Genomic DNA, 57,671 nt, shown 5'->3' on the forward strand with positions numbered 1-57,671 from the left:
GATAGGTGCGAACGGTTGGAAGTTGCAAAAACCGTCCATTACGGAGTTTCAATCCACGCACCCGTGATAGGTGCGAACGGTTGGAAGTTGCAAAAACCGTCCATTACGGAGTTTCAATCCACGCACCCGTGATAGGTGCGAAGTGATGCGTGACGATGTTGATATTGAATCAATAGTTTCAATCCACGCACCCGTGATAGGTGCGAATTAAAAGCAATAGCTGATTTTTATATTTCAATGTTTCAATCCACGCACCCGTGATAGGTGCGAAACAGGCGTGGCTTTGGACTGCAAAGTTGTTAATGTTTCAATCCACGCACCCGTGATAGGTGCGAAGTTTGAAGAATTACCCCCCGAAAAATCACAGTCTGTTTCAATCCACGCACCCGTGATAGGTGCGAATCTGTACCTTGGGGATTAATTGGGACCTCATAGAGTTTCAATCCACGCACCCGTGATAGGTGCGAATGGCTGCTCTTGATGCGGTTCATCTTCGAGATTGTTTCAATCCACGCACCCGTGATAGGTGCGAAAGCAGATGATTTAAACGTCACCCATATCGCTGGGTTTCAATCCACGCACCCGTGATAGGTGCGAACTTTGCCTTTAACGGTCACAGGATGCGCAGATGTTTCAATCCACGCACCCGTGATAGGTGCGAATGACGACGCAATCTGGCAGCAGATACTACCGCCGTTTCAATCCACGCACCCGTGATAGGTGCGAAGCTAAGTTTATCGCTGATGGTAACCTTGCCGCGCAGTTTCAATCCACGCACCCGTGATAGGTGCGAATTGCTGACAGTACGACCAATGCCAATACGGCGTGTTTCAATCCACGCACCCGTGATAGGTGCGAATTTTGATGCTTGGTTGTACTTACGACAAATAAGTTTCAATCCACGCACCCGTGATAGGTGCGAAGGTGGATATGTCAAAGGTCAGCACTTAGTTGATGTTTCAATCCACGCACCCGTGATAGGTGCGAATCGTGGCGATAATGCTACTCGTGTATTTGGTGGTTTCAATCCACGCACCCGTGATAGGTGCGAACGCTTACTGATTTTTGTATCTCACGACAGCATAGTTTCAATCCACGCACCCGTGATAGGTGCGAAACGATAGCCATCAGGAGCATAGTGCTGTTGCCAGTTTCAATCCACGCACCCGTGATAGGTGCGAAACGCTTCATCTGATGTAAATGCTGAACCAAATTGTTTCAATCCACGCACCCGTGATAGGTGCGAAGAAGGTGAAGATGTTGACACTGGCGAAGGTGGTGTTTCAATCCACGCACCCGTGATAGGTGCGAATCAGGCAACAGCATATATCAGACGTGGCTTCGTGTTTCAATCCACGCACCCGTGATAGGTGCGAAGACCAGGGGAGGCAGTGACAACACTCGCATCACGTTTCAATCCACGCACCCGTGATAGGTGCGAATAGTCGCGTCAAGAGCAATAGCTGACGCTGCTGTTTCAATCCACGCACCCGTGATAGGTGCGAATGTGATGGCAGTATCATAGCGATAGGTTGTTCACGTTTCAATCCACGCACCCGTGATAGGTGCGAAAAAAACTGTTTTCAATCAGCACTTACTGTAAATGTTTCAATCCACGCACCCGTGATAGGTGCGAAACGTAGCTTATCGATAGGCTTTACCTTATCGATAGGTTTCAATCCACGCACCCGTGATAGGTGCGAATACTGACAACACGACAAGCGCCTTTGATCGGATGTTTCAATCCACGCACCCGTGATAGGTGCGAATAGCGGAGTATTAAAACAGCGATTTGACGGAGTGGTTTCAATCCACGCACCCGTGATAGGTGCGAAAGATGAGCATTGAGGGCGAGTGTTTGTTTGATGTTTCAATCCACGCACCCGTGATAGGTGCGAAGGATTATCTAGCGGATGGGGCAGTAAAGCGTGTGTTTCAATCCACGCACCCGTGATAGGTGCGAATTGTCAATCTGGAGCTTGATGACGAAGCGTACAGTTTCAATCCACGCACCCGTGATAGGTGCGAATCAAATCTTTAATCATAAAAAGCTCCTATATTGTTTCAATCCACGCACCCGTGATAGGTGCGAAATCGTTGTTTCCTCCTGTTAGCTCATTATATAAGTTTCAATCCACGCACCCGTGATAGGTGCGAATTAGAATTTGGCAGAATCCAAACGGCTACCATGTTTCAATCCACGCACCCGTGATAGGTGCGAAAGCCGACCATTGAGGACGGTCAGACGTTGATTGTGTTTCAATCCACGCACCCGTGATAGGTGCGAATTTTTAACTTGCTTAGGGTTGGTTGCTACTATAGTTTCAATCCACGCACCCGTGATAGGTGCGAAGAGTAATCTTAAATGTGCAATGAAGAGTTCGCAGTTTCAATCCACGCACCCGTGATAGGTGCGAAACCAAAAAAGCCATTAACCATTCTTTAGGTAATTTGTTTCAATCCACGCACCCGTGATAGGTGCGAATAAATCCGACCTCGTACATTGATATTTCAATCCTGTTTCAATCCACGCACCCGTGATAGGTGCGAATGAATACTACCTATCGGAAAAATAGCCGATATGTGTTTCAATCCACGCACCCGTGATAGGTGCGAACAAATACAGAGGCAGCAAAGTACGCAGGTTATGTTTCAATCCACGCACCCGTGATAGGTGCGAAAAAGTGCATGATTTACACTTAGAGCCGGTGACTGTTTCAATCCACGCACCCGTGATAGGTGCGAAACAATGCCGCCTTTATCAAAGCCAGTGCCGATGCCCGTTTCAATCCACGCACCCGTGATAGGTGCGAATAGTCAGCACACGATTGTCTTATTTAGGGATAAGTTTCAATCCACGCACCCGTGATAGGTGCGAAGGGTGGCTTGATGGGGTTTAAGGGCTTAAAACGGTTTCAATCCACGCACCCGTGATAGGTGCGAACAAACCATTACAGGTAGCTACAAACCTGCTAGTGTTTCAATCCACGCACCCGTGATAGGTGCGAACCAAGTAAGCGGTCAATATCGGACACATCAGGGTTTCAATCCACGCACCCGTGATAGGTGCGAATTTTTCTTCTAGCTCTCGCAAGCCTTGAACATCGTTTCAATCCACGCACCCGTGATAGGTGCGAAATATCATGAGCTTATACCAGTTAAGGTAATACCGTTTCAATCCACGCACCCGTGATAGGTGCGAATTCTACTGGGGGCGGTGGTTCCGCTGGTTCTTGGGTTTCAATCCACGCACCCGTGATAGGTGCGAAGCTAGCATCTTAGCTAAAAAACTGGTCACTAGAGTTTCAATCCACGCACCCGTGATAGGTGCGAATCAAACGGTCAAGGCTGCGAATGAGAGTTTACGGTTTCAATCCACGCACCCGTGATAGGTGCGAACTCAAGTAGCTGGAGCAATGCCAAAAGCTAATAGTTTCAATCCACGCACCCGTGATAGGTGCGAAGTTGAAAAAACACCTGACGGACGCACTGCAAAAGTTTCAATCCACGCACCCGTGATAGGTGCGAACACCAGTGGGGCGCTTCCAGTCGCCCAAATGCTGTTTCAATCCACGCACCCGTGATAGGTGCGAAACGCTAAAAGAGGGCAAAGAGGGACACTGAGAAGTTTCAATCCACGCACCCGTGATAGGTGCGAAGACTTGGGGATTATCTAATGTTACGAGTTATTGTTTCAATCCACGCACCCGTGATAGGTGCGAAGCGTTAAGCCACTAGGAGATTTCCCCATACTCTAGTTTCAATCCACGCACCCGTGATAGGTGCGAAGTGCATAGCGTTTTTCATCACGCTCAGATACTCGTGTTTCAATCCACGCACCCGTGATAGGTGCGAAGCGTCAGATTGGTGTTAGTGCGCCTGATATGATGTTTCAATCCACGCACCCGTGATAGGTGCGAAAATGCCACAGCTGATAACGCAAATGCCAAAAAAGTTTCAATCCACGCACCCGTGATAGGTGCGAAGTCCCATCGGGGCCGTCATCGTTTTCGTGCTTGGGTTTCAATCCACGCACCCGTGATAGGTGCGAACTACGTCACAATCAGGGTTCATTGCCATGTTCATGTTTCAATCCACGCACCCGTGATAGGTGCGAAGTCAATCAATCAGCTAACAACAGAGTTCAAAGAGTTTCAATCCACGCACCCGTGATAGGTGCGAAGATGACAGCGAAGTTGAGCGATTAAAACAGCACAACGTTTCAATCCACGCACCCGTGATAGGTGCGAAGAATGGATAAGGCTAAATAACGAGGTGGTATATGTTTCAATCCACGCACCCGTGATAGGTGCGAATTGACAAAGAATACTCATGGCTCAGTGAGGGCAGTTTCAATCCACGCACCCGTGATAGGTGCGAAGCTTTTCCGATAAAGTAGCTTTGACTTCAAAGTGTTTCAATCCACGCACCCGTGATAGGTGCGAAATGCGCTTGAATTGAGCGTACAGCCGTTTGATGTGTTTCAATCCACGCACCCGTGATAGGTGCGAATTAGCGGTTGCTGATGTGCATGGTTTTGCTGATGTTTCAATCCACGCACCCGTGATAGGTGCGAATCCCAGCGCATACATTGGCGCAAATCAAAGCGGTTTCAATCCACGCACCCGTGATAGGTGCGAACGCAATCTCGTCTGTCTTAGATTTTTCTAGTGGTTTCAATCCACGCACCCGTGATAGGTGCGAAGAGACGCTACGGTCTTATTTGCTGCCACAAACTTGTTTCAATCCACGCACCCGTGATAGGTGCGAAACTATCAATAAATGTAAGACCTGCCATCTAAGAGTTTCAATCCACGCACCCGTGATAGGTGCGAATATAGGAGAAATCAGTAATATCAATTTGATTAGGTTTCAATCCACGCACCCGTGATAGGTGCGAACCTATTCATGTATTCGCCCAACGGTAAAAAGGATGGTTTCAATCCACGCACCCGTGATAGGTGCGAAATGGCCATAGAACATCAGCAGCAGCAAGAAGCATCGTTTCAATCCACGCACCCGTGATAGGTGCGAAAGGGCAGTTGAAAAAATAAGCTGTCCTTTCGTTGTTTCAATCCACGCACCCGTGATAGGTGCGAATGAATGACCAATGCTATGTCTATCATCAGCACGTTTCAATCCACGCACCCGTGATAGGTGCGAATGGTTTACGCGGTGTGACTGTAAAACCCTCACCGTTTCAATCCACGCACCCGTGATAGGTGCGAAAAACATTGTGCCATCAGCATGTAGCTTGGATTTGTTTCAATCCACGCACCCGTGATAGGTGCGAAGGTGCTGGTCTTAGCGTGACGCTGTATGACACTGTTTCAATCCACGCACCCGTGATAGGTGCGAAGAGACATTAAAGTCACGACTGAATGACCCAATAAGTTTCAATCCACGCACCCGTGATAGGTGCGAAGAGTATCAACGTATTCGTATCAAACCTATCTTTGTTTCAATCCACGCACCCGTGATAGGTGCGAATGATGTTGATACTGTTACCGACCCACCTTTAGTGTTTCAATCCACGCACCCGTGATAGGTGCGAAGACTATACAGTTGATGAGCAGTACGGCACTATTGTTTCAATCCACGCACCCGTGATAGGTGCGAATAGCCCCGTATCGGACTCCATACGCTCTGATAAGTTTCAATCCACGCACCCGTGATAGGTGCGAAGACGATGCCAAGAAAGCCAGTAAACACATATTTGTTTCAATCCACGCACCCGTGATAGGTGCGAATTTGGTTACCATTGCCTGAGATTGGGACAGACGGTTTCAATCCACGCACCCGTGATAGGTGCGAAAGCAGAGCAAAGCAAACTTTGATTAGCTCATAGTTTCAATCCACGCACCCGTGATAGGTGCGAACTGAGCATTGCTGTCTTGATTTCATCGACTGTGTTTCAATCCACGCACCCGTGATAGGTGCGAACAGTAATTACCGTTTTTACTGTATTTCTTACTGGTTTCAATCCACGCACCCGTGATAGGTGCGAAATATTTTGATTGCTGAGCCTTGCAAGATTATGGGTTTCAATCCACGCACCCGTGATAGGTGCGAACGTACAAAGATTATCGACATGGATACCAATCTCAGTTTCAATCCACGCACCCGTGATAGGTGCGAATTTTATGCAGCTAATTATTTGCCAGCTCAGCCTGTTTCAATCCACGCACCCGTGATAGGTGCGAAGCAGTTCGTTGGCACCATTTACCATATCTTGAGTTTCAATCCACGCACCCGTGATAGGTGCGAAGATGACTAACATCAATAGGGCGTTGACAATCTCGTTTCAATCCACGCACCCGTGATAGGTGCGAAAGAATGGTTCAGCAGGGTTTGATAGTTGCAACTGTTTCAATCCACGCACCCGTGATAGGTGCGAAGCTCGCGGCCCTGCTGTGCGTTTGATGCTGGGTTGTTTCAATCCACGCACCCGTGATAGGTGCGAACAAAGCTTGCGAGGGGATTCTGCGCCGAGCAGAGTTTCAATCCACGCACCCGTGATAGGTGCGAACAGTGGTCGTGACTTGGTTGGTTGGGTAATGCTGTTTCAATCCACGCACCCGTGATAGGTGCGAATATGCACTGACATTTATCCATGCCTGTAATCTGTTTCAATCCACGCACCCGTGATAGGTGCGAACAGGACAAAAAGGCGATGCGGTTGAGGATTTAAGTTTCAATCCACGCACCCGTGATAGGTGCGAATATTACAAAACGAGATGATTTATTCGAGCACTTATGTTTCAATCCACGCACCCGTGATAGGTGCGAAGCCACTGGGAGCGTGACGCACAGCAAGCCAAGCTTGTTTCAATCCACGCACCCGTGATAGGTGCGAATAGTTAAAAAGATTGTCCGCAGCACTCACATACAGTTTCAATCCACGCACCCGTGATAGGTGCGAAAGTTAAAAAGATTGTCCGCAGCACTCACATACAGTTTCAATCCACGCACCCGTGATAGGTGCGAAGCATGATTTATCCTGATACGAGCGAACTTGAAGGTTTCAATCCACGCACCCGTGATAGGTGCGAATTTTGAAAACCCTATCTTGGTAGTATTCATATCCGTTTCAATCCACGCACCCGTGATAGGTGCGAATAGTTAAAAAGATTGTCCGCAGCACTCACATACAGTTTCAATCCACGCACCCGTGATAGGTGCGAAGATGAATCGGAGAGTAATGCGGTTGAAATGCAAGTTTCAATCCACGCACCCGTGATAGGTGCGAACACATGGGTGATAGAGCGTCGGACCGCTTGAGACAGTTTCAATCCACGCACCCGTGATAGGTGCGAACCACCTTTGAGTGGCTTTTTTATCGTCTACAAGTTTCAATCCACGCACCCGTGATAGGTGCGAATCTGAAAAATTTGATGTTGTCGTTACTCAACAAGTTTCAATCCACGCACCCGTGATAGGTGCGAATTTAATGAGATATGTGAGCGCATCAACGAGCGTGTTTCAATCCACGCACCCGTGATAGGTGCGAAGATTAGTCATGTCAAAATTAACGTCACCTGTTTTGTTTCAATCCACGCACCCGTGATAGGTGCGAACAAGCAATATAAAGAAATCCGCGTGAATAGCATGTTTCAATCCACGCACCCGTGATAGGTGCGAAAACAGGCTGCATCATAGTCGTACTATAACGGCGTTTCAATCCACGCACCCGTGATAGGTGCGAACACAGCAGCCGAGACATTAGGACTTGCTCAAACAGTTTCAATCCACGCACCCGTGATAGGTGCGAAGTATCGGTGATGACGACACCATGCTACAGATAGAGTTTCAATCCACGCACCCGTGATAGGTGCGAAATGGATTGATGCACAAGCAGAAATTAGCAGCAAGTTTCAATCCACGCACCCGTGATAGGTGCGAAATTTGTCTATGAGTACATAAAGGACTTAAACGGTTTCAATCCACGCACCCGTGATAGGTGCGAATAGCCGAATGGCTGCAAAAGGTATGGCACGTAGTTTCAATCCACGCACCCGTGATAGGTGCGAATATTTGTCTATGAGTACATAAAGGACTTAAACGGTTTCAATCCACGCACCCGTGATAGGTGCGAACAGGTTGATTGTCAAGTTGGCGTTGAATCAATAGTTTCAATCCACGCACCCGTGATAGGTGCGAATGGCCTTTGGTAATCATATCGCCTGCGGTAAAGTTTCAATCCACGCACCCGTGATAGGTGCGAACTTATATCAAGAGGTATGGCATGTTGGACTTTAACGTTTCAATCCACGCACCCGTGATAGGTGCGAAACCAAGCAGTCTTAAACCCTTATCGTTTAAGATGTTTCAATCCACGCACCCGTGATAGGTGCGAAACAATGCTGGCAAGCCAACTATCGATAAGATTGTTTCAATCCACGCACCCGTGATAGGTGCGAACCATATCCACTCATGACGGAATAACCTTAGGTTTGTTTCAATCCACGCACCCGTGATAGGTGCGAATACTTCACGCCTGAGTGGTCAAATGCACTGCAAGTTTCAATCCACGCACCCGTGATAGGTGCGAATTAACGCAGCCACTACCACCCAAACTGGTAAAGAGTTTCAATCCACGCACCCGTGATAGGTGCGAATGTAGTTTACAAGGATATTGTCGTCGTATGGATGGTTTCAATCCACGCACCCGTGATAGGTGCGAATGCAATGTACCACCACGAAATGAGGTTGATACTGTTTCAATCCACGCACCCGTGATAGGTGCGAAAAGCAATCGCTGACAAGTCATATTGGCAAGCCGTGTTTCAATCCACGCACCCGTGATAGGTGCGAAGGTATCGTCATCTCACGTAGCACCGATTCTAGGTTTCAATCCACGCACCCGTGATAGGTGCGAATATATCGCAGGGGGTGCGTGCCGAGACGGTGGGTTTCAATCCACGCACCCGTGATAGGTGCGAATTAGATGATAAAACCCTTTGCCCCTGTCCTCCAGTTTCAATCCACGCACCCGTGATAGGTGCGAATTGGGACATTGACAAGGGGTACAAAATGTTAAAGTTTCAATCCACGCACCCGTGATAGGTGCGAAAGCCCATAGTCTAAGTCGCTAATAAGGTTAAGAAAAAACCTTGGAATTTGCGAGCGTCTAAACCATAAGCAAATTTGGCAAGCATATCGCTTACCAAAAATTTATTGCTATAAAATATAGGTAATAAAATCAAGTTGTTAAATAGCATTGCGACCCTTTTGCGAATCCTCTAGAGATATTATGTATGCTATAGGCTCGCATTGACCTTATGATAGTCAAATATCATGTTTTAACGCTTATAAAGTGATTAAAACAGTAGAACACCGTTTAAGTCTAGCACAGGTTTTGCCCCGATGTGCTCCACTTTATTTTGCCAATTTTTACCAAGATAATAATAACGTAGACTGTCCACTTCAGGATTAATGATGTCTTCAAGCTTTGCTCTGAGTGTTGTCCATTCAGCAGGATTGACCTCGATCTCAAACACGGAGTATTGCACCCGTTGACCATAGTTTAGGCATTGTTTGGCAACGTGACGCAGACGCTTGGCACTAGAGGTGCCCTCTGAGCTAATATCGTAAGTAACCAGTATCATCATAATAGTAACCTTTTTTCCTATTCTTATTTTGGTGATCTATTTCCATAAAAAAGGAATATAGGCATCAATATCGCCTCTGATATGCCGTGCCATAATTGTGGCTTGTAAGTGTGGTAATAACCCAAATGGCACCGTTTCTTCAAACCATTCATGATAAATGGTCTGCTGTTTACGATCATGCCACGCCTTAAAAAAGGTTTGTCGCGCTTCATCTTTTAACCAAACCGCACCACTGGCTTCTTGTTTAAAATCAGATTTACCCAATTGTTTTTTATTGATAAGAGACAACACAAAACGATCAACAATAGGACGAAACTCTTCAACCAAATCGAGCGCTAGAGAAGGGCGGCCGGGTCTTAATTGGTGAAACACGCCACAAGCAGGGTCAAGTCCAACGGTTTCGAGCGCACTACGGCAGTCATGCGTCATCAAGGTATAGGTAAAAGAGAGTAGCGCATTGACAGCGTCAGTAGGCGGGTTACGTGTGCGTTTGGGAAAGTGAAAATCAGGATTGCGGATCAGATGCGGGAATACCCCAAAATACACACTGGCCATCTCGCCTTCTCGGCCCAACAAGTCAGGTAGGTTTTGAGTCGCAAGAATTTTATTGAGTCCGTATCCTAAGCGTTGTTGCGCTGCTTCCAAACTATTGATAATGGGCGTATCCAATTGCGCTTTATAGTCTCGTAGGTAGCGGCGGATGACTTGGCGCTGGTTGTGGACTTTGCCCAAAATAATACTGTGGCAAATAGGCTGAACCCGTTCAGGATTATCACTGATACGGTACTGCTCACGGCGTAATAATACGTTGCCACTGACTGCGCCCTCGATACGCGCTTGGAACTTACCATATTGGTTGAGATGGGTAATGGTAATAGCGTTATCCGTACAATGCGCCATCAATGCGGGCGATATTGATACTTGCCCAAAACAGACAATTGCGTCTAGCTTATGAATGGGCACGCGACCTTTGACCTCATAGTCAATGTTCATGACTACATTTTCGCCCTGCTTGTTGAGCCAAGCCCCTTGAGTCTGAACGAATAACGTGTTTTTTAAAGGTCGCATATGAGTTCCTAATGGTTAATTTGAGCACCTAACGCTATTTTGGTTTTGAATAAGGTCTTTTATTATGCTAGGTTAAATAAGACACGTCTCAACTATTATCAAGGACTGAAATATGAGTAACCCAAACAACGAAGCTGACATGCAAAACCCGAATAAAGGGACTAACGGTACAAACAAAGCTTATGATCAAAATCAAGGCAATAAAGGGAAGCAGTTAAACCCACAAGAGCCTAAGAATGATGCTCAGCCTAAGGATAAGAACTAGTTATTAGTAACCATTGTTCTGAAAGATTGATACCACTATCAGTGATCGGTTTCATTTAAACTGGTCGCTATTTTTTTGCTTAACCAAGCCGTTGCATCTTTATTAAATATTTTTGGATGACAGATGTCTTTTAAGGAACAGTTGCGACATTTGCTGGTGCTATAAGTGGGCTTGGGCGTCTGACCACTTTCGATAATATGTCGACAGTCATTGATAGCGTCTAATGTAATTTGTCGCAACTCATTGTCGAAATCGACGACGTGACGGCGGCGTGTTTTCCCGTAGAATAAAGCGCCTTTGGGAACGATGCATTTATGCATATCCTCTAAACACAATGCTTGAGCGCAAAGCTGTACCTCATCCGCACGGTGCGATTTTGGTTTGCCACGTTTATACTCAATAGGGAAGGGTGTTTGCTGACCGTTCTCATCGTTATGATATTCGACGACATCAGCAACCCCTTCCAATCCTAGTGCCTCATGACCAAGTCGTAGCGTCCGTACGGTTTTTACATTGCCACGCGTCTCATGACCGCCAGAGTTCACCTTTTCATGCATGACTTGACCCTCAGCGGTAAAGACATTTTCCTCCCACGCACACTCAAGCTCGATCAGCGCAAACTGACGCGGACAGAATAGGTAGTGCTGCAAGCGGGATAGGTAGAGGGTTTGCATGAGTTTGACACCGAATTAATATTAAGTTTTGAGTAAACTTTAATTTATAAAGCTTACTCAACTTCCAAAAACTAATAATGGTTTAAAACCCTTCAATAATCTCAGGCTCTAATCCTTCTAATGCTGACTTCAGCGCGTTTTCATCAAATGCGCCTGTATCATCTAGCAACTCTTTTAAACTACGATGCACCTTTGCAGATGAATACTGACCTGATTTACTACTATGCTCCCACCAAATCACCTTTTTGACTTGCATACTGCCCTCAGGACGAGCAGAGGACGCATCGCCTTCAAACAGTTTTGGTAGTATCTCTTTTATCTTTTCGGCATCGTCAGCGCTAAAGCCCGTACGTTCTGCCAGTTGCGGCGTGATCGCACCATAGGTCACATAAATACCTTCATCGACGCGATGTTTCATACCCATGGTATCACTACCTTTTTTTGTACCATCACCTTCGCCGCTCACACTCTTGGTAATTTGAGTACTGGTAATATCGACAGGTTGCAAGCTAAATGCCGATTGGATAGTAACAGGGCCTCGAATAGGGATAGACACGCCATCAGCGCCTTTAGTATCCGCTTTAAAGGCAAACACTTGACCAAAGGCACGGACATCGAACCATTTATCACAGGCTTTTTGTGATGTCTCATCGCGTTTGGCTTCGATACTTTCTTTTTTATTAGCTTCAAAGGCATTTTTACCTAATCCGACTGTTTCATCATAGGCACGGTTCTTCAGACTGGTCATGCCATCCGTTTTTTTCTCGTCAGATTGTACAAAAATTTCCTCGCCTGATTCTTGCAGACGGTCACGAATTTTACGTTTCAAGCAAACATCGGTAATTTCGCCATTACCTGCAAAGTCAGTACGAGGACGATTACCATTTAAGGGATCACCGTTTGGATTGGCATTGTTTACGCCAATAATGAGGGCAAAGTCGATTTTATTGCTGATAGGGTTTTGGGTAGAGGCTGTCATGGTTTATCCTTTTATTAGGTTATGAGTATTTATATTCAAAAGACTAAGTTAAGCGGTTTCGTTAGTTTCGGAACTTTCTTTTGTTTTTTTATCTTTGATAGGTTTGATAATCCATTTTCCATCTTTTATGGTATGTTTTTTTAGCCATCTAGCTTGTAGGTCGTATCCTATTAAAAATTCAGGTGTTAAAGTCTGGTTGCTAGTAAATTCTTCTAGACTTTTAAGGTTTGTCTCTATATCTGCTATCAAGTCGTTATAGCCTTCATTCAACGGACCAACACGTGAGATAAGACGCCTTTGATAAGGTAGTAATGATTGAGTTCGTAACATCATCCAAACTTCAGCAGGTCGATGCGTAAAGCGTTGCATATATTTGAAAGCATTAGTAGGTCTACGACCTTCGCCTGCCATTGACATAGCTAAATTTTCAATGTGATTAGCAATCGCTAAAAGTCGTCCGAAAAGGTAGCTTCGGTCGGTACAATTATTATCTAACTCCATATCTATTTTCCTTTTTGTTTGGCGATAGGTATAGCCACGATATAATCCGCAAGTAACACTAATGCTTTGTTCCCATTCCCAAGGCTCAAGATTAATTGGATTGCAGGCTCGCTTAAAGCATAAGTGAACCAACTGCCAAGGAAGCTGCCGTTCTTCTCCCTCTACGATACAAGGTATCACTTGCGAGACAACTTGCTTCTTGAGAGCATCTGATAGACGAGAGCCATAGGCCACTTGTGCTATTAGTTTAGGAATGGGCGCTTTAATCGTCAGTTTGCGTACATTGGTTTCGGTATCTTTATAAGTGACATACCACGAAAACTGCTGATACCAGCATTCTAAGGCTTCAATATAATCATTCGGTATGGCTTCATGATAATAAGTAACTGCCATACGACCAGGGGTAGCGGCATCTAGGGTGATGATTGAGATTTGATCGTGAGCATCGAGCTTTTGGCGATAGCCTTGCATGGTGTTATTAAGGTGTTTAGCAAAAGTCTGACCCAAATTATTACTATAATTAAGATTAGAAGGTGGCTTTTCAGTTACTGTGGTTTCAGATATTTTACTATCTTCCGACCCATCTTCTATCTCGTCAAAGTCTTCATCGTCTTTCATTGCAAAAGGATTAACTTCTCCTTCTGCGATATCGGTATTTTCTTCAACATCAAAAGGTTCATTTTCATTGACCTCTTGCGTAGGCTGCGGGGTTTCGTCACCAGAGATTGCCCAGGCTACAACTGCTTGGCCAGCCTCTTCGCGGCCTTGACGAGACAGTAGCCATGATAGTGCAGCATGCGCTTTTTCAGTGACAACTGCACTGATATTTGCGCCTTGTAATCCATGGGCTTTAATAGACTTATCATCGTCAGTAAAGCGTCCTAGAAAGGTGAAGCTCGATAAGTCATTGGCTGAGATGAGCTTGGCATTGGTGGCACTACGCAGGATGCGATTGGGATGCTTGCTTGCCAGCGGACTGTTCTTGCCAGTGATATAACAAAAGCCGTCGGTGCTATCAAGCGTGGCATAAAACTGTTGCCATGAGTCAAATAGGCTGTCATCACGCCACGTTTCAGACTTGCCATGCTCAGCTTGCTTGCCAAGTTCTGTAGCAGTGACTCGCCAAGCTATAAATGCTGCGCCTTGGTCAAATACGCCTGTAGTGTTTTTATTTAGCGATGATAAGATGCTATCTGGATAGTCGCTGGCTTGTTTAGGGTAGGCCAGCTTGCTCTTATCATCAGGATCAGCAATTAACACCTCAGCCTTGAGTAAATCTTTGACTAGCGTGCCTTTTTGCACATACTTCAAGATAGCTTTAGCTTTTGGATGAGCGGAATTAGAGTTGCACCAACTGCTTAACAACTCTAAATAACGTTGATGAAAGTCTCGTTTTGGATTAACAGCGTATCCCTCAAAGTAGTCTCCAGCTAAATACTGAACTTTGTCAGATAGCGGATGAGGTGGCGGTATTTGTCCTGAACGTGTCGCAGAATCATTGGTCGCTGGAATAACGAAGTAACTCGATTTAACCTTACCATTACCATCTCGGGAGATATCGGCATTAACGAAATCACCTTTATCGTTGATAGTAACGATGATCTGCACGTTTTGATTGACATGATAATAAGGCATTAAACTGCTTTCTTGAGCCTGAATCTCTTCATTTTGGCTGGCAAGCTCATAGGTTTGATACAGTCGTTGTAACCAGCTCATAGAGACTCCTCCGTACTAGTGACAGGCTCAATGTTTTCATCGAGTGTAAAGGTCTTGGCACTCATGGCGCGGACAAATCGATTGGGCATACCGTTGTTACTATCGGCCTGCAAGTCATCAGTAGGCTTGGGAAACTCTACGACACCATGTTTCATCACCGCACGGAAGAAACGACTGTGCAATTCATCTATGCCAGTCTCGTCAGGATAAGCGAAGCTATGAAACATCAGACCATAACTTAGTTCTGGAGTATCATCGTAGTAACCTTGACCACTACCAAACTCACAAGGCTCGACATAGCCCTGACACTCTCTTGCGCCTAAAAATATGTCTTGGCGTCCACCTTTATCAACCATACGTTTGGCAATGCTATAGTGCTTGCCATCGATGCGGTCAGCTTCTAGCTCAGGGCGATGTGTGTTCCATTCAAAGTGGGCTTGCACTTGATAAGCGACGTCATGTAGATAGGTGTAATAAGCCAAATCATTGCCATCTTTATGGTACCTAATTGGCTTCATGCCTTTGGTTTGGGTGCGAATAGGGTTGATCACGCGTACCTTATCGATATACCAAATAATACTGGGTTTCCAGTAGATGCTTTTGCAAACGCCTTTTAGCGCTTCATAAGTGGGCAAGTGATAGCTGGTTTTTTCACCACCAATACGTGTGATAGGGTCGGTGAATAGGGCGTTTCGTCCTGTTAGAAGAAATTCTATTTTATTTTCTTTCATATCATGTCAGTTCCTTTTGATGAGTAATACAAGCCTCAAAAATGAAACTTGCATCACTATTATTTCTAATATGTCAGATTAGTATCTAACCAGTCGATGACCTTCCTTGGTCCAAAACCAGAGTAAGGTTTTTTCAATGAAATTATCCAAATGTGGTCATTAGAATCTAATAAACTTTCAAATTGTGAGTAAACTTGGCTTGGTGTTAAGGAAGTGGTGATTGCGTAACTTGACTCAGAAAGTTTAGCCCAACCTCCAAAGCTTTTAACCTTTTCCAAAACCTTGGCATGTTTTTGTCCAGGCGAATTTAAATCGTAAGTAACTAGTAGAGCTGCCATGAGTATTTTCCTTCTATAATGAGTGAGCGTAATCAATGACTACATACTCATATTATAGCTAATAATTTATAATTACAATTTCTATAAGCTAAATAGGTAAGAAAATACGAATATTAGAAAATATTACTTTATGTTATAATCGCTATTCATCGTTTTATGATGTGGATTGAAACTATAAGCTAAATAGGCTAGAAACTACTTGGCAATGGCTGTCTTCCCACAGTCATTGCCATCTTTATTTCACCTGCTATATACCAAAATCCATAAAATCAAGCGTACCATTTCCTGCTATATTCAATCCCATATGCGCATCGTAAAATGTCTCTGACAAAGTTAAGATGCCTGTATCTCGTACTTGGTTCACAGCCTTTTCGTCTATGAGTCTGTCTAGCATAAATGGGAATACGTTGACGCTATACTGCTGAGCATCGCGTACTAACTTATAAAAATCTTTATCGTTTACTTGTGTACCATATAACGCGGTAATGAGTTCACGACCTTCATTACTATAAGGTACGACAACAGCTTTGGTTGGCGCATCAATCGCTTTAAAGGCGCGTCCTGCATCCATAAAGGACTGCCAAAGTTCTGGAAACTGACCTTTTTTAAGCCTGTTAACGTTATCATTATTGACCGCAGGATTGAGATTGTTGTTACTTGTCCAGCCAAATATAGTATCACTACTAGAAGATCTGCCTTCTTTATCCTTAACTGGATAAGCCATTTGCTGCTTCGCAAAATCTGTCGTATAAAACACTTTAAAGAAGTCATGCATAATATCGGGGTCAAGCAAATGCCTATTTGCATTTTCAGATCGAGACAGAAGCGGTAAAATATTATTTTCCATCTGCTCTTTACCTAGTTTAATCGTAGGTATCTTGTCTAAGCTCTCTTTATCAGGCTTCACGATAAACACTTGTCCTTTGGTAGAGTTACCATTCTCATCCATCATCTCACCGTGTCGATTACAACGCCCTGATGCCTGTGCGATACTATCTAGACCTGCCAAAAACCGAATGACGGATGCAAACGACACGTCAACGCCCGCTTCAATAAGCTGAGTTGAGACAACCAAAGTTGGCAGTCCTTGCTTTAAACGGTTTCTAATTTTATCTAATAAGTCTTTACGATGACGGGCACACTGTCCTGTACTCAAATGATATAGCTCGTCCTCGCGCACGGTTTCTGATAATGTCTGATAGAGCTGACTTGCCCAAGCTTTGGTATTTACAATGACTAAAGTGCTGGCATATACTTCGAAATTCTCACTAATATAATCAGTCAATTCGTTTACATCTTTTGTCTGCTCAGTATGGTCATGAATCTCTACCCGTTTTAACGTATCGAATAGCTCCGTCAGCTGGTCACGATTGCCAACAATTTCTACCGCTGGATTGAGGCTACCGTTGTGTTTAATAGGCAGGTTATTCAGAACGGGTTGGGTAGCTGTACATAGTACCGCTGTAGAATGTCCATAACTGGTCAAAAAATTAATAGCATTGCAAAACAAATAATAGCAATTGATCGGTAACGTCTGAATTTCATCAAAGATCATGACGGCGCGGCTTAATTGGTGTAAACGTCTGACGCCTTTAGTACCGCCGCCAAAGCAGCTCTCCAAAAACTGTACCATGGTGGTAAATACAATCGGTGCATTCCAATTATCCATGATAAGTTTGCTTTGCCATGTCTGTATATCAGGCTCTAGGTTGGAGTGTTGCTCTAACACCCAATCTCCAACATAGCTACCGTCAGCAAGCTTCTCTTCTAGAATATCTCGTACTTCTTGTGAATTTTGCTCGATAATACTGGTAAACGGAATGATGTAGATAATACGATCAAGATTATGGCGTTTTGCATGTTGGACGGCAAAACGAAGGCTGGCAAGTGTTTTACCTCCACCTGTGGGCACAGTGAGCGTAAAAATACCTTGTTCTTTTTGTCCTGCTTCATAGCATGTTTTAGCAATGAGGTTGCGCTGATGATTGATAGGGTCAAGAGGACAATGTTTTGCCTTATCAGCAAAACCTTCGTACAGCGTTTCTACTTTGTCTATGGCTATCTGCCAGTCGGGACGAGAATATTCTAAAAGGTGCGCTTGGCTGGGATGTTCAAAGGCAATGCTGTTACTACGATCCGCATCGATAAGGCAGCTAAATAATAGGCGAGCATAAAAGCCAATATAAAAGTCTTTTTGTTTATCAGTTGATAACTTGTCATATAGTAAGCCAGCAACGACTTTAATGAATTCTTTGAGCGTTTCACTTTTTATTTTTTGATCTAAATGAGTAAGTAAACCGTTATTGGTAGCGTTAACCAAAGACTCATGATAGTGAGATGTATCCTCTGGCTTTTGTTTACGATAATGAAGGTAGTGATGTCCCCCTTTATCGACGACGTTTACCATACCGCTATGATGTGAAGCCACGCAGATGAATAAAATATCGGCAAGTAGCTGTCCCTGCCCAACTTCTATTTTTTGTTTCTTCACTTCATCTTTTATAGTTTTCGTTAATTTCCAGAACAACTCGTGAAGGTGTACAGCCCCAGCAGTAGAATGATCAACGGATCCTCGTTTGGGTTTGCCCTTGAGTAGGATTTTAGCTTCTTCGTCCTCATCCAAATCTAGATCTTTATAATTGTCGTAGGCAATACTGTCTTTGATATACGTCTGAAACGCTTGACTATATTTACCAAGGTCATGTACTAGACCAATTAGCTCACCTGAGAGTGGCAGGCCAATTTTGGCTGCTAGCGCTTTACTTATTTGAGCTGTACCTATCAGATGGTCATAGAGTAGTTGTTCGCTTCCATCACTCTGACGCACGTGCGCGATAAATTTTTGCTCATCAGTATTTGATTGCTTTCTTTGAATTTTTATATCTTTCATGATTTCAAATCCAAACAATAGTTTTTAATTTATTTAATAAACAATAGCCTAATTTGTTCAGCGTAACAACACAGAAATAAAATATTTACGACAATGAATGTCGTTAAAGATTTAAAAGGCAATAAAAAACCAGACAACCTAAGTTGTCTGGCAATAAGCGACCTCTAAACACTTATCTATCTACAATAAGCTGTCCACCAGAAAAGCTGATACATCCCTCACAAAACCAAGAATTCAATTTCCTTGCATAAGATATATCTGCTGGTACGTCTAACTGATAAGGACGACCACAGTACTCACAGTGTACGTCATCCAAATAAACCCGACATCTCGCAAGTGTGGTAAACAACTCATCAATCTCCATATTGTGGTCATAACAAAGCAATTCTAAATGAGCGATATAATCATTGGGCGACACATATGACCAATACTCATGGCACAAACGCTTTGTTGTATCGTCAAAAGCTGAATCAAACACAAAGTTTACACTCATAATATCCTCCTTAACAACCATAGCCAGTTTGTGGTAAAAGACCGTAAAGCTCACTCTCAAGCTGACCACACATCTCATCACATACATAATCAGGATTAGCGTCTAAGCGCTTTTGTACCCATGCGCGCATCGCCATATGGTTATCAAAATAGCTATTCACGCCTAAAAAACGTGCTAGGTTGAAGCCAAAAGAAATATGCAGCTCACAAATCAAAGTATTGGCGAGAATGTTTGCATCTTCGCTTACAACCCCGTCGGGTTTAAACTCACTAAACAACTTCGCATAGTTGATAATTTTCATTGTGACGTCTCCTTGTCAGTAGATACTTGAGCAATCTGACTGCGATTGACCAATGCTTCAAATGCACTACCATCCTGCCGAGTCATATTCGGTACGTAACGGCTATACGTGTTGAATAGCATCTTGGTCGTAGAGTGTCCCATTTGACTGGCAATCCATTCAGGACTTTCGCCAGCAGCTAACCATAGCGTCGCTGCGGTATGACGAGTCTGATAAGCATTACGCTTCTTCAGACCCAAAATCTTAAGAGTAGGGTGCCAAACACGCTTATTCACGTTGTTATAATCAAGTGGCTCACCTGTATGTGCGCAAAACACATAGTCAGATCGCTTATAAGTGATGGCCTGCTGTTCCTTCAAAGCATCGTAGACCCAAGGTGACATTTGAATCGCACGGTAAGACTCTTGAGTTTTAGGAGGAACAATTTTGCCTTTAACATAAGCTTGTTTGATCACAATCTCACGTCGATTAAAGTCAACGTTCTCCCACGTCAACCCATCAATCTCACTCGTACGCATACCTGTAAAAAAACGTACCAGATAATAATTGCGATAGTCTGCTCTCACCCCATTAATAAACGTCCAAACCTCACTTAGTGTGAATGGTTGGATATCCGTTTTAGGTTGCTTGAGCGCATTGATATCGTAGTAAGGATTATCAAATTTATAGCGTTTAGCTGCTTCTTTTAGTATCATACCTAAAGGTACCATTATCGAATTGATGCGTGCCGCTGACAGATGTTTGTTAGCTTTTCCGTAAGTCACTTTGGCGAGGGATGAACGGAAGGCTAATACATCTGTCTTTTTTATAAGATGAATGGGCTTAGTCCCAAACTTAACAATCAAGTACATATCAATAATCTCCTTTATTTTGCGCTTATAAGTATCACGCCATTCAATTTCTTTTTCAGAGAACCATAATTCTGCAAACTGTTCAAAAGAGGGCGTATCGGTACTAATGCATTCCTTGCGGTCGTTTAACGCTACCATCTGTGCCGCTTTATCACTTTTTGGAAAGTACTTAGCGTAGTTGAACAGTCCTAAGATGATTTCTGCTTCCATCTTCTCGATCACTTTTTCAAGCTTCTTACGATTCGTTGGTGTGTCTGTTAGGTTTGTCGTCTCCCGACAGCGTATACCCATGTAATAAAAATCTACAACCAGCTTGCCGTATCTACTTCTGATACTAGCCATTCTATTTCTCCTTATTGAAGTGCCATGGCATTGACGCTACCGGCAATGCCAGTGCGCATATCTTTTTCAATCTCTTCCCAAATGTACAGAATCTTACGACCACCGAACGGGCGTATATAATGAATACCCTCGATAAGCACACTATCCTTAAGCTCATTACGGATAGTACGAGGGTTATATTTGATGAGCTCAGAAAGCTCTTGGGTAGTTAGGTAGGTATGTGACATAATATGTTCCTTATATAAAGTTTAACCATAATGGTACTTTTAGGCACCATAGTTGTAATTTACCATAAATTTATAACTATGCAAGTACTTTTTATAATTATAATTGGAGTTTATAGGATGATAGTTAACCATCTCCCAACTTTGTTAGCTGAAAGAAGGCTAAAGGTAGCGGATGCCGTACGAGCAACAGGGGTAAGCAAGACGACATTGCATAAGATATATAACGATCAATCATCTAGAATTGATTTTGATACTATAGATAAGCTTTGTGAGTATTTAGAAGTAGAGGTAGGGGATATTTTTGAATATGTAAAAGAGGATAAAGATAAAAATACTCAGAAATAGATTTCAGCTTGCAGCTTAAAGTAGAGGTCAAAAAGAGGGTTTTAATTCTAATGGTTTTCAAGGGTCGGTCACGTTTTGGTCACCATTTGGTCACCGTCAATTTTTTAGATGATTTAAATCTGATTGTATAATCATGACTATGAGTTGACGTAAGCAAGTATTTTTCGCTGCAGCCCATATTTTACGGACAAGAAAAAGCCCCAATCTTAAGATTGGGGCTTTTCGAATCTGGTAGGCGTAATCGGATTCGAACCAACGACCTCTACCATGTCAAGGTAGCGCTCTAACCAACTGAGCTATACGCCTATTTAGGTTGAGCATTTTAGCAAGTTTCTCAGACTTTGCAAGCCTTTTCTATCACTATCTGCAGTTATTATCAAAATATTAGAGATTTTACCTTTATAGGGTTCTATATGTTCAGCATAAGGAACAGATAACATCTTAGATAAGCAATACATCTATAACCATACCAATCTTGCAACGAAGATTTGAGGAAGGACAATACAGAGATGTTAATATAAACGCTAAATAGCATAGCTAAGCGCAACTAAACGTTTTTTAATATAAATCAAAAAATATAAGGCAACGATATGGGTTTATTAGTCGATGGTAAATGGCAGGACAAGTGGTACGACACAGAAGGTAGTGGTGGTCGATTTGAGCGTGAAGATTCTGGTTTTAGAAGCTGGGTAACGGTCGATGGCAGTGCAGGACCAACAGGGGTGGGCGGATTCAAGGCTGAGACTGATCGTTATCATTTGTATGTGTCGTTGGCATGTCCTTGGGCACACCGCACACTCATCTATCGTAAGCTCAAAGGTTTGGAGGATATCATTCCGATATCTGTGGTTCATCCATATATGGGTGAGAATGGTTGGACTTTTGCAGAGGGTAAAGGCGTGATTGCCGACCCAGTGATTAATGCAGACTATGCCTATGAGCTTTATACCAAAGCAAAGTCAGACTATACAGGCCGTGTCACTGTACCCATTTTATGGGACAAAAAAACAAATACGATCGTGAGTAATGAGTCATCAGAAATCATTCGGATGTTTAACTCTGCCTTTGATGACGTTGGTGCACTAGCAGGTGATTTTGTACCAGCAGAGCTATTGCAAGAAATTGATGATATCAATGCATTTGTCTACACTGCTATCAACAATGGAGTATACAAGGCTGGGTTTTCTACTACTCAAGAAGCTTATGAAGAGGCGGTGAATGAGCTGTTTTCAGCATTAGAGACACTTGAGACACGCCTTGCCCAGCAGCGCTATCTGATAGGTGACACCATTACCGAGGCTGATTGGCGACTGTTTACGACGTTGGTTCGTTTTGATGCCGTTTACGTTGGACATTTTAAATGCAACTTGCATCGTATCGTCGATTATCCAAACCTTTGGGGTTATCTACGTGAATTGTATCAGGTGCCCGGTATTGCTGAGACCGTCAACATGGAGCACATCAAGCAGCATTATTACACCAGTCATGCCAATATAAACCCTACGCGTATTATCCCTGCTGGGCCTGTTATTGATTTTACGGCAGCGCACAATCGTGAATCCTTATAAATACGTCTGACTCATAAAGGTGGTCAAAGGCTATCTGCTCTAGAATAGCACTGTTCTAGAAGAGTACCGTTCTAGAAGAGTACCGTTCTAGAAGAGCACAAACGCAAAAAGCCCCAACTGTTATGAGGCAGCTGGGGCTTTTATGCTATCAAGAGCTGTTTAGCTCATACTACGCATTATTTAACTGACGGGCAGCTTCTAGCGCAAAGTACGTCAAGATACCATCTGCACCAGCACGGCGGAACCCAATCAAAGACTCTAAAATTACAGCATCACTGAGCCAGCCGTTCTGGATAGCGGCCATATGCATGGCATACTCACCCGATACTTGATAGGCAAAGGTCGGTACCCCAAAAGTGTCTTTAACTTCACGGATAAGGTCTAGATAAGGCTGTCCAGGTTTAATCATAACCATGTCAGCGCCTTCGTTGATATCCATAGCAACTTCATGCAATGCTTCAGCGCGATTACCAAAGTCCATCTGGTATTGTTTTTTGTGGCCACCTTTTAGATTACCAGCACTACCGACAGCATCACGGAATGGACCGTAGTAAGCAGACGCATATTTGGCTGAGTAGGCCATAATAGCGGTATTAAAAAACCCTTCAGCTTCAAACGTATCACGCATAGCCTTGATACGTCCATCCATCATGTCACTCGGAGAGATGATATCAGCGCCAGCGCGGGCATGTACGAGCGCTTGCTTGACCAATACCTCAATAGTGGCATCATTGATGACGTAGCCGCTATCATCAAGCAGGCCATCTTGGCCGTGTGAGGTATAAGGGTCTAATGCCACATCAGTCATGACGACCATTTCTGGTACAGCATCTTTGACTGCTTTTATCGTACGTGCAGTCAGGGCGTTTTCGTCATAAGCAGCTCTACCATCTGGTGTTTTCAAAGCGTTATCGATCACAGGGAAAAGATCGATGGTTGTCACACCCTCTGCTAACAATTCTTTGGCATAGTTAATTAGCAAATCAATTGATAAGCGTTCAACGCCCGGCATACTAGCGATGGTTTCGCGCTGGTTTTCACCTTCTAATACAAATACAGGGGCAATAAAGTGCTTAGGATGCAGCTCCACTTCACGAATCATTGAGCGTACATTATCGTTATAACGCAGACGACGTAAGCGAGTGGCAGGGTATTGACGGTTAAAGGTGTAGCTCATAATAGTTCCTTATGATTGTTCTAATAGTTATCATGTTACATGGTTAAAATAATATCACTATAAGCGGTATTTTATAGAATTGGCTTATCAAAATCTGTTCTTTATCAGTGGCTACAGATAAAAAGAGCTTGTATAAAGCGAGCCTACTATAACCAAAAGATGTCAGTAAAAGCAAAAAGCCCCACCACGTTAAGTCGGTAGGGCTGATGGTACTTATCGACTGTCGATATGATGATAGTGCTGCATCATCACATTATGAGTATGTCATTTAAGGCTCAACAATCTGTGTGACAGGAACTTGCTCCACGCTATTGTCGCTAAAGTGAGTCTCTTCTGTGATCACACCCACAGCGGCATCTTTCTTGCCATCATCATTAACATCGACGATAGCTGTAGGATTAAAGGTAGTGGTTTCTGTCGCTTGCGACTGCTTAATAGCGATAGCCTCTTGAGGAGAGGTTACGCGTGCTGAGCTGGCAGCTTGTATGGCATCCGCAGCTTTGGCTTTTGCAGTATTGCTAGGCAGTGACGCTATTTGAGCTAGATTGGTATATTGCGGTACAGGAATCACGGTTGGTACATCCAAGTTAGCACCGCCACCAAGTGCTTGGTACAACTCAACTTGACTAATGATTTTCTGTAGCTCTAAGTCTAATATACCTTGCTGAGTAGAAAACAATGAACGCTGTGCATCGAGTACATCTAGATAGTTATCAAGACCAGCTTTGAAACGGGCATCAGCAATCTGATAGGTTTGCTCAAAATTGTCTTGCAAGCGATACTGTGATTCGAGCTGTTCGCCAAGTGTGGCACGCGTGGCAAGTACATCTGATACTTCACGGAATGCGGTTTGAATAGAGTCTTCATAGCTTGCGAGAGTCTGATCACGCTCGATTTGCGCGACTTCATAATTTGCATCTAAAAGACCACCATCGAAGACAGGCACGCTGATATTAGGACCAAACGACCAACTAAAGCCATTATTGTCAAACAAATCCCCCAAGTTATCGCTACGAAGACCGACGCTACTGGCCAAACTGATGGTTGGGAAATAAGCTGCACGTGCTACCGCTATATTTGCACCAGCCGCTTTAAGGTTGTATTCCGCTTGCAGTACATCTGGACGATAGCGTAGCAAATCACTTGGCAGGCCTGCACTAAATATCTGCTGGCTGGTGATATTGCTAACGGCAGGCGTCGGGATAAGCTCGTTTGGAATCGTCCCGCCCACTAAGTACTGTAAAGCATTACGCGACTGCAAAATACTACTCTGCGCACGTAGGACAGCGAGCTTAGCATTTTCAAGTGAGGCGCTGGCCTGTAGTGAGGGAAGCTTAGGATCGATACCGGCTTCAAAACGCTTACTGGCGATAAACAATGACTGCTCACGACTTTGCACCGTTGCTTCTGCCAGTTGTAGCTGTGCCAAGCTGTAGCTCAAATTAGCATAGCTTTGAGCAATGTTACTGATTAGACTGATCTGGGTAGCATCTGTGGCAGCAGTGGTCGCCAAAAAGCTTTGTAACGCTTGATCTTTTAGGCTGGATATTCTGCCCCAAAAATCTAACTCGTAGCTGGCAAGTCCTAGTTGTACCGTATAGTCACTACCTGGTCTACTACTGATATTGTTTTGAGCGCCACGCGAGTAGCCACCACTTGCGTTAATCGCTGGTAAGTTATTGATATCGGTTATTTGATATTGCGCGCGCGCGCGTTCAATTGCTAGGCGCGCACTTTCAAAGTTCTTGTTGTTATCAAGACCTAGAGCGATTAAGCCTTTTAGACGCTCATCGCTATAAAAGTTCTGCCAGCGTTGACCTGCCACACTTGCTTGCTCAGGGGTGCTGATCGTTTCTTTATCGAACGCACCATAAGCTTGTTCTATAGGAAGGTTTGGCTCTGCCAAAACAGGACTCATATCAGCTTTTGGAATCGTATTACAAGCGGTCATACTTATTGCCAAGGCAGTAAGGCCGAGCAAGCGACTGCTATTTTTACGTAAGCGCGACAGAGTTGGCTGTGCCACGGTAGCAGAAGCTGCCACCGCCACTGAGTTAGTAGTAAACATGTTGTGAGCACTCATTATCTGTTGTCTCCAAGACTTGCAGGCTGGCCTGCAGGCTGATAGTTATCAGCAGGCATTGGGGTATGCGAGTCAGGCGTACCGTTGCCATCGTCTCTATCGTTTGGTTTGTTGTTCTCATATTTATGCGGAAATGCACTACGCACCCAGATATAGAACATCGGAATAAAGAAGATACCTAGTAGTGTCGCAGTTATCACACCACCGACAACACTAGTACCGATCGCATTCTGACTGCCCGAACCTGGACCGCTCGCCAAGAATAATGGCACAACACCGAGACCAAAGGCAAGCGAGGTCATAATAATCGGGCGCAGACGTTGACGTGCTGCTGTCATGACCGCTTCTCTTAGACTGTAGCCTTCCTCTTGGTGTTCTTTGGCAAATTCAATAATCAAAATAGCGTTCTTGGCGGATAGACCAACGACCGTGAGTAGACCCACCTGCAAGTAAATATCGTTGGCAAAACCGCGTAGCCATGTAAAGATTACGGCGCCTAAGACCCCAAGTGGTATGACCAATAGGACTGAGACAGGAATAGACCAGCTCTCATACAATGCCGCCAAGCATAAGAATACCACTAGGATTGAAAGCGCATACAGCATAGGTGCCTGTGCACCTGACTTCTGCTCTTCCAATGACATACCAGTCCACTCATAACTGATACCTTCAGGCAGCTGTTCTATCATTGCCTCCATCGAGCTCATTGCCTCACCAGTGCTGAGTCCTGGTGCTGCACTACCTTGGATGTTCATTGACGGTAGGCTGTTGTAGCGAGTCAGACGCGGTGAGCCTGATTGCCATTCACTATTAGAGAAGGCATCGAACGAAATCATATCGTTCATGTCGTTTCGTACATACCATTTGCCGATGTCATCAGGGTTGGTACGGCTGCTCGCTTCACCTTGGACATACACACGCTTAATACGACCACGGTCGATAAAATCGTTGACGTAGCTTGAGCCCCACGCAGTAGAGATAACACTGTTAATACTACTCAATGACAAGCCATAAGCTGCGGCCTGTTCTTGATTGATATTGACTTTTAATTGCGGTGAGTCTTCTTGACCATTAGGACGTACGCCTGAGACTTGGTCATTCTGCGCGGCCATACCTAAGAGCATATTACGGGCTTCAAGCAGCCCCTCATGTCCCAAGTTACTACTATCTTGGAGCATCAAGTCAAAACCACTGGCATTACCAAGCTCAGTGATGGCTGGTGGTACAATGGCAAATACTTGTGCTTCATTTAACTGAGTGAAGAAATATCCCATTGCTCGACCAGCAACTGCCTGTGCGGTGTTTTCATCGCCAGAGCGTTCCTCCCAATCTGACAAACGAACAAATGCCAGCCCCATGTTTTGACCTTGACCTGCAAAACTAAAGCCAGCAATGGTAAACACAGACTCGATATTATCAGTCTCTTGGGTATCATAATAGGTTCTGACTTTATCCAGTACGTCTTGCGTCTCATCTAACGTCGACCCAGCAGGGAGCTGAACCAAGGTAAACATAATACCTTGATCTTCTTCTGGTAAGAATGAGCCAGGAATACGTAAGAACACAACCGCCATGATACCGATAATGGCGGCATAGCCAATCATATAAAGCCATTTAAAACGTATGCTTTTACCGACGAACTTTTCGTAAGAACGGCTAAGTTTAAAGAAGCCGCGATTGAACCAACCAAAGAAACCTTTTTGCGTCTCAGTACTGCTTTTGTCGTGGCTCTTACCACGTTTGAGCAGTGTCACACATAGGGCAGGGGTGAATATCAATGCCACCATGGCAGAGAGCACCATGCTCGTAATCAGTGTGATAGAGAACTGACGATAGATCACACCAGTTGAACCGCCAAAGAAGGCCATCGGTACGAATACTGCGGACAAAATAAGCGCAATACCAATAACGATCTTACTGATTTCCCCCATCGATTGAGTGGTCGCGTCTTTGATAGAGATATGTGGATCTTCTTCTAGTATTCGCTCAACGTTCTCTACCACGACAATCGCATCATCGACCAGCAGACCGATGGAGAGAACCATAGCAAACATGGTCAAGACGTTGATACTAAAGCCTGCAATATACAACACTGCAAAGGTACCCAAGAGTACGACAGGTACGGCAAGGGTCGGGATAATCGTTGCACGCCAGTTCTGTAAAAAAATAAACATAACGATAAATACCAACACAATCGCTTCAATGAGGGTCATAACGACTTGTTCGATAGACAAGCGTACAAAGGGTGTGGTGTCATACGGAACGACTGAGGCTAGACCAATTGGGAAGTTTTGCTCCAGCTCAGTCATACGCGCGCTGACCGCTTCGCGAGTTTCTAATGCGTTGGCACCGCCAGCAAGTGAGATACCCAGACCTGCAGCTTCTTGTCCATTATATTGCGATAAAACACTATAGTTTTCGCTACCGATTTCGACATCAGCGACGTCACCCAAACGCACCTGAGCACCAGACGTGTCTGTTTTTAACAGAATGTTTTGGAACTCTTCAGGTGTTTGTAAATAGCTTTGAACGGTCACTGTCGCGTTAATAACTTGTTGATCTGCATCAGCGGGCGCTTGTCCTAACTGACCAGCAGATACCTGAGCGTTCTGCGCTTGTATCGCACTGACAACATCGGATGGCACCATGTTGTAGCTACGCAGGCGTGAAGGGTCAAGCCAAACACGCATCGCATAAGTAGAGCCGAAGACCTGAACCTCACCAACCCCTTCAACACGACTGATCGAGTCGAGGACATTGGAGTTAATATAATCGGCAATATCGCTACGATCCATGCTGCCGTCTTCAGAAATAAATGCCTGCACCATCATAAAGCTGCTAGACGATTTATTGACGTTGACGCCTTGTCGCTGTACCGATTCAGGTAGGGCGCTCATCGCAGCCTGCAGCTTATTCTGTACCTGTACCTGAGCGGTATCAGAATCAGTGCCGTTTTCAAACGTTAGCGTCACTGAGGCACTACCATTTGATGAGCTCGATGACGACATGTACATGAGGCCATCTAGGCCTTTCATACGTTGTTCGATAACCTGTACTACGGAGTTTTCAACAGTTTGCGCATTAGCACCCGGATAGCTTGCACTGACCGAAATCGTCGGTGGTGCAATACGTGGATACTGTTCAATCGGTAGGTTGAGAACCGATAACACCCCGATGAGCATGACCAAAATAGCCAGCACCCAAGCAAAGATAGGGCGATTAATAAAAAAACGTGACATAGTATATCCCTAAGTCTTCTTGTCTCTGAATGGAATTAGTTAGCAGCAGCTTCTGTTGATGTCTCACTACTAGAAGCGGCAGTGCTAGCTGGCTTTTTATCCATCGTTTTTGCCGCTTGCTGCGGCGTTTTGGCATTAGGCGCGTTTTGTGCAGATGGCGCAGGATTTGCGCTCTCTAAGGGCTTGGCAACCACTTCTTGCTCAGGTTTTACCTTAGCACCGCCAATCACAACCACTTTGTCACCTACTTGCAAGCCATCAGTGACAACCCATTGACCATCATAAGTACCATTGATAGTGACGGGACGTACTTGTATCTTGTTGTTTTCATCAACGATATACACCTGAGTCTCACTCTTAGGCGTACGTGTCACCGCGCTCTGAGGGACCAAAGTGGCATTGGTAATGACGCTCTGTGTTAGACGCGCTGTGACATACATACCGGGTAGCAAGATATTGTTGCTGTTCGGGAAAATCGCACGTAAAGTGACCGCGCCTGTTGATTCATCAACTTTGGCCTCAGACAATGCAAGCTTACCGCGTACTGGATAGACTGAGCCATCCTCTAGTACTAATTCAACCGAGTTCATACCTGCTTGAGCAGAGCCGTCTGCTATTTGCTGACGCAGCTTGAGTAGCTCAGAAGAAGACTGGCTGATGTCGACATAGATAGGATCTAAGCGCGAGATCGTAACCAGAGGATCCGCTTGACCGGCGCTCACTAGCGTACCAGCAGTCACGCTTGAGCGGTCAGTACGACCGGTAAGAGGCGCGCGTACGATAGTACGGTTCAAATCCAACGTACTTGCATCGAGACCAGCTTGGGCAGTTTGGATACCTGCTTTTGCGCTTTCGATACCCGCTTGGGTCTGTCCGACAGCCGCCGCCGCACTTTGTACAGCAGCTTGTGCAGTACGTACCGCTGTCTGTGCTTGCTCATACTGCTGCTGTGAGATGGCATTGATACTGACAAGACCTTGCAGGCGTTGTAGATCGTTTTGTGCTTGTGCCAATGACGCTTGGCGACTCACCAGTTCAGCTTTTGCATTAGCATTGTTTGCTACAGCAGTCTGATAGTTGGCCTGTGATTGTTGTACGGCTGCTTGACCACTGCTGACAGACGACGCATAGTTATCGGTGTTAATGCGATACAGTGGCTGACCTTTTTTGACATTGCTTCCTTCACGGAACAACACTTCATCAATGACCCCATTGACCTGTGGGCGAACATCGGCAGTTTGGTAGGCGGCAGTACGTCCAGAAAAAGTCTGTACCTGTGGAATGGTATCGAACGTAACGGTTTGAACGTTGACAACCGCAGGCGGCATTTGCTGTTGTGCCGCTTGTTCGCCAGCAGCGTCGTCGCTTTTGTCACAGCCGACCAGTACAGCTCCAGATAGTACAGATGCTATTACAAGCGCAAGAGTAGAGTGCTTCATCAATGTCCTCGGCAATATATATAAATAATGACAGTATAAAAATTAAACAATAAATGTTGGCGTATGAGATATAAAGTGTTTACTAATCCTGCAAGTCTATTCCATCGCTATCGACCCAGCCTTTGATGATACTTATTAATTGAAAACTCACTAGTAGGACATCTGATAGTGAGAAACATAAAGTAGGGTTTTGGCGGATTTGGCATCAAAAATGTAGACAGATTACAAAGTGGACTAGTAAATTTAATGGGTTATTATAAACTATTGGGGTAACCCCACAGTCAAGTGATTTATAAAAGAGGCAGAGGCGAAAAGTAGTAATATTACGTTTTATGAATAAAAAAAATGGCGCTATAGTAAGCGTCACATTAGCTAACAGCTAATAGTCTGATATACAACCCGACACCAAAACATAATGTAATTTTTTGTTATAATTGTAAAGCCATATGAGCACTAGGGTATTTAAGACCCCAAAAACCATGTTTGTACTCAAAATAGAAAATTTAGCAACCCTTAATTACCGCTCAGAAAACTGTCGTCAATATGCCTTTATCTAACATCATATCTTTATCTAACATCATTTAACCATCAAAACCCTTGTCATGATTATAGTACTGCAAGGAGTTATGAAACTTAAAGAAAGGTAACGATTTGGCTGATACCGTCGTTTTTGAGAGGGTAACTTTTGAGAGAGTCGTTTTGAATTATCGGCGTTACGTTAACCGACTGTTAAAGAAAGCGGCTAAAGCGTTAAGAGAAGAGTCGTCTTTATCAGCTGGCTGTTTTAACTGGCTGGTCTTTTTAGTTGGCTGAAAGTAAAGACGACTCAGATTTGATTATACTAGTCGTGCGCTAGCAAGCTCAGTCAATTGATACAGTCCTTGACGATACTGGTTGTCAGGTAACGTGCTAAGCGCTTGTTGGGCGAGTCTAGTCTCTTCTAAAGCACGCTGCTTACAATAATCTAATGAGCCTGATTGTCTTACTAACTCAATGAGCTGCTCGGCGTTTGGCGTCTTGCCAGTCTGTACAGCGATACGAAGCTGCTCGTAGCCTTCGGTATCACTGTCTTTTAGCAGCTCAAGTGCTTTGATAGTGGGTAGAGTAGGCTTGCCTTCTGCAAGGTCATCGCCCAAGTTTTTACCCATTACGTCACTGTCGCCACTATAGTCCAGCACATCATCAATAATTTGGAACGCATTACCAAAATGTTGTCCAAATGCGCCCAATGCGGTCATATATTCGGTTTTGTCTTGCAAAATAGCAGCGCCTTGGGTCGCCATCATAAACAGCCGTGAGGTTTTACCATCGATGATTCGTAAGTAATCCTCTTCTGTCGCCGCAGGGTTGTGCTGATGCTGTAGCTGTAATACCTCACCCTCGGCAATATCACAAGTCCCATCTGAAAATATCTGCAATAGGGGCAAGCTCTGAAAACCGACCAAAAGATTGAAAGCGCGTGCAATCAAATAATCACCGACCAACACCGCAGTGGCATTATCCCAAGTGGCATTTGCAGTTGGTTTGCCGCGGCGTTGTCCTGACTCATCGATCACGTCATCATGGACTAAAGTTGCCGTATGCAGCATCTCAGTAATGGCCGCTAAGTGCATGGCTTTTTCTGATGGGTTATCATCAAACATACGAGCACATAAAAGCGTAATCAACGGGCGCATACGCTTGCCGCCAGCATTGATCACGTGTTGCGAGACACTCATCACTAGCTGTACTTTTGAATTTAGACTACCGAATACCTGCTTATCCATCACCTCAAAATCATTGGCGACGATACGTTGGATATCAGCATAGCTAGGCGTTGCTTGAGCAGTGGGTAGGGTATTATCTGTAGAGGTAATAGTCATAATAAATAGTCATATTAATAAGAATAAAGAGAGTTTTTATAACCTTGATGTCGTCCATCCATGGGTAAGGTATCGTTTGGCTTATAATAGCATAGCTGTCTGCGAAAATTGTGGGTTAAAGTAGATGACAGAAGAGGTCGGCATTACGCTACAAACGCATTACTGTATATAAAGAGTAGCTTGTAATTGATAAAAGGTATCGCATACTTGGATCATACAGTGGTTCACTTATTAAATGATGCTGTAGTCACATAATGGCTTGATAAAGGACTGTAAGTAACTGATTGTATAAGTTATAATAGCTCCCGTTAGGCTCAAACCATCGATCGAAATGATGACTTCTAGAGTCTGATTAGAATGGTCATCTACGGCGTTCTAATCATTTATAGAACTTGTCGTCACATAAGCGATGGTGATTTAGTGTAATCACCTTACAAAAACAAGAGGCGCGGCTTGCTTTTATGAGCAAAAAGCCGTAGAATCTTGCCTTTAATTTTTCCCTGTCGTGTTCGTCGTAAAAGCGTTGGTATAACATCAGCCACGGCACACGGGTTAAACGGAGTCATACAATGTACGCAGTAATTAAAACTGGTGGTAAACAGCACCGTGTAGTCGTCGATGAATTGCTTAAAGTTGAATTGCTAAAAGCAGAAAAAGGCGAAACAATCAAATTTGAAGACGTGTTGATGGTTGTTGACGGCGATAACGTCAAAATCGGTCAGCCTGTTGTTGATGGCGCTAGCGTAGAAGTTGAAGTTGTTGAGCATGGTCGCGGCGAAAAAATCCGTATCATCAAGCACAACCGCCGTAAGCATTACCACAAAGAGCAAGGTCACCGCCAATGGTATACCTTGTTAAAAATCAAAGCCATTAATGCCTAATTACCCATTTAGCAAACATTGCTAAATAGCGCACTAAATGCTTAAGAGTTGTCGCATAAGCGATAAGTCACATTAACAAGGAGATTTTCTCATGGCACATAAAAAAGCTGCCGGTTCGAGCCGTAACGGTCGTGATTCAAACCCAAAAATGCTAGGCGTAAAAATCTTTGGTGGCCAAGCTATCGTAGCTGGTAACATCATCGTTCGTCAACGTGGTACAGAATTCCACGCAGGCGAAGGCGTTGGCATGGGTCGTGATCATACTTTATTTGCACTAAATGACGGTGTTGTAAAGTTTGAGACCAAAGGTAAATTTAACCGTCGTTATGTTACGGTTGAAAACGCATAATTATCTATGTAGGTCGTTTTGTTCTTTGGATAGAATGATCAGATAATTAAAAAATCCCCTACTGCCTGATGGTAATAGGGGATTTTTGCGTTTATAGAGTCCTATCAACCGATACAAAAACGATATACTCAAGAATTAAGTCTTCACGAACTATCTACCATCAAACCGTCCCGATTCATCAAACAGTTCCAATGGTCTAAAATTCTATCCCAACTATTTTTTCAAAATAAGACTCATAGCTAATGACGATAAAGACATATTTCACTGTGTAACTGTATTGGTTACAAGCGTGTATGGCAGGCGTAGTAATGATTGCAAATCATGACTAGGCGCATAATAAAAAAACTGGCACACTGTTGCCATTGCTGATTGATACCGGTTCGATACTGGCAAACATAAGCATTTTTAGAAGATAAAAATTTTAATAAACTGTTTTATTTTAAGTAAATATTTTTAAAGCGACTATTTTTAAAGCAACTGTGCTTTTTTAGAGAGGATTTATGATGACTGTATCTACGAAACAAACGACCAAACAAAAAGTAATGAGTGGGGCTTTGGCAGGGGTATTGATGACCTCACTTGGTATCGCCGCCCCTATGATGGCATTGACTCAGTCTGCTACAGCGGCACCTGCTGACAATATGACGGCAGCCAAACGCTTGAACAAGTTGTTGACCAATACCAAGAGTATGACTGCGAATTTTAGCCAAACAACGAAAGGGGCTAGCAGCGGTACTTTCACAGGCTCTATGAGCGTCCAGCGTCCCAATAACTTCCGCTGGGAGACCAAGTCACCATCAGAGCAGCTGATCGTGGCCAACGGTAACTCTATGTGGATCTATGATAAAGATTTAGAACAAGCGACTAAGCAAAACGTCGACAGCCAAGTAGGTAATACGCCAGCGTTGTTATTATCAGGTGATCCAAGCAAGATTGATCAGAACTTCAAGATTACTCAGCCATACAGCAATAAAAACTACTATGTGCTGTATCCAAAATCAGACAGCGCTAGCTTTAAGAGCCTATCAATGAGCTTTAGCGGTGGTAAACCTGTCATGATGGTATTAAACGATACCCTAGGTCAAACGACTTCTATTAAGTTCAGTGGTATCAAAATGAACCCTAGCATCGGTAGCAGCCAGTTTAAATTCAACCCACCAAAAGGCGTTGATGTCATTAATCAGTAAAGACTAATCACCAAATACTAATAGGTGAGTGGCTCAATAGGTTTTACCTCAGTATAAGTAAGATTAAACATCTAATAAACAGGACAGATTCTACGGGGTCTGTCCTTTTTTATGAGAGTAGTTTGAGTTGTCTAATAGAAAAATTAAGACATCGCTCGTATGGTATCTATATCTGGCATCGGTGGTAGCTCATCTAGATGACTCAGCCCAAACGCATCTAAGAATTGCGCAGTAGTATGAAGCAGTGCTGGACGTCCCAAAGTATCTTTATAGCCTTTCTCTAAGATCCATCCTTTATCAAATAGCTGCCGCAGTATATTACTTGATAGCGTCACACCGCGTACTTGCTCGATATCATTGCGCGTTACAGGTTGCTTATAAGCAATGACGCTCAATGTCTCAAGTAGTGCTTGGCTTAGGCGTTCTTGACGCTGCGGAAAGACGCGCTGAATCAAACGACTGTAATCATCACCTATCTGTAAGCGATAGCCACTAGCTGTTTCGTGTAGTTTGAGCACACCTGTGTCTAGACGTTGTTGCAATACGTCTAGGGTTTGTTTTAGCTCTTTCGTGGATAACGACAAATGCTTCTTTAGCGCATGAGCTGTTAGCGGCGCTTCTGAAGCATGCAATAGTACCTCGATGTGTTTACTCGTTTCCTCAAGATGAGCACGATTTGCTTCAGTAGAAGCAGCAGTGCTTGTAAGTTCTGTTTTATCATGTGGCTTTGATTCGTCAATATCTACCATCTAAAATGCGCTCTTATTTCAATTTTTTGATAAACAATGTTCGTAAATAGCTTTAACGCGTATTAGGCTAGCCACTGCAATGTCAGTGTTGTGGACTCATCTGTATACCGCTGACCAGCAGTATGGGTAGCAGATGCTATCACCTCATCATCTAACTCAGAGCTAATCACACCGACCAGCTGCCGTTTTATCAGCTCAAGCACTGCGACAAAGCTGACGACAACACCTATCTTGCCCTGTGATTTGTCTAATAGCTCATAAAAGGAGCGCGCACCATCAGTGCTCAGTTGCCTGCTGATACTGGCAATACGGTCAGAGAGTGGTACGGCGTCAACCTTAATAGTATGCATGTGATAGTCTGGCTGCAGCTGCATCTTAAATAAGCTCTCAATCAATAATGTTGGTGAGTAGCTGGGTAATTCAGCGTTCATAACCTCTTGACCAGGCATGCTGACCATCGCTAAAAACACATCGCGCTCTAAACGTACCAGACCATCTAAGCGCTGACTGGCTACTTTAATTTGCGCATATTCCTCAAGACGCTCAATCAGTTCGGCTTTTGGGTCGCGTTCATCAGTAGGCGTATCAGGCGTCGGTAGGAGCAATTCTGTCTTTATGGCAATAAGCGTGGAGGCCATCAAGAGATAATCACCTGCCAATTCAAAGTGCTCAGTATCCAACTCACTGATATACGCAAGGTACTGCTCAGTGATTGGTAATATTGGCATTTGGGTCAAATCGACATTGTTCTTTTTGACCAAATACAATAAGAAATCTAAAGGGCCCGCAAACTGCTCCAACCAAATCGCAAACGCTTGTGGCGGGACATAAAGATCGTCTGGTAGATGCTGTACTGGTGTCTGATAAATACGCAAAGCAGTATCATGACTGACTGATTCAGCATAGTCACTTTGACTATACATAGACTGGGACATTCTATTGGTAGATATTTTATCCACTGGTGGGAACAAAGCGGCTTTTGATAAAGCCGCTTGTTTGGTGTTTGGCTTAGTCTGCACGTTTGGTATCCGCTCTAGTAGTGATAAATGGCGACAATCAAACGACTACTTGAGTTTGGCAAGAGGGCGGATACCAATAGCGCGACGAGTCTTGTCTAATTGCTTACGGCTATGACGACGGGCTTTATTTGCACCCATCTGCAAGATTTCTTCTAGCTCTTTTGGATTGGCCATGAGCTCTTCGTAACGCGCGCGGAAAGGCGCAATCTCATCATTGATCTTATCAAATAGCGCTTGCTTGGCATCGCCCCAGCCAATACCGGCTGCATATTGTGCACGCATGTCAGCAATTTCTTCAGGAGTAGAAAATGCTTTATAAATCTCAAACAGAGCAGAGTCATCAGGGTCTTTTGGCTCATCAGGTAGTTGTGAGTTGGTCACGATTTTCATGATGGCTTTGTGCATTTGTTTCTCTGAGCTGACCTGCGGGTTTGACTCACCAAACAAGGGGATAGTGTTGTTGTAACTTTTACTCATCTTACGACCATCCAAGCCAGTGAGTAGTGGTATATCATTGTCTACAACCGCTGTCGGTAGCGTAAAGAGTGTTTTGTATCGATGGTTGAACGTACCTGCGATATCGCGTGCCATCTCGATATGTTGAACCTGGTCACGGCCAACAGGTACATGGGTCGCATTGAACATCAAGATATCAGCTGCCATTAGTACAGGATAACCAAACAGCCCCATCGTGACTCCCTGATCAGGATCGACATCGGCTTTTTCTGTATTGATATCCACTGCTGCCTTATAGGCATGGGCACGGTTCATGAGACCCTTAGCACATGAGCAGTTCAAAACCCAAGCGAGCTCTGGAATTTCAGGCACATCTGACTGACGATAGAACGTCACACGCTCAGGATCGAGACCACAAGCAATCCAAGTGGCCGCAATCGCTCTCGTCGATTCATGGATGATAGCAGGGTCGTAGCAACCAATAATACCGTGATAGTCTGCCAAAAAGAAAAACGCTTCGTGATCACTATTTTGGATGGATTCAATTGCGGGACGAATCGCACCAACGTAATTGCCTAAATGTGGAATGCCAGTCGGTTTAATCCCAGTTAGGATGCGTTTTTTTTCAGTTGAATGGTCAGAAGCTTGGCTGCCAGAGGTGCTGTTATTACTCATGAAAAATCCATTATTTTGTTTATCAAGTTATTATAAATATAGGGTCAAAGAAGCGAAATATCAGCCGTAAAGTATAGCAAATTTATTGGGGCCTGTTGAGCATTCAACTATTAAGTCTACCAAATACTAAGTCTACTTGTAGATGTCCGTACGACCATTCGGCCCATGTTTAAAACGGCGATGGAACCACATCCACTGGGTAGGATCGATACGAATGAGCCCTTCTAACGTCTCGTTGACTCGAGTGGCGTCAGCGACCTCGTCATGACTTGGGTAGTTGTCCAACTCTGGGGTGATAGTCAGATGATAATGTGGACGCTTACCACGCGGCAGACTGTCTGGTGTCTGTCGATAAGTGTGCAGCGCCATAACCGCAGGTGGCGTGGCTTTGTTACCCATTTTTGCCATACGGCGTGACGCCGTAATCGTCGCTGCTGGCACGCCAAAGAATGGTGCCATAACGCCTTGCTTGAGACCATAGTCTTGATCAGGGGAATACCAAATAACGTGTCCTGCTTTGATTGATGTGACCAAGCTGCGCATATCTCGGCTAGAGATTTGCTTACCAAATATATTGGTACGACCATTATAAATAAACCAGTCTAATAAAGAATTGTTTTGCGTACGGTACATGCAGTCCACAGGGAAAAACTGCGCGCTCAGCAAACCACCCAAATCGAGCATGGTGTAATGTGCACCTAATAAGATGACGGGCCGCTGCTCGTTTTGAGCATTCACCAGATGCTGTAGTCCTGAGATAGATACTGTTCTAGTAAACACATTGGGGCGAAACCAAGCGCACAAGGTTTCAAATACACCAATGCCTTGATTGACAAAAACTTGCTTGGCCATCAATTCGCGTTCAGCTTCTGGTTTTTCAGGGAATGCCAGTTTGAGATTGATTAGGGTGTCACGCCGGCGTGAGCCCGCAGCATTATAAATCAAACGACCAAGCTGACGTCCGAGCCAAAATTGCCAGCGTAGCGGTAGATACATCATTGGCAACATAATCAAGAATAATAACCAGATGCCCCAGTATTTTGGTGCTAAAAACTGCCACTGAAATGGCTTTTTATCTGCTTGCGCCGTACGCTTATGATTCTGCGTAATCGTTGGGGTACCAGCAGGTATGTTAGGCGACTTGTTTGACTGCTGCATACTTGGTGACGGTACGCTGCTATTGCTAGAGGGTTTACTGTGATCGTATTGTTCAGGCGCTTTCATAATATCCTTCTACAGCACTGTCTATGACATCGCGGCTAATGATAAAAAGTTATTGATATGATGGGGTAGCGTCAAACGCTTTGCAAGTTAGAATTTTTAGAAGGTGTCTACTATGCAGTACTGATATGCAGTATTTTTCTCTAAGAATATCTTAAAGAATAATAGTGACAATAAGCGTCATTATGGGGAGAGTCTTACAGTAAACGTAGTTACATAGACAGAGTCACGTGAGTCATACGCCTCTAATAGACATAAAAAAACCTTATAAGCTGTAAACAGCTTATAAGGTTTTGCAAAACTATTCTCTTATTGAATATTGCTACTATCGCTCCGAGAAAAAGACAATAGCAACAAAAATATAAGAGAGCGCTTTGATTAACGTTTTGAGAACTGTGGACGTTTACGTGCTTTACGTAGACCAAGTTTCTTACGTTCAACTTGACGTGAGTCACGAGTAACAAAACCAGCTGCTTTTAGGGCAGGCTTCAAAGTTTCGTCAGCTTCGATCAATGCACGTGTGATGCCGTGGCGGATTGCGCCAGCTTGACCACTAATACCGCCGCCTGCAACAGTGACATACAAGTCATATGCATTAGCTGAGTCTAATAGTTCTAATGGCTGGCGAACAACCATGCGTGAAGTTTCACGGCTGAAGTATTCGTCTAGTGGCTTACCGTTAACAACGATACTACCAGTACCTTTTGATAAAAAGACACGAGCGGTAGACGTCTTGCGGCGACCAGTTCCGTAATTGCGTTCCATAAGTATATCCTTAGATGTCTAGTTCTTTAGGTTGCTGTGCAGTATGTGGATGATCAGTACCCGCATATAGCTTCAGCTTCTTGATCATTGCATAGCCAAGAGGGCCTTTTGGAAGCATACCCTTAACTGCTTTATGTAGAACATCTTCAGGCTTATGTGCAAGCAACTTATTGAAGTTGGTTTCTTTGATACCACCTGGGTAGCCACTGTGACGATAGTACTTTTTGTCTTGTGCTTTTTTACCCGTTACCGTGATTTTGTCAGCATTGATGACAACAATAAAGTCACCAGTATCAACGTGCGGAGTAAAAGAAGGCTTGTGCTTGCCACGTAAGCGAGTTGCGATTTGAGTGGCTAAGCGACCAAGGGTTTTGCCGTCAGCATCTACGACATACCAGTCATGGGTCACTTCAGCTGGTTTTGCACTAAGTGTTTTCATGATAAAACCTTAAAATTAGAATTCGTTGAGAGTTTAGCTGGGAACGGGGCTCTCAAAAAACAGACTGCACATTATAAGCAGTAGCGCCTACGCTTGCAAGCTGCATTGGGGTTTATTTTCGCCTTTATACATTAAACTGCAGCGTTAGGCCAGTTTTTAAGCGGTTTTAAACATTTTTTACAGGTATTGATTGATTTTGCTAAAGGATCTTAACAAATAATCGCTAATGATGCGCTTAGCAATTACCGTACAATTATGACAATGACAGCTGATAAAGTCCAGCAACAACTTGACCGACTTTGGTTTGTTTCAAACAATTAAAGCTTATTATTTGCTGAGTATTAGATAAATGAATATCTGGGTTTTCACTAAGTGTCTCTTCCAACTGCTTAAGCTGAGCGCTTAAATCCTTATCTGCCTCTAAATAAATAAGCGTCTTTGTATCGACCAAATCATTTGTAATGAGCGTGGTCAAAATAGGCTGCCACAGATCTTGAGCATACGGTGGATCGATGAATACAATATCGAAAGGTCGCTGAGCCGGTTGGTCTTGCTTCAGTTGGGCTTGACCCAGTACTTGCTCAGCAGTGCCAGTGATGACGCTATAAGTGGCGGTATCAAGGCGTAGCTGCTCGGCACTCTGACGTAGCATGTTGCTCTGGGCGCTATTCACTTCGATAAAAGTAGTATGTGCCGCGCCGCGAGACAAGGCTTCAAACCCTAACACGCCGCTGCCCGCACAGCTGTCGAGCACCTGTGCACCATGAATATCAGCCAGTAACCAGTTAAACAGAGTCTCACGCAAGCGATCTGGGGTGGGGCGTAACCCCTCTGCATCGATAAAGCTCACAATACGGCGCTTAAACTGTCCACCAATGATACGTACATCGCCTGCCGCTGCGTTTTTTGTTTTGTGGGTTTTTTTTGATACGCGTCCGTTTGCGGGTTTTTTCATTATGGGGTCTCGTATACTCTGTTTTGCTTAAGCGTTTTATGTAGATGGGTGTACCTAGCAGTATCTACTCAGTAATAGTTTTTTAGCAATAACGGTCAAATACTACTATTCAGAGGTTGCCGCTGCTGCCTGTGTTTCTACCTCTGCTTCTGCCGCTTCCTGCGCTTCTAAAGCTTTTGCTTCTTTTTCACGCAGTGCGTCTTGCAATGCTTTTTCAAATGCCTTTTGTCGCTTGATGACTTTTAGCTCATCGGGTGACGGCGGTAGTACAGGATCAGTTTTGCGTTGTACCATCCAATAGTCAAATAACGCACGGCCAATAGGAGCGGCTGTAGTACTACCACCGCCACCATTTTCGACCAGCACGGCAAGCGCAATTTGTGGATCTTCTACTGGCGCAAAGCCATTAAACCAAGCATGATCCCAGTGGCGCTTATCTATCGCAGACTTATCATAGCGTTTGCCCTGAGCGATAGACTTTACCTGCGCGGTACCTGTTTTACCAGCGATACGGTAGCGCGGGGTGTAGATACCGCGTCCTGTTCCGTCTTCTATCACACTCTCCATGGCATCGTGCATACGTAACCAGTCAGAAGGCTTACCGTTATAATCAATTTTGCCATCTGGTTTGGTGATTACTTTTACCTTTGCGGCACCATCGCTGCTTTTTAGCAAGTGCGGGGTAATATGTTGCCCTTTACTGGCGGTCATGGCAGTAGCGTTGGCAATCTGTAGCGGTGTGGCTAAGAAATAGCCTTGGCCAATACTGACAGAGATGGTTTCGCCTGGTAGCCAGTTCTTATCATAAGTGTCTTGCTTCCATTTTGGTGAGGGCATGATGCCTGATTTTTCATTAGGAAGGTCGATACCCGTGTCCTGCCCAAAACCAAAACGTACCATCCAGTCGTGCAAGCGCTGGATACCCATCTCATATGCTAGCTTGTAGTAATAGGTGTCGACTGACATCGCGATAGATTTTTTTAAATCAACCGTACCATGCCCCCCGCGTTTCCAGTCACGGAACCGATGTGAGTCGCCAGGTAGGCTGAAGTAACCAGGGTCGTAAATAGTAGTGTCCCAGTCTCGCAAGCCATAATGTATACCGCCCAAACCTTCGAACGGTTTGATAGTAGAGCCGGGTGGGTAGGTGCCTTGTAAGGCGCGGTTGTATAACGGCTGATCCAGGTCCTCACGCAGGGCGTCGTAGTCTTTAAATGAGATGCCCGATATGAACGGGTTAGGGTCGTAGCTTGGGTTACTGACAAACGCCAATACGTCACCATTTTTGGGATCTATCGCTACAATTGCACCGCGGCGACCATCAAGTTGCTTTTGTGCGATGGTCTGTAAGCCATAGTCCAAGCTCAGGGTTAAATCATTACCAGAGGTTGGCGGTTTGGTGTCCAATTGGCGCAAGATATTGCCATGAGCATCTGTTTCTACTGACTGGTAGCCTGGTTGCCCGAGCAAAATATCTTCGTAATAGTCTTCGATGCCAATTTTGCCAATCAGGTCAGTACCTGCATAGCGGTCTTTGTCTATACGCTTAGATTCTTTATCATTTATACGGCCAACATAACCGATAACATGAGCAAACAGCTCATCATAAGGGTAGTCGCGTGTCAGCTTACTCTGAATAGAAACCCCGCGAAAAAAAGGCTTGCGCTCGCTAAACTGAGCCAGCTGCGCTTCCGTTAAGTCGATTTTGATGGTGACAGGATCGTTTTTGTTTTTGCTTAAACGCGCCAGAATATCCGTAATGTCTTCTGCTGTTAAGTCAAAGATAGGCGCGAGCAACTTCAAGGTGCGCTCAGGATTGTCGACTTCATCGGGGCTTAACATGGCAGTAAAGACGGGTTGGTTGTCTGCCAAAATGATCCCATTACGATCATAAATATAACCACGGCTAGGCGGTGCAGATATGAGCTTGATACGATTGTTATCAGCCTGCGTGGTGTATTTATCATGAGCATAGACTTGCAGATAACCATAACGCGTTATCAAGCCGCCCAAACCAATCAATATCAAAATCCCAAAGATAATAATACGGTTAGTAAAGGTGCTATTGACCTGCTCAGTATTGGGAGTTAGCGGTTTATTCATAGAAAATCAGAGCCCAATTGGTCAGTGAGTCAGTAAAAGAGGAATAAATGGGCGGCTTGGTCAACCAAAGTGCGGTGAGTCTAAAGGATAATGCAAATGGTTTCAATCACATAGCGTGGTACGAGAGAAATTTATGAGGCGTTGATTGGTACGATCGACTGTTACGTAGGGAGTCTTTGTTGTTTCACTACAAATTATAACAGAACAAATGAAAGGGTGCAGTATTTGGCTGCTCATTTTGTTCTGACCATACGTTCTATAAGCGATGGGCCATGGTGATATCTTTGCTAATAAAGATACCGTATAAAAGATGTCATCTTTAGTCACAACTTGCTGAGGGTCTATATGTGCTAATAAATGGCAAGTATGCTAAAATCAGGCGATTTATTTTATCGTAATTGTTACGGGCAGAGCGTCTTTTGAAACGTTCTAATTTGCTAATCACTTGTTATCAGTAACGACAATAGTAGCAACGACAATTAACCTGTCAGGGACTAGAGAAGTCATGGACGTAAATTCATTGTGGCAGACAATCGCTGAACACCCAGAGTTTTTTGCCATGCTGACCATTCCACCAGTGACGGCATTCGTCACTTGGGTACATGTGTGGATGGCACTCAAGATGCTGTTTTACCCGATTAAGTTTCGGGGTATTCGTATTCCGAATTTCCCGTTTTTTGGGTTGCCAGGTATCGGTTGGCAAGGTATCGTGCCGCGCAAAGCAGGCAAGATATCGGGCGTCATCGTTGATCAGACGCTATCAAAACTCGGTTCGCTTGATGAATTTTTTAAGGCGATGGAACCGGAGCAAATGGCGCTATTTGTCACTGACACGGTGGACAAAAATCTTGAGCCGTTGATTGATGAGATTATGCTCGATCATTCGCCCGCCCTATGGGGTAATCTGCCTTACGCCCTAAAGCGCCGTGTCTATGCCCAAGCACACAAAGAGCTGCCCAGTATCATGCAGTCGCTGGTGACAGATTTGACTTATCATGTCGAAGATCTAGTCGATATGCGTAAGATGATCGTTAACACGATGGAGAACGACCGTCGTCTGATGGTTAACATGTTCCTAAGGGTCGGTCAAAAAGAGATCGATTTTATCTGGCATATCAGCGCACTGATCGGTTTGGTGTTTGGTATTATTCAGATGTTTATATTTTTGGTGGTGCCGCAGCATTGGACCGTACCGTTTTTTGCCGCGATTTGGGGATTTTTGACCAACTGGATTGCCATTTGGATGGTATTCAATCCAGTAGAGCCCCGTTTTATACCTTACTTAAAGCTATTCACGGTACAGAGCGGCTTCCCGTTTATCAAGCCAGTGATGCCGCATATCGCAAGGTATCGTTTGCAAGGCGGCTTTATGAAGCGCCAAGAGGAAGTGTCTGAAGTTTTCGCTGAGATTGTGGTAAAAGACTTGGTCACTCTTGAGAACATCATGAATGAGATGATGTATGGTGATCGTTCAGCGCAAACTCGTGAATTGATGAAGTCACATCTATATACAGTACTAGAGTCACCCGTAATCAGCACGACATTACGTGTGGGGTTGGGTCGCCGTGATTATGGGCAGCTCAAAAACACCATTATCGATAAGTCAATTGTAGCGACGATGGTACCACTGCGTGATCCTGAGCTCAATGAAAGTCGCGCCAGTAAGATATTTGGTCTGTTTCGCGATAGGATACGGGCGCTAACGCCAAATGAGTTTCAGAATCTACTGCGTCCTGCCTTTCGAGAAGACGAGATGACCTTGATTGTATTGGGCGGTCTGACGGGATTCCTGGCGGGGTGGTTACATCTGGTGCTGGTGTTTTTCCCCTCAATGCCATGATATTGATACCATAACTTCGATGCTGTAATTTAGACGCTATGATTTTGATGCAATTATTCTATCGTGAGCGCACTGCGAGCAAGAATACGATAATAAGTATTTTTAAATAGTCACACACCGCAATATCTAATACAGTTTGAATCAATAAACTAATGTAAGACCAGTGACAGATAAGCATTTTGTATCAACCATTCACGTTGATACCTCTCAATGATAGTAGCGGGTTTTAGGTGCGTCTATAGCCACTAAAACCTCAGTTTTTGACCGTAAACTATGACCGCATAAAGGACTATTTAGCGTTTGCCAGTGGCTAGCAATGCCATCGGTGAACCCTTAATTGTATCCAAGGTAAACAAGGTTAGACCGTATGTTAATCACAGAATTGGGTTATTTTGCCTTGCTGGCCGCTTTTATACTGGCGATTTTGCAGGTGGTACTACCAACTATTGGCGTTATGCGTGACCATGTCGCTTGGCAGCGTCTAGCACCAAGTCTTGCATGGGCGCAATTTGCGGCCATGATCACATCATTTGCAGCATTAATGGCAGGCTTTTATTACAATGATTTTAGTCTTGTCTACGTCACGCAGCACTCCAATACGTTGTTGCCTTGGTACTATAAGCTATCTGCGACGTGGGGCGGTCATGAAGGGTCCTTGCTACTGTGGATGACCATTATGGCCACCTGGTGTGCACTGGTCTCTTATTTTAGCCGCGGTTTACCTCTCACGATGCGTGCACGTGTACTTGTCATATTGGCTGGTGTGCAGATGATGATGCTGGCGATGCTTATCTTCACCTCATCACCATTTGATCGTACCTTGCCCAATCTGCCCGTCGATGGCGCGGATCTAAATCCTGTTTTGCAAGATTTTGGTTTGATCATTCATCCACCGATGCTCTATATGGGTTATGTGGGTTTGGTTGTGCCATTTGCTTTTTGTATGGCAGCACTGTGGGAAGGTCGCTTGGACGCGGTGTGGACACGTTGGTCACGTCCGTGGGCGCTGGCGGCTTGGGGTTTCTTAACGGTTGGTATCGCGCTTGGTTCATGGTGGGCATATTATGAGCTTGGCTGGGGCGGCTGGTGGTTCTGGGATCCTGTGGAGAACGCATCACTGATGCCATGGTTGGCAGGTACGGCGTTACTACACTCGCTTGCAGTGACTGAAAAGCGCGGCGTATTCAAGGCATGGACAATCATGCTAGCGATCTTCGCCTTTGCGCTCAGTTTATTAGGTACATTCCTTGTCCGTTCAGGTGTCATCACTTCAGTGCATTCATTTGCCGCTGATCCGACCCGTGGTTTGGTGATTCTAGCCATTCTTGGGGTGATTATTGGCGGTGGTCTTTTGATGTTTGCGGTACGTGGGTGGCGTCTGACAGTTGAGAGCCAGTATCGTCTGGTTTCGCGTGAGTCCTTCTTAGTGATTAACAACGTTATCATTTTAATTTCGACCTTGGTCGTATTGCTAGGGACGTTGTATCCCATAATCGCTGATTCGTTTAATCTGGGTCAGGTTTCTGTTGGTCCTCCGTACTTCAACGCGCTATTTGTGCCATTAACCTGGCTACTGTTAGTGGCAATGGGTATGGGCTCTAATATCCGCTGGAAACAAGACAGCCGTCCATTACTGGGTGCTGGTATGGTTATCGCCGTAAGTAGTCTGGTGTTGGCCGCGATCATTGCTTATTTCACCAGTCCATCAGCGATACTAAATATTGGTGTTACGTTGGCAGTCAGCTTTTGGGTGCTGTTCTGGATGGTGGTCGACTTTAAAGACAAGACCAAAAACGCACCAAGTCGTCTAAGTGGACTGCGTCAGTTGCGCCTAAGTTATTGGGGTCAACAAACTGCTCATATTGGGGTGCTCGTTGCAGTTATTGGTGTGGCATTTACCACTACGCTCAGTATTGAACGTGATGTGGCGCTCGGACCGAACGATAGTGTCAATGTCCAAGGCTATGATTTTACGGTACAAGGGTTTAGCGAAGTAAAAGGCAGTAACTTTGATGCTACTCAAGCTGAGGTTGCGGTAAGTAAAGACGGTAAAGAAGTGACCACGTTATACCCTGAAAAACGCAACTATATTATCAGTATGATGCCGATGACAGAGGCAGCAATTGATGCCAGCCTGATGCGTGATGTGTATGTAGCACTTGGTGAGCCAATTGCTGAGGACAGCAACGAGTGGGCGTTCCGTATCTATGTCAAACCGCTCATTCGCTGGATATGGCTGGGTGCGCTTATTATGGCGTTCGGTGGCCTACTCAGTATGCTAGACAATCGTTACCGTATCAAAAAAACCAGAACACCTGCACAGATCGCTGCCAAAAAGTCAGGGTTTACGACGGTTGCAGATTTGGATGCGTCAGTTACAAAGACAGGGGATCATTGATATGACAGCCTCAAACAACACACCTGACAACAATAAGCAGCACAGTACTGCTCAACAAGGCAACAGAAAAGCCAAAAGTAAAAAATCACTAAAAATAGGGTTTTTAATACCTTTAGTAATTTTTGTTGGCTTGCTTGCCATGCTATATATGCGTCTGGGAAAACCGACCGATATTGTGACTAATACCGCGCTTGAGCGTCCTGTGCCTGCTTTTGAGCTGCCATTGTTGTCAGATACCAGTCGTATCATGACCAATGACAACCTGCCAGATCAGCCATTCCTCATGAATATTTGGGGCTCTTGGTGTCCGACTTGTATCATTGAACATCCTTTTTTGATGACACTAGAAGAGCGCGGTGTCAACTTAGTAGGTATTAATTACAAAGATGATATCGGTGATGCATTGGGCTATCTAAATAGGGGCGGCGATCCATTCTCGATGTCTATTCAGGATCTATCAGGGCAATTTGCTTTAGATTTGGGTTTGACGGGTGCACCTGAGACCTTCGTTGTAGATGGTGAGGGGATCATTCGTCAGCATATTATCGGTGAGATCAATGAGAGCAATTGGCAAAGTCGTATCACGCCTTGTTTGATGGTGCTAAACGAAGCCAATAATAACGGTACCAGTCCAGATCCGAATCAGGTTGCGGAGGCATGTAAATGATGGCCTATCAAATAAAAACCCTGGTTATAAAACTAACAAGCGTTCTCATTGCTTGTTTATTGAGTATGACCAGCTTTGCTGCTATTGATGTTTATGACTTTGACTCTGTACAACAAGAAGCTCAGTATCGCGGTCTCATTGAAGAGCTACGCTGTCCAAAATGTCAAAACCAAAACCTAGCAGGCTCTGATGCACCAATTGCTCAAGATTTAAAACAAAAAACTTATAACATGGTCAAAGACGGCCGAAGTGATGGTGAGATTCGTGCTTATATGCAGGAACGCTATGGCGACTTTATCAGTTATAAGCCACCAGTCCGTCCTTCGACATGGATCTTGTGGTTTTTCCCACCATTATTGCTCATCATCTTGATCATTGGATGGTTTTGGCAAAGCAAACGGCGTCAGCTGGTCGCTAGTGGCGACAGTGGCGTGGCAGTAGAGCATACTACTGAGGCATTATCTGCCACCGAAAAAGCGGAGCTTGAGCGTTTGTTATCACGTGCTGATAATAAAGACGATCATGACATTACAAGCCTTGGGGGCAAAAAATGACCATATTCTCTACGGTTGGCTTATTTATTGCGCTAAGCTTACTTATTGCCTTATTGCTTGGTGTTATCGCGATCAAGCCATGGCTAAAAGCACCGCGCAAACACAGTAAGCCTGTGGACAATCAGCTATTAGATATCAACGTTGCCGTGTTCCGTGAGCGTTTGGCTGAGCTAAAAACAGATAAAGATAGTGGCATCATTGATGATCACCATTATCAAAACCAAAAGCTAGAGCTAGAACGTCAGCTCTTAGATGCTCAGCGTGAAGTCGCCCCTATGGTCACGCCTGGTATCAAAAGTCGATTGATCATCATCGTTTGGGTCCCCGTCCTTACAGCCATGGCCTACTTGATGGTCGCTGATCGTACTCCTGTGTTTGAGCTATGGGCTGCTGAGGACAAAGTAGGTCAAGTGGCTGATGATTTATTAACAGGTAAAATTGATCAGCCGCCAGCCTGGGCTATCGAAGATGGTAATCAGCTGATTAGTGCCATGCAGACCAATGTCTATCGCCATGCCTATGACTACAATCGCTGGATGCGCCTATCAGAGCTATTTTTGTCATTAGAAGCGACTGATTCAGCGCTAGAGGCTCTATCACGTGCTTATCGCCTGTCACCCGACAACGAAGAAATTGCAGCGACTTATGCGCAGATCAGTTTTTTTGCTAATCAAGGTCAGCTAGATGCTAATAGTCGCCGAGTACTAGAAGAGTTATTGGCAACTAACCCAGAGCATGAAGGTGCTCAGATGCTGATGGCAATGGGTGAGGCGCGAGCGAATAACTTTGACCAAGCACAAGGCTGGATAAAACGCTTGCGTGCTAGTATTTCTGCCAAGCCAGGCGATCATACGCAGGCGCTCTCAAGCCTAGATGAGCTGAGTGCTAATGTGGCTATCCAGCAGCAGCAAGCCTCTGAAGGTGTTGAGGTGACCGTTAAGATAAATTCAAGCTTGCTACCGTTGGTCAAAGCTGATGATGTGCTGTTTGTCGCGATTCGTGATGTCAATGGTGGACCACCGTTTGCCGCCAAGCGCTTACCGATCAGCGCCATCAAGCAAGGCGAGGCTACTATTAGCCTAAGCGATCTTGATGCTATGATGCCAGGACGTACTATAGGATCTGCTCGAGGAGACAAAGTACAGTTGGCAGTCATTGCTCGTATCAGCCACAGTGGTAACGCAGTCGCAGAGTCTGGAGACCTGTCAGGTAATCCCGTAGTGATTAGTGCTGATCAAACTCAGGCCAATGTAGAAATCAATCAGCAAATACCGTAGCATAGTCTACTCACTACAAAAGCGTAGCAGCCTCATTCTGGTTGTAAGTGAGATATATTGCTTTGCAGCAGTTAAATAACGGGTGGTTTTAATACTCTTTTAAGTTCGCTGTACTATAGACTTCTCTGTTACTATGAGTCGCTATCACCTTAGTGACACTGTCCGTTATATAAGGGCGCAACAGTGTTGTATGAACAGCTAAGTCATAGCAACTCATAACCGTAATTATGAAAATACTTGAGGTTTGCAAAGCCACAAGGTAAGGTAGCTTTGCAAACCATTAATCCCTAAGTTTTATTAATCCCAAAATCCTATCTATTAAGGAGAGTCGTGTAATGATGCGTATTATTTTGCTAGGACCACCAGGCGCCGGTAAAGGTACTCAAGCCCAGTTTATTTCTAAAGAATATGACATTCCACAGATCTCAACTGGCGACATGCTACGCGCAGCAATCAAAGAAGGTAGCGAGCTTGGCAAAAAAGCCAAGGATATTATGAATGCTGGTGGTTTGGTTTCTGATGATCTTATTATCAACCTAGTCAAAGAGCGTATCGCTAAGCCTGATTGTGTCAACGGTTGTATCTTGGATGGTTTTCCGCGTACTATTCCTCAAGCGCAGGCACTTGCAGATGCTGATGTTGCCATCGATCATGTGGTCGAAATAAGCGTACCTGATGACGAAATCGTCAGCCGTTTGTCTGGCCGTCGCCAGCATCCAGGTTCGGGTCGTGTTTACCATGTGGATCACAACCCACCAAAGGTTGATGGTATCGATGATGTCACTGGCGAAGCGCTTATTCAGCGTGAAGATGACCAAGAAGCGACTATCCGCGACCGTCTGTCTACGTATCATGAGCAAACGTCAGCATTGGTTGGTTTTTACCAAGACAAAGCGACTGAGGGTGATGATGCACCTAGCTATGATAAGTTTGATGGTACGCAAGGTATTGATGAGGTCAAGCAGCAGATCTTATCAGCGTTAAAAGGCTAATGATCGATTGTAACTAATTCATTTAGCCAGTCGATATCGTCATTAAAGACCCTGTTTGATAGCAGGGTTTTTCTATATCTGTTGATCCAATATGTCTATTAATTCAAGATCTTACAGATTTATCTTTCATGATGGCTAACAAATAATTTTGTAAATTCTCATGAGAAATCACACAAAAAAAACCGCTTACTCATTATAAGTAAACGGCCTCTTATCAAATATACGACTGGTAGAGCTCATATATTTTAATTAATGCTTATGCGTTACCTTGAGCATCCACTTGCGCTTGCTGCTGGCTTTGCGCGTATGCTTGATCAAAGTTCACAGGAGCGAGTAGTAATTGCGGGAAGCTACCACGCGTCACGATGTCGCTGATGACCTCACGAGCGTATGGGAACAGCACGTTAGGGCAGTATGCACCTAAGATTTGACCGATTTGGTCTTCTGGGATGTCTTTTAGTAAGAAAATACCTGCCTGATGCACTTCAGCGATAAACGCTGCTTCTTCCGCATTTTTGGCAGTAACGCTCACGGTAAGGATGATCTGATAATGGTCATCATCTAGCTTTTCAGCATTGCTAGACAAGTTGATATCAAGCTCTGGGTTCCACTCTTTGGTGAATACGCTCGCGCCTGGTACTTCAAGTGACATATCTTTTACGTAGATGCGCTCTAATGCCAATTGTGGTTGTGCTTGTTCTTCAGCCATGATAAATCCTCTAAAATTAAATCAAATAATTGGGCAAACGGTCATTTTAATAGAAATTCATTGTAATATAAATAGGGACGAAAACTCGATGTTTTTATCACTACTTCTTGATACTGTATTTATATCAAGGACTACATTTGAATCAAAAGCTATGTTTGAACCCACCGCTGTCTGTCTTTATAGGCATAAAAACAGACAGTAGCGTAAAGTAGCAGATTAACCTGCTAATAGCTCGTCAAGTTTGCCTTGCTGGTTCATTTGGTTAAGCTCATCAAAGCCACCAACAAAGGTATCACCAACAAAAATTTGTGGCACAGTGCGGTAGTTATTGGTTTTTTGCATCAATGCTTGGCGATCTTCACGGCTCATATCATGCATACCGATTTCTTCATAATCAACGCCTTTAGTCTTTAATAATTGTTTGGCGTTTGAGCAGTATGGGCAGATAGGTGTGGTATAAACTTTAACTGGTACAATCATGGTTAATCCTTATTTATAAATTTGTGAGACAACAGCACTATTATAGATAACACGATTAATTATCATAGTCTACGTGTTGGTATAGTCTGTTATCAATGAGTAAAGTACAAATGTATTCGGTTGTGTTCACTACTAAAGTGGGGATAGGTACGACAAATTCAAGCCGTCTCAGTTTAAAACGCCTCACAGCATTAACTTTGTCACTTTAACTTTACTGCCTTATAAGTACTGCACAAAAAAAGACACCTTATTAAGAGGTGTCTTTTTATTTTTTGAGCGCCAGTCAGGTAGTGGTAAACACTAACTAAGCATAGCGTTGAAGCAGGCTTGCTATTTGCTTAGACTGGGCTTTGACTTACCTTTCTTTGATTTAGCGTCTTTTATACCAACCAATGGCATGCCAGCACCTTGCCAACCACCGACACCGCCCTCTAGACGATAGACGTCATCTTTGCCAATCATTTGAATGGCTGCGCCTGCTTGTACGCCCATATCACAGATAATAATTACTGGCTGCTCAATCGCACGAATCTCTTCTAAGCGGTCTTTCAGGTCAGTGAATGGTATGTTGCGGCTGCCTTGAATATAACCTGATTCAAACTTCTTCTTGGCGCGAATATCGATCAGCTGCGCGTTTTGAGAGTTGACCATCATGCCAAGAGTGTTGGGCGATATTTTTCTACCGCTACGTTTGTTTTCAATGGTAAAAAACAGGATAGCAAGTACGGCTAATATACCAAATAAAAACGGGTGGTTGCCCACAAATTCCAGCGCACGATCCAAACCATACCTCCAAAAAAATAAGTGTTCTATCAGGCTGAGAAGCCAGCCCAATGATAATGAACAAGGCGCTATTATACCGATAAGGTCATCTATAGTAAACGGGCGATGACACGGTCAATAATCGAGCTGTCATCTTGCTTTTGAGATGACGTCAATTGAGCCTAATAAGAATTAGTAAGGCTTAGTATCTGCCTCTTCTCTTAGCGTCACGAGGTTTTCAACGCGGCGCTGCAATACAGTCCCATCCGCCACGGCTTGCCATAGTGCACAGCCTTTACTGTTATGAGTGTGGCGACAGTCACGGAATTGACAGTCACCGGCCAATGGCGCCAGCTCAACGAAGCCTGAAATAATATCATCAGGGGTGAGGTGCCAGATACCATACTCACGGATACCTGGGGTATCGACGATACCGCCTTGGGTAAGATCGTCTGGGTTAAATGGCAACAGTCGGCTCGTCGTGGTGGTATGTTGACCAAGCTTAGAGTTTTGCGAGATGACATTGACGCTTTGACCAGACTCTGGAAGTAGGGCATTGATCAGACTGCTTTTACCAACGCCAGATTGACCAGCAAAGATAACTAGCTTTTTATCTATGTAGCGTTTTAGCTCATCGAGTCCTTCTTGTTCGTCACTTTCGGCGACGTTTTCAGGACAATCGACCGAGGTGAGTACGCTCTCATAGCCAAGTGCTGCATACTGTGCCAATAACTCATTGGTATCAACACCGTTTTCTTGAGCCAACAGATCGGCTTTGTTGAGGACGAGTAGTGGTTTGACACCCGCGTGATGGCACACCACCAGATAGCGATCGATTAGTGTTGGCGCGGCGGCAGGCAATGGGGCAAAGACGATGGCCAGAATATCAACATTGGCGGCGACGGGTTTGAGCTTATGATAACGATCAGGACGAGAGACCAGTGAGGTACGCGGCTTGACCGCTTCGATACGTCCAAAGCCGGTGTTGGAGTCGGCATTCCAGCGTACTTGGTCGCCAGCGGCTAGCATCGGTAGATTGGTACGTACATGACAGCGCCAGATGTCGCCAAGCGCGAGCGCTTGCCAAAACGGCTCAGGATCATCAGGGGCGACTTCTGGCTGTTCAGGTATCACTGAAGGCAGGCTTGTGACTTGTACTTCTAATTGCTTACCGTAGTGCGCCATGACCACGCCATCCATCAAGCTATCATCGATGCTGTCTTGATTGGACAGTTGCTGCTTGTCGATGCGACGAATCTGTTGTTTAGTCAGTTTGCGTTGCCGGATTAATGCCATGGGTTTGTGACCTATTATAAAAATATTGCTAAGTGTAGCGTGAAAATTTGCTAACATACAGCCTAAAGCGTCTGCGGCAGACAGTGGTTTTGTAATATTGTAGCGACTCTAAAGGTTTTCTGAACCGAATAGCGCGTTGTAATACTGCTCGAGCACGGATGTCTACGTGTAATACGTTTTTTCAATTGTTTTTCTAAAGTTGCTTTTCCAAAATTATGAATGATAGGATATTTTATGGCTACCGGTGACCATCCCAATAAGATTAAGATCAAAAACCAAGGTAAAAAAGGGCTGGTATGGATTGACTTAGAAATGACCGGACTCGATACGTTAAACGATGAGATTATTGAGATTGCCACCGTCGTAACTGATGAAGATTTGAACGTGCTTGCCGAAGGGCCTGTGTTTGCGATCAAGGTGTCGGATCAAGTTTTAAATAAGATGGATGATTGGAATACCAAGCAGCATGGACAGTCAGGATTGGTCGACCGTGTGCGCCGTAGTACGGTGACACTGGCAGAAGCGGAAGCTGAGACCATTAAGTTCCTAAATAAATGGGTTGATAGTGGTAAGTCACCAATGTGCGGTAACTCTATCTGCCAAGATCGTCGCTTTATGGCGCGCCAAATGCCAGAGCTTGAGCGCTTCTTTCATTATCGTAATCTTGATGTGTCGTCGATCAAAGAGCTGTGTTTCCGCTGGCGTCCTGACATTCTAAAGAACTTTGAAAAAGGCGGCAGTCATTTAGCTTTAGACGATATTCGTGACTCTATTCGTGAGCTAAAGCACTATCGTCAGCATTTCTTTAAATTGATGGACTAGAGAGCAAGCGATAAGTAGCTCAAGCATGTAGTAAACATAAAAAGGGTCTGTTGAACTATCGACAGACCCTTTTTATATTGAAAAGATGTTTTTGAAGATGCATTGTTTAAAATGCCATTAAGTTTAAAACGCCATTACACGCATTTTAGCGAACAAGAAATTCAAACTCGTACAACTTAAACTCAGCATCATTACTATTCAAACTCTCATTTGAATGCTCGTCTTCTGTTACCGCGCCAATTACCGCATTAACTTTTGGCTGGCGAGCGTCTTTACCTAACAGTCGCCAGTCGCCAAGCACATAGCGCTTTTTATCAGTGGTAGCTTGATGGATATCGGGACGGTGGGTATGACCGTGCAGTAGTGCATCGCTAGCAGTAATGGCTTGATATACGGCTTTATCATTCACATCCATGATATAAGCGGCTTTATTGGCATTATTTTTCTGGCTTTTTTTGCGCATATTATCTGCGATGGCTAAGCGTTTTTCTAATGACTTGTTGAGCAGATACCACTGAGTCAGACGGTTACGCATGATTTTACGAAAGAACTGATACTTCTTGTCATCCGTGCAGAGTGCGTCACCGTGTTCCAAGCGGTAATTCTGTTGACCAATAGCCAAAGTATACGGTTCGCTGATCAACTCACCACCGAATAGATTACAAAACGGCTGACCCAACAAAAAATCACGATTGCCATGCATGACCAATATCTCGCAACCATTGATACGTAGCTGCTTGAGTTTGGCGATAAGCGGCGTTAGCCAATGCGTTATTTGTTCGTCCTCTGACCCTTCTTCTTTTAATAGGGGTAAATACATATCATCGCCTAGCCATACCTCAAACCAATCACCCAATATAAAGAGACGCTTAAGAGCAGGCAGAGCAAAACAGTCATCCAGCAGCGTCAAAAAAGCCTGCACTAAGGCAGGCTCCTGAGGCGATAAATGCAAATCGCTAATCAATACTTGCCGCACTTGATGAGGGCGGGTCGTGATTAAGTGATCAAAACTTTGCATTTATCTTTGTCCTCGTGACTTATCGTATAGCGAGCATGACTCAATAAGTTCTACTACAAAATGCTCGCTCATTCACAGCTATTATTGAGTAGCTGCTATTAAGTAGCTTTTATCGAATAGCTATTACTGAGTAACGATGGTTGCTGAATTGATAACAACTGGCTCTTTTGGCACATCAGCATGCATACCGAAACGACCCGTTGGGACGCTGCGCATTTTTTCGATAACGTCCATACCGCTAGTTACTTTACCAAATACGGTGTAACCCCAACCTTGCATGTTTTTGCCAGAGTGGTTTAGGAAGTCGTTGTCTTTTACGTTGATGAAGAACTGGCTGGTTGCTGAATGCGGATCTTGGGTACGCGCCATTGCGATAGTACCTTTGTCATTTTTCAGGCCGTTGTCCGCTTCGTTTTCGATAGGCGCATTGGTTGGTTTTTCATTCATCTCAGCGTCCATTCCACCGCCTTGAATCATGAAACCATCAATGATGCGATGGAAAATCGTACCGTCATACTGACCAGATTTTACATAGTTCAAAAAGTTTTCTACGGTTTTTGGCGCTTTTTCTTCGTTGAGTTCGATAACGATCGCACCCATATTGGTTTCAAGTTCTACTACTGGTGGCATGTCTACCATGGGATATTCCTTTTTGATTGCAGCGCCTTAAATGACGCTGTCAAGTGGTGGTTAAAAGTTGGTGTTTAAAAAGTTACGGGTAGTCTAACGGCTTTTTTATCCCGTGTCATGTATCAGGCTGTTAATGCGTTTGCGAAACCTGATAGAATAACGCAACTTTACCTATTTTTGATCAGCTTTGACAAATTGTGATAATGCGGTTGCACTATCCAAGTTTTTATATTCTCGCTTTATTTTAATACTTTAGTTTAAACGTTTCGTGATGCGTGATGGCACGCACCATGAACTGACAATTTGCGTTAGGAGCAATACCCGATGAGTGAGCACTCAAACAACACTGCACAAAAAGACGAACCAAAAAATGATTTTATTCGTAATATCATTCGTGACGATGTCAATGCGCAAAAGTATGAGCAAATTGTCACGCGTTTTCCGCCTGAGCCAAATGGCTACTTACACTTAGGTCATGTCAAATCTATCTGCCTAAACTTTGGGGTGGCCGAAGAGTTTGGCGGTGTATGCAACCTGCGTTTTGATGACACCAACCCAACCGCAGAAAAACAAGATTTCATTGATAATATTGAAAATGATGTGAAGTGGCTCGGTTTTGAGTGGGCAGGCGAGGCGTACCACGCATCAAGTTATTTTGATCAGCTGCATGCATGGGCAATCCAGTTGATTGAGCAAGGCGACGCCTATGTTGATTTACAGTCGCCTG

The 57,671-nt window shown here is 44.4% G+C and carries 45 protein-coding genes, 1 tRNA gene and 1 CRISPR repeat array (1 of these 47 running past the window's edge); of the genes, 14 read left to right on the forward strand and 32 right to left on the reverse strand.

Annotation, left to right across the window (positions count from 1 at the left end):
* Positions 1-45: 45 nt before the first annotated feature.
* Positions 46-9,073: a CRISPR direct-repeat array (repeat unit 32 nt; unit sequence GTTTCAATCCACGCACCCGTGATAGGTGCGAA).
* Positions 9,074-9,320: 247 nt separating this feature from the next.
* Both cas2 and cas1c read right to left on the reverse strand, forming a co-directional pair.
* Positions 9,321-9,611 (reverse strand): CRISPR-associated endonuclease Cas2, encoded by a 291-nt coding sequence (gene cas2, locus ACTXGL_RS07830; RefSeq protein WP_443526063.1) that lies wholly within the window; start codon positions 9,609-9,611, stop codon positions 9,321-9,323.
* 36 nt (positions 9,612-9,647) lie between these two features.
* Positions 9,648-10,679, reverse strand: a complete 1,032-nt coding sequence (gene cas1c, locus ACTXGL_RS07835; RefSeq protein WP_443526064.1) for a type I-C CRISPR-associated endonuclease Cas1c — start codon at positions 10,677-10,679, stop codon at positions 9,648-9,650.
* 112 nt (positions 10,680-10,791) lie between these two features.
* Here cas1c and ACTXGL_RS07840 point away from each other — a divergent pair, with 112 nt between their 5' ends.
* On the forward strand, positions 10,792-10,944 hold the full coding sequence (locus ACTXGL_RS07840) for a hypothetical protein (protein WP_443526066.1): 153 nt from the start codon (positions 10,792-10,794) through the stop codon (positions 10,942-10,944).
* A gap of 38 nt (positions 10,945-10,982) precedes the next feature.
* On the opposite strand, the gene cas4 is transcribed toward ACTXGL_RS07840, so the two are convergent.
* The 10 genes from cas4 to ACTXGL_RS07890 form a co-directional block, all read right to left on the reverse strand.
* The gene (cas4, locus tag ACTXGL_RS07845) at positions 10,983-11,618 is read right to left on the reverse strand and encodes a CRISPR-associated protein Cas4 (protein ID WP_443526067.1); all 636 of its coding nucleotides are present in this window, start codon (positions 11,616-11,618) and stop codon (positions 10,983-10,985) included.
* Between the two features lie 82 nt (positions 11,619-11,700).
* Positions 11,701-12,597 (reverse strand): type I-C CRISPR-associated protein Cas7/Csd2, encoded by an 897-nt coding sequence (cas7c, locus tag ACTXGL_RS07850; protein ID WP_443526069.1) that lies wholly within the window; start codon positions 12,595-12,597, stop codon positions 11,701-11,703.
* A gap of 48 nt (positions 12,598-12,645) precedes the next feature.
* Positions 12,646-14,814, reverse strand: coding sequence for a type I-C CRISPR-associated protein Cas8c/Csd1 (cas8c, locus tag ACTXGL_RS07855; protein ID WP_443526070.1), 2,169 nt, complete (start codon positions 14,812-14,814; stop codon positions 12,646-12,648).
* The gene (cas5c, locus tag ACTXGL_RS07860) at positions 14,811-15,545 is read right to left on the reverse strand and encodes a type I-C CRISPR-associated protein Cas5c (RefSeq protein WP_443526072.1); all 735 of its coding nucleotides are present in this window, start codon (positions 15,543-15,545) and stop codon (positions 14,811-14,813) included. The genes cas8c and cas5c overlap by 4 nt, the downstream gene beginning before the upstream one ends.
* Positions 15,546-15,610: 65 nt before the next feature.
* Positions 15,611-15,883: a hypothetical protein gene (locus tag ACTXGL_RS07865; RefSeq protein ID WP_443526073.1), complete on the reverse strand. Its 273-nt coding sequence runs from the start codon at positions 15,881-15,883 to the stop codon at positions 15,611-15,613.
* 247 nt (positions 15,884-16,130) lie between these two features.
* A complete protein-coding gene (gene cas3 / locus ACTXGL_RS07870) occupies positions 16,131-18,773 on the reverse strand; it encodes a CRISPR-associated helicase Cas3' (RefSeq protein ID WP_443526074.1) in 2,643 nt (880 codons plus the stop codon).
* A 172-nt stretch (positions 18,774-18,945) separates the two neighbouring features.
* A complete protein-coding gene (locus tag ACTXGL_RS07875; RefSeq protein ID WP_443526075.1) occupies positions 18,946-19,266 on the reverse strand; it encodes a hypothetical protein in 321 nt (106 codons plus the stop codon).
* Between the two features lie 10 nt (positions 19,267-19,276).
* Positions 19,277-19,567: a hypothetical protein gene (locus ACTXGL_RS07880; protein WP_443526077.1), complete on the reverse strand. Its 291-nt coding sequence runs from the start codon at positions 19,565-19,567 to the stop codon at positions 19,277-19,279.
* Positions 19,564-20,760 (reverse strand): Arm DNA-binding domain-containing protein, encoded by a 1,197-nt coding sequence (locus ACTXGL_RS07885; RefSeq protein WP_443526078.1) that lies wholly within the window; start codon positions 20,758-20,760, stop codon positions 19,564-19,566. Before ACTXGL_RS07885 ends, ACTXGL_RS07880 begins: the two co-directional genes overlap by 4 nt.
* Positions 20,761-20,771: 11 nt before the next feature.
* A complete protein-coding gene (locus ACTXGL_RS07890) occupies positions 20,772-20,987 on the reverse strand; it encodes a hypothetical protein (RefSeq protein ID WP_075107543.1) in 216 nt (71 codons plus the stop codon).
* 117 nt (positions 20,988-21,104) lie between these two features.
* Here ACTXGL_RS07890 and ACTXGL_RS07895 point away from each other — a divergent pair, with 117 nt between their 5' ends.
* On the forward strand, positions 21,105-21,332 hold the full coding sequence (locus ACTXGL_RS07895; RefSeq protein WP_443526080.1) for a helix-turn-helix domain-containing protein: 228 nt from the start codon (positions 21,105-21,107) through the stop codon (positions 21,330-21,332).
* 229 nt (positions 21,333-21,561) lie between these two features.
* On the opposite strand, the gene ACTXGL_RS07900 is transcribed toward ACTXGL_RS07895, so the two are convergent.
* A tRNA-Val gene (locus tag ACTXGL_RS07900) sits at positions 21,562-21,638 on the reverse strand.
* 284 nt (positions 21,639-21,922) lie between these two features.
* Here ACTXGL_RS07900 and ACTXGL_RS07905 point away from each other — a divergent pair.
* Complete coding sequence (locus ACTXGL_RS07905; protein ID WP_443526081.1) at positions 21,923-22,900, forward strand: glutathione S-transferase family protein; 978 nt, start codon at positions 21,923-21,925, stop codon at positions 22,898-22,900.
* A 169-nt stretch (positions 22,901-23,069) separates the two neighbouring features.
* Here the strand turns inward: ACTXGL_RS07905 and hemB are convergent, their stop codons facing one another.
* The 5 genes from hemB to ACTXGL_RS07930 form a co-directional block, all read right to left on the reverse strand.
* Complete coding sequence (gene hemB / locus ACTXGL_RS07910) at positions 23,070-24,077, reverse strand: porphobilinogen synthase (RefSeq protein WP_319050658.1); 1,008 nt, start codon at positions 24,075-24,077, stop codon at positions 23,070-23,072.
* Between the two features lie 268 nt (positions 24,078-24,345).
* Positions 24,346-26,160 carry an efflux transporter outer membrane subunit gene (locus ACTXGL_RS07915; protein ID WP_443526083.1) on the reverse strand — a complete coding sequence of 605 codons (1,815 nt, stop codon included), beginning with the start codon at positions 26,158-26,160 and terminating at the stop codon, positions 24,346-24,348.
* Positions 26,160-29,399, reverse strand: coding sequence for an efflux RND transporter permease subunit (locus ACTXGL_RS07920; RefSeq protein WP_319050656.1), 3,240 nt, complete (start codon positions 29,397-29,399; stop codon positions 26,160-26,162). The genes ACTXGL_RS07915 and ACTXGL_RS07920 overlap by 1 nt, the downstream gene beginning before the upstream one ends.
* Positions 29,400-29,434: 35 nt before the next feature.
* Positions 29,435-30,838 (reverse strand): efflux RND transporter periplasmic adaptor subunit, encoded by a 1,404-nt coding sequence (locus tag ACTXGL_RS07925; RefSeq protein ID WP_319050655.1) that lies wholly within the window; start codon positions 30,836-30,838, stop codon positions 29,435-29,437.
* 836 nt (positions 30,839-31,674) lie between these two features.
* On the reverse strand, positions 31,675-32,700 hold the full coding sequence (locus ACTXGL_RS07930) for a polyprenyl synthetase family protein (RefSeq protein ID WP_319050654.1): 1,026 nt from the start codon (positions 32,698-32,700) through the stop codon (positions 31,675-31,677).
* 569 nt (positions 32,701-33,269) lie between these two features.
* On the opposite strand from ACTXGL_RS07930, the gene rplU reads away from it, so the two are divergent.
* The 3 genes from rplU to lolA all read left to right on the forward strand — a co-directional run bounded on the left by rplU (position 33,270) and on the right by lolA (position 35,117).
* On the forward strand, positions 33,270-33,581 hold the full coding sequence (gene rplU, locus ACTXGL_RS07935; protein WP_057761012.1) for a 50S ribosomal protein L21: 312 nt from the start codon (positions 33,270-33,272) through the stop codon (positions 33,579-33,581).
* 91 nt (positions 33,582-33,672) lie between these two features.
* On the forward strand, positions 33,673-33,930 hold the full coding sequence (gene rpmA / locus ACTXGL_RS07940) for a 50S ribosomal protein L27 (RefSeq protein WP_319050653.1): 258 nt from the start codon (positions 33,673-33,675) through the stop codon (positions 33,928-33,930).
* A 500-nt stretch (positions 33,931-34,430) separates the two neighbouring features.
* Positions 34,431-35,117, forward strand: a complete 687-nt coding sequence (gene lolA / locus ACTXGL_RS07945; RefSeq protein ID WP_442967646.1) for an outer membrane lipoprotein chaperone LolA — start codon at positions 34,431-34,433, stop codon at positions 35,115-35,117.
* 143 nt (positions 35,118-35,260) lie between these two features.
* On the opposite strand, the gene scpB is transcribed toward lolA, so the two are convergent.
* The 8 genes from scpB to mrdA form a co-directional block, all read right to left on the reverse strand.
* Positions 35,261-35,866 carry an SMC-Scp complex subunit ScpB gene (gene scpB, locus ACTXGL_RS07950; RefSeq protein WP_443526087.1) on the reverse strand — a complete coding sequence of 202 codons (606 nt, stop codon included), beginning with the start codon at positions 35,864-35,866 and terminating at the stop codon, positions 35,261-35,263.
* Between the two features lie 62 nt (positions 35,867-35,928).
* On the reverse strand, positions 35,929-36,789 hold the full coding sequence (locus ACTXGL_RS07955) for a segregation and condensation protein A (RefSeq protein WP_443526396.1): 861 nt from the start codon (positions 36,787-36,789) through the stop codon (positions 35,929-35,931).
* Between the two features lie 141 nt (positions 36,790-36,930).
* On the reverse strand, positions 36,931-38,016 hold the full coding sequence (gene trpS, locus ACTXGL_RS07960) for a tryptophan--tRNA ligase (RefSeq protein ID WP_443526089.1): 1,086 nt from the start codon (positions 38,014-38,016) through the stop codon (positions 36,931-36,933).
* A 132-nt stretch (positions 38,017-38,148) separates the two neighbouring features.
* Positions 38,149-39,240 carry an LpxL/LpxP family acyltransferase gene (locus tag ACTXGL_RS07965; RefSeq protein WP_443526090.1) on the reverse strand — a complete coding sequence of 364 codons (1,092 nt, stop codon included), beginning with the start codon at positions 39,238-39,240 and terminating at the stop codon, positions 38,149-38,151.
* 375 nt (positions 39,241-39,615) lie between these two features.
* A complete protein-coding gene (rpsI, locus tag ACTXGL_RS07970) occupies positions 39,616-40,002 on the reverse strand; it encodes a 30S ribosomal protein S9 (protein ID WP_021813618.1) in 387 nt (128 codons plus the stop codon).
* Positions 40,003-40,012: 10 nt separating this feature from the next.
* Positions 40,013-40,441: a 50S ribosomal protein L13 gene (rplM, locus tag ACTXGL_RS07975; RefSeq protein WP_057761004.1), complete on the reverse strand. Its 429-nt coding sequence runs from the start codon at positions 40,439-40,441 to the stop codon at positions 40,013-40,015.
* Between the two features lie 253 nt (positions 40,442-40,694).
* Positions 40,695-41,396 (reverse strand): 16S rRNA (guanine(966)-N(2))-methyltransferase RsmD, encoded by a 702-nt coding sequence (gene rsmD / locus ACTXGL_RS07980; RefSeq protein WP_443526093.1) that lies wholly within the window; start codon positions 41,394-41,396, stop codon positions 40,695-40,697.
* A gap of 105 nt (positions 41,397-41,501) precedes the next feature.
* Complete coding sequence (gene mrdA, locus ACTXGL_RS07985) at positions 41,502-43,499, reverse strand: penicillin-binding protein 2 (RefSeq protein ID WP_443526095.1); 1,998 nt, start codon at positions 43,497-43,499, stop codon at positions 41,502-41,504.
* Positions 43,500-44,004: 505 nt separating this feature from the next.
* On the opposite strand from mrdA, the gene ACTXGL_RS07990 reads away from it, so the two are divergent.
* From ACTXGL_RS07990 to adk, 6 genes are all read left to right on the forward strand, one after another.
* Positions 44,005-45,339, forward strand: a complete 1,335-nt coding sequence (locus tag ACTXGL_RS07990; protein ID WP_319050646.1) for a hypothetical protein — start codon at positions 44,005-44,007, stop codon at positions 45,337-45,339.
* A 367-nt stretch (positions 45,340-45,706) separates the two neighbouring features.
* A complete protein-coding gene (locus tag ACTXGL_RS07995; protein ID WP_443526097.1) occupies positions 45,707-47,737 on the forward strand; it encodes a heme lyase CcmF/NrfE family subunit in 2,031 nt (676 codons plus the stop codon).
* Between the two features lies 1 nt (position 47,738).
* Positions 47,739-48,404: a DsbE family thiol:disulfide interchange protein gene (locus ACTXGL_RS08000; RefSeq protein ID WP_319050644.1), complete on the forward strand. Its 666-nt coding sequence runs from the start codon at positions 47,739-47,741 to the stop codon at positions 48,402-48,404.
* Positions 48,404-48,958: a cytochrome c-type biogenesis protein gene (locus tag ACTXGL_RS08005; RefSeq protein WP_443526398.1), complete on the forward strand. Its 555-nt coding sequence runs from the start codon at positions 48,404-48,406 to the stop codon at positions 48,956-48,958. Before ACTXGL_RS08000 ends, ACTXGL_RS08005 begins: the two co-directional genes overlap by 1 nt.
* On the forward strand, positions 48,955-50,235 hold the full coding sequence (gene ccmI, locus ACTXGL_RS08010; protein ID WP_319050642.1) for a c-type cytochrome biogenesis protein CcmI: 1,281 nt from the start codon (positions 48,955-48,957) through the stop codon (positions 50,233-50,235). The genes ACTXGL_RS08005 and ccmI overlap by 4 nt, the downstream gene beginning before the upstream one ends.
* A gap of 338 nt (positions 50,236-50,573) precedes the next feature.
* Positions 50,574-51,227: an adenylate kinase gene (adk, locus tag ACTXGL_RS08015; protein ID WP_319050671.1), complete on the forward strand. Its 654-nt coding sequence runs from the start codon at positions 50,574-50,576 to the stop codon at positions 51,225-51,227.
* A 256-nt stretch (positions 51,228-51,483) separates the two neighbouring features.
* On the opposite strand, the gene secB is transcribed toward adk, so the two are convergent.
* The 4 genes from secB to rsgA all read right to left on the reverse strand — a co-directional run bounded on the left by secB (position 51,484) and on the right by rsgA (position 54,474).
* On the reverse strand, positions 51,484-51,936 hold the full coding sequence (gene secB, locus ACTXGL_RS08020; protein ID WP_057760989.1) for a protein-export chaperone SecB: 453 nt from the start codon (positions 51,934-51,936) through the stop codon (positions 51,484-51,486).
* Positions 51,937-52,152: 216 nt separating this feature from the next.
* Positions 52,153-52,416: a glutaredoxin 3 gene (grxC, locus tag ACTXGL_RS08025; protein WP_443526099.1), complete on the reverse strand. Its 264-nt coding sequence runs from the start codon at positions 52,414-52,416 to the stop codon at positions 52,153-52,155.
* 330 nt (positions 52,417-52,746) lie between these two features.
* Complete coding sequence (locus ACTXGL_RS08030) at positions 52,747-53,199, reverse strand: rhodanese-like domain-containing protein (protein ID WP_319050640.1); 453 nt, start codon at positions 53,197-53,199, stop codon at positions 52,747-52,749.
* Positions 53,200-53,370: 171 nt separating this feature from the next.
* Positions 53,371-54,474, reverse strand: coding sequence for a ribosome small subunit-dependent GTPase A (gene rsgA / locus ACTXGL_RS08035; RefSeq protein ID WP_443526101.1), 1,104 nt, complete (start codon positions 54,472-54,474; stop codon positions 53,371-53,373).
* 234 nt (positions 54,475-54,708) lie between these two features.
* Between rsgA and orn the strand changes: the two genes are divergently transcribed.
* Positions 54,709-55,296, forward strand: coding sequence for an oligoribonuclease (gene orn / locus ACTXGL_RS08040; RefSeq protein WP_201598474.1), 588 nt, complete (start codon positions 54,709-54,711; stop codon positions 55,294-55,296).
* Positions 55,297-55,441: 145 nt separating this feature from the next.
* On the opposite strand, the gene ACTXGL_RS08045 is transcribed toward orn, so the two are convergent.
* On the reverse strand, positions 55,442-56,314 hold the full coding sequence (locus ACTXGL_RS08045; protein WP_443526103.1) for a UDP-2,3-diacylglucosamine diphosphatase: 873 nt from the start codon (positions 56,312-56,314) through the stop codon (positions 55,442-55,444).
* Positions 56,315-56,437: 123 nt separating this feature from the next.
* Positions 56,438-56,953 carry a peptidylprolyl isomerase gene (locus tag ACTXGL_RS08050; RefSeq protein ID WP_179798385.1) on the reverse strand — a complete coding sequence of 172 codons (516 nt, stop codon included), beginning with the start codon at positions 56,951-56,953 and terminating at the stop codon, positions 56,438-56,440.
* A 315-nt stretch (positions 56,954-57,268) separates the two neighbouring features.
* On the opposite strand from ACTXGL_RS08050, the gene ACTXGL_RS08055 reads away from it, so the two are divergent.
* Positions 57,269-57,671, forward strand: the beginning of a protein-coding gene (locus ACTXGL_RS08055; protein WP_443526105.1) for a glutamine--tRNA ligase/YqeY domain fusion protein. The gene runs 1,337 nt beyond the window's last position; the window shows 403 of its 1,740 coding nt (coding positions 1-403); its start codon is at positions 57,269-57,271; its stop codon lies beyond the right edge, outside the window.

It is taken from the genome of Psychrobacter sp. T6-6, assembly GCF_052258185.1.
Classification (GTDB): Bacteria; Pseudomonadota; Gammaproteobacteria; order Pseudomonadales; family Moraxellaceae; genus Psychrobacter.

What these genes read in the sequence shown, in the direction of transcription:
- cas2 (WP_443526063.1), bottom strand. Translation starts at nt 9,611, where the DNA reads ATGATGATACTGGTTACTTACGATATTAGCTCAGAGGGCACCTCTAGT.
- cas1c (WP_443526064.1), bottom strand. Translation starts at nt 10,679, where the DNA reads ATGCGACCTTTAAAAAACACGTTATTCGTTCAGACTCAAGGGGCTTGG.
- ACTXGL_RS07840 (WP_443526066.1), top strand. Translation starts at nt 10,792, where the DNA reads ATGAGTAACCCAAACAACGAAGCTGACATGCAAAACCCGAATAAAGGG.
- cas4 (WP_443526067.1), bottom strand. Translation starts at nt 11,618, where the DNA reads ATGCAAACCCTCTACCTATCCCGCTTGCAGCACTACCTATTCTGTCCG.
- cas7c (WP_443526069.1), bottom strand. Translation starts at nt 12,597, where the DNA reads ATGACAGCCTCTACCCAAAACCCTATCAGCAATAAAATCGACTTTGCC.
- cas8c (WP_443526070.1), bottom strand. Translation starts at nt 14,814, where the DNA reads ATGAGCTGGTTACAACGACTGTATCAAACCTATGAGCTTGCCAGCCAA.
- cas5c (WP_443526072.1), bottom strand. Translation starts at nt 15,545, where the DNA reads ATGAAAGAAAATAAAATAGAATTTCTTCTAACAGGACGAAACGCCCTA.
- ACTXGL_RS07865 (WP_443526073.1), bottom strand. Translation starts at nt 15,883, where the DNA reads ATGGCAGCTCTACTAGTTACTTACGATTTAAATTCGCCTGGACAAAAA.
- cas3 (WP_443526074.1), bottom strand. Translation starts at nt 18,773, where the DNA reads ATGAAAGATATAAAAATTCAAAGAAAGCAATCAAATACTGATGAGCAA.
- ACTXGL_RS07875 (WP_443526075.1), bottom strand. Translation starts at nt 19,266, where the DNA reads ATGAGTGTAAACTTTGTGTTTGATTCAGCTTTTGACGATACAACAAAG.
- ACTXGL_RS07880 (WP_443526077.1), bottom strand. Translation starts at nt 19,567, where the DNA reads ATGAAAATTATCAACTATGCGAAGTTGTTTAGTGAGTTTAAACCCGAC.
- ACTXGL_RS07885 (WP_443526078.1), bottom strand. Translation starts at nt 20,760, where the DNA reads ATGGCTAGTATCAGAAGTAGATACGGCAAGCTGGTTGTAGATTTTTAT.
- ACTXGL_RS07890 (WP_075107543.1), bottom strand. Translation starts at nt 20,987, where the DNA reads ATGTCACATACCTACCTAACTACCCAAGAGCTTTCTGAGCTCATCAAA.
- ACTXGL_RS07895 (WP_443526080.1), top strand. Translation starts at nt 21,105, where the DNA reads ATGATAGTTAACCATCTCCCAACTTTGTTAGCTGAAAGAAGGCTAAAG.
- ACTXGL_RS07905 (WP_443526081.1), top strand. Translation starts at nt 21,923, where the DNA reads ATGGGTTTATTAGTCGATGGTAAATGGCAGGACAAGTGGTACGACACA.
- hemB (WP_319050658.1), bottom strand. Translation starts at nt 24,077, where the DNA reads ATGAGCTACACCTTTAACCGTCAATACCCTGCCACTCGCTTACGTCGT.
- ACTXGL_RS07915 (WP_443526083.1), bottom strand. Translation starts at nt 26,160, where the DNA reads ATGAGTGCTCACAACATGTTTACTACTAACTCAGTGGCGGTGGCAGCT.
- ACTXGL_RS07920 (WP_319050656.1), bottom strand. Translation starts at nt 29,399, where the DNA reads ATGTCACGTTTTTTTATTAATCGCCCTATCTTTGCTTGGGTGCTGGCT.
- ACTXGL_RS07925 (WP_319050655.1), bottom strand. Translation starts at nt 30,838, where the DNA reads ATGAAGCACTCTACTCTTGCGCTTGTAATAGCATCTGTACTATCTGGA.
- ACTXGL_RS07930 (WP_319050654.1), bottom strand. Translation starts at nt 32,700, where the DNA reads ATGACTATTACCTCTACAGATAATACCCTACCCACTGCTCAAGCAACG.
- rplU (WP_057761012.1), top strand. Translation starts at nt 33,270, where the DNA reads ATGTACGCAGTAATTAAAACTGGTGGTAAACAGCACCGTGTAGTCGTC.
- rpmA (WP_319050653.1), top strand. Translation starts at nt 33,673, where the DNA reads ATGGCACATAAAAAAGCTGCCGGTTCGAGCCGTAACGGTCGTGATTCA.
- lolA (WP_442967646.1), top strand. Translation starts at nt 34,431, where the DNA reads ATGATGACTGTATCTACGAAACAAACGACCAAACAAAAAGTAATGAGT.
- scpB (WP_443526087.1), bottom strand. Translation starts at nt 35,866, where the DNA reads ATGGTAGATATTGACGAATCAAAGCCACATGATAAAACAGAACTTACA.
- ACTXGL_RS07955 (WP_443526396.1), bottom strand. Translation starts at nt 36,789, where the DNA reads ATGTATAGTCAAAGTGACTATGCTGAATCAGTCAGTCATGATACTGCT.
- trpS (WP_443526089.1), bottom strand. Translation starts at nt 38,016, where the DNA reads ATGAGTAATAACAGCACCTCTGGCAGCCAAGCTTCTGACCATTCAACT.
- ACTXGL_RS07965 (WP_443526090.1), bottom strand. Translation starts at nt 39,240, where the DNA reads ATGAAAGCGCCTGAACAATACGATCACAGTAAACCCTCTAGCAATAGC.
- rpsI (WP_021813618.1), bottom strand. Translation starts at nt 40,002, where the DNA reads ATGGAACGCAATTACGGAACTGGTCGCCGCAAGACGTCTACCGCTCGT.
- rplM (WP_057761004.1), bottom strand. Translation starts at nt 40,441, where the DNA reads ATGAAAACACTTAGTGCAAAACCAGCTGAAGTGACCCATGACTGGTAT.
- rsmD (WP_443526093.1), bottom strand. Translation starts at nt 41,396, where the DNA reads ATGAAAAAACCCGCAAACGGACGCGTATCAAAAAAAACCCACAAAACA.
- mrdA (WP_443526095.1), bottom strand. Translation starts at nt 43,499, where the DNA reads ATGAATAAACCGCTAACTCCCAATACTGAGCAGGTCAATAGCACCTTT.
- ACTXGL_RS07990 (WP_319050646.1), top strand. Translation starts at nt 44,005, where the DNA reads ATGGACGTAAATTCATTGTGGCAGACAATCGCTGAACACCCAGAGTTT.
- ACTXGL_RS07995 (WP_443526097.1), top strand. Translation starts at nt 45,707, where the DNA reads ATGTTAATCACAGAATTGGGTTATTTTGCCTTGCTGGCCGCTTTTATA.
- ACTXGL_RS08000 (WP_319050644.1), top strand. Translation starts at nt 47,739, where the DNA reads ATGACAGCCTCAAACAACACACCTGACAACAATAAGCAGCACAGTACT.
- ACTXGL_RS08005 (WP_443526398.1), top strand. Translation starts at nt 48,404, where the DNA reads ATGGCCTATCAAATAAAAACCCTGGTTATAAAACTAACAAGCGTTCTC.
- ccmI (WP_319050642.1), top strand. Translation starts at nt 48,955, where the DNA reads ATGACCATATTCTCTACGGTTGGCTTATTTATTGCGCTAAGCTTACTT.
- adk (WP_319050671.1), top strand. Translation starts at nt 50,574, where the DNA reads ATGCGTATTATTTTGCTAGGACCACCAGGCGCCGGTAAAGGTACTCAA.
- secB (WP_057760989.1), bottom strand. Translation starts at nt 51,936, where the DNA reads ATGGCTGAAGAACAAGCACAACCACAATTGGCATTAGAGCGCATCTAC.
- grxC (WP_443526099.1), bottom strand. Translation starts at nt 52,416, where the DNA reads ATGATTGTACCAGTTAAAGTTTATACCACACCTATCTGCCCATACTGC.
- rsgA (WP_443526101.1), bottom strand. Translation starts at nt 54,474, where the DNA reads ATGGCATTAATCCGGCAACGCAAACTGACTAAACAACAGATTCGTCGC.
- orn (WP_201598474.1), top strand. Translation starts at nt 54,709, where the DNA reads ATGGCTACCGGTGACCATCCCAATAAGATTAAGATCAAAAACCAAGGT.
- ACTXGL_RS08045 (WP_443526103.1), bottom strand. Translation starts at nt 56,314, where the DNA reads ATGCAAAGTTTTGATCACTTAATCACGACCCGCCCTCATCAAGTGCGG.
- ACTXGL_RS08050 (WP_179798385.1), bottom strand. Translation starts at nt 56,953, where the DNA reads ATGGTAGACATGCCACCAGTAGTAGAACTTGAAACCAATATGGGTGCG.